The following is a 57,671-nucleotide window of genomic DNA, read 5'->3' on the forward strand; positions in this document are numbered from 1 at the left end:
TTCACCGCCGTGAGCTTTGATAATTTGCTTGGAAAGGTACAGTCCCAAACCCAGCCCGGTTAGTTGTCGGTTATTGGGGTCTTGAACGCAGAGTTCAAACAAAGAGTCACACTGTTGTGGGCTGATTCCTACTCCATTATCCACTACAACAGTGCGAACCATTTTTACGGTCGATCGCGGTAATTGGTAGCTCAGATTGCCAATTTCACCTTGATAGTGAGGGAATTGGTAACTGCCATCGCAGTAACTTTTGCTATGTAGATCACGATATTTCCTGCTGATTTCTAGCGGTTGTGTCGTAGATTCTCCACCTATTTTAAAGATTTGACTTTTAGCATCCGAGGAATATCTCACCTGATCTATACATTTATATAATATACCATTTTGCGCTATTAGATTATTTTTATTGCTTTGATTAAGTAGGAAGTTATCTACTTCTATCACCTCTAATTTACAATTTATTGTTACTCCGGGAGGATTGTGTTTGATAGCATTAATCAGTAGATTTTCTAAGACCCGCTGTAACTGTTGGACATCGGCAAATACCAGAGGCAAATTCGCAGGTATTTCCTGAATTAAAGTTGCTTGATTTTTAGCCAGCAGCGGTTCTATTTTGGCAATGACTGCGGAAGTTAAAGATGGTAATTGCAGTGGTAAGGTGTTAAGGCAAACACCTTTGACCCCGGTGGCGTGAGCGTCGAGTAGGGCATTAACCATACCCAACTGGTGTTCGCTGCCCTCAACTATCCGCTCCAAAATTGAGCGAGAAATCGGAACAGTTTGTTGAGAGTCAGCAGATGCTTTATTTAGTAAATTTTTCATCAGGATTAACATTCCCATAACAGGGGTGCGGAGATGGTGGGAAACTGCGTGTAAAAACAAGTCTTTGAGTCGATTGCTTTCTTGCAATTCTTGCATTTTTTGTTGTAGTTGTGTGGTGCGTTCCTCCACTTGAAATTCTAGGTTGGTATTGAGGTCTTTTACCTGCTGCAAAAGTTGGGCTTGCTGAAGGGCGATCGCCACTTGGGTAGCAAGTTTTTCTAATAAATCAATCTCAAATTCCTGCCACTGGCGCGGCCCAGAACACTGATTGACTGCCAGGGTTCCGAACAACTCACCGCCCAGGACGATCGGCACATTTAACGTGGCGCGAATTTGATACTCATTGTAGTATTTGGTAAATCCATCGATGACTTCCACGCTAGCAGTATCGGAGAGTGCTCTGGCGCGGTTGGTGGCATAAAACGTTTTCAAGTATTCAAAATGGCTCTCGTTAGCCAGCACACAGCCCAAAATAGAACGGTATTCGGTACCGACAGACTCAGCGACAATCTGACCGTAGACTGGCGAGTCTGGTATTGTCTCCAGCGCCGATTTTATGCCGATGAAAGCGCGGTCTGCTTTGAAAAATTGCCGCACTTCGGCGACAGTAGTATTGAGAATTTCTTGGAGGTCTAGGGAATGGCGAATCCGCAGTGCCATTTCTGAGAGGAGGCGATCGCGATCGACTGATGCTCGCAAGGCTTTGGTAGCAAGGTAGCGATCGGTAACGTCCTGAACTGTTGCAGAAATCACGTTTGAGTGAATTTCCGACTGTTCGCACACAGTGCGTTCGGAGCCATTGCCAAGCACAATCCGGTAATTAATGCAATAGGATTTTCGATCTAATATGGCTTGGCGCTGCGATCGCGCTACCAATTCTCGGTCTTCTGGGTGTACCGCTTGCAGAAACAACCAGGGCGCAGGTTTGATTGTTCCGGGAGTTAAACCCAAGAGCCGATAAAGTTGGTCGGACCACCGCAATTCGAGGCGGGATGTATGATGTTCGGGCGATTGCTCCCAGTCGTCAGGTGGTTCTAGGGTGGCGCAATCTAAATCCCAATGGCCTAACTGAGCAATACGTTGAGCGTTGGCCAAACTAGCTTCACGATCGCGCAACATGGCTGCTGTGCGGCGCACCTCCACCAGAGCTTGCTCGCGTTCGGCGACGGCGGCGGCTAACATCAAAGCCACAATGGCGATCGTCCCGATAAAAGCCTGTAAAAATAAAACCGGCATCAAAGTGAGCCGGTCACTGAGGGTAGCCGAAGAGTTAACTAAAAACGGGCCGCCACCCTGGACAGTTCCCAAAATCGCGATGTAAGAAACGATCGAATAAGCAAAAATCGCTCCCCCAGGACTCCATCGCAGGGCCGCCCAGACTACCAGAGGAAAGGGCAAATATTCTAGGGGATAGATAGCGCTAGCAGCATCTGTTTTTGAACCAAACACCAGCCAGCTAACGCTCACTAGCAGAGTTAGCAAAATCAACGGTTCTGAATAATTAACAATTAAATTTGGTAATCGGTAATTGGTAATTAGTTTTTTGCCGAATTTATTGGGTAATAAGTGGCTCAAACTCAGCAAAACTGGGGTAAATAGCAAAATCCCAATACCATCACCCAGCCACATTGTCCACCAATTTCTCCAAAAATTGCTCCACTGAACCCAACCAAAAATGCAGCCACTCAAGTTGCTAATGGTGGAACCGATCGAAGTAGACCCAAGGACAGCACAGGCTACTAATCCTAGAACATCTCCTAGGCGATCGAGTTTGGTAGAAAAACCCCAGCGCCTCAGCAAAGCCTCACCAAGGAGAGCTTGCAGGGTGACGCTAAAGGCTGAAGAAAGCATGACGATTGAGGGTATACCGACGGCGAAGGTAGAACTCAACAGCAGGGAACCGACGGTAATTCCGGGCCACATCCGCCGTCCTTGGAGTAGGAGTGCGGCGAGGGCGATGCCGGCGGGTGGCCACACCGGGGAAGCATCGGCTTTCACGAATCCGAGCCAGGAGGCTGCGAGTTTTCCAGTCACATAGTAGGCTAGGGCCAGGATGCCACTAAGTGTCAAGAATAATAGGGGTTGAGTGCGACGGTTGAGCATTTTCATGGGTTAGGTGCGATCGAGTCTGACCTTACTGAATGTTCAATTTAGGTGGCAAACGGGCGATCGGGCTTCCTCCAAGAGAATTACCTGATTAGGGGAATGGTTCATGGTTCATGGGGAATGACTTCTTAAAATCCAAAACCTCGCTTACCATCGGGTTTAATAGTCATCCAATTCGTCTTTGCCATGGCCAATTGTTCTTCACTAACTGTAGCGTTAGTCAGATTCGCCCCCGACAAATTTGCCCCCCGCAAATTCGCCTTGCTCAAATAAGCCCCCGTCAAGTCCGCACCTCGGAAATCAGCCCCTTCAAAATTAGCCGTACTGCAATAAGCTTCAGCCAAATTAGCATCTCGCAAATTCGCCCCGATCAATCTCGCATGACCCAAATTTGCCCCCGACAAATCTGCTGCTTGCAAATTGGTTTTCACCAGCTTTGCTTGATAAAAATTCCCCCCCGCCAACTGCGCTTTTTGTAGTTGCAGACCAGATAGTTCGCAGTCGGCAAAATCGCGCTTGCCTTTAAAATATGCCGATCGCACGCTGTTACTATCCCACTTGGGAGTGACTTTCGGTAACTTTGGCGCTGCTAAATTGCCACTAGAATGTCCCACTGTGCCGAAGGTTCTGCCGGACTCAGCCAGAGTGCGCGAAACTCTCGGCTGCATCCCCGTGTTCCCGGATGGATTCAGGGAACTTCTACCGGCTGGCCCTGGTTTCGATCCCCGATTAATTTTAGTCTTGTTAGTCTTGGAGGAAGGCCAGGAAGAACCCTCATCATTAAATATGGTCGGTTCTTCAACAGTGCCATTATTGCCGTTGAATTGAGTCGCTAAGCCATCGAGAAGGGTTGGGTCTTCAAATTGACCATTGAGAGCTCTGAGGACATCGGCTGCTGATTGGAAGCGGTGTCCCACCATCGGTTTCAGCATTTTTTCCAGAATCCGCGCGAAACTGGCACTGAGGTGAACGTGATGCTGCCACATAATTTCGCCGGTGACTCCATCGAAATCTAAATCTTTGGGCGATTTTGCTGTCAGCAAATACAGACAAGTCATGCCCAAGGCATAGATATCACTGGCAAATACTGGTCGCATTGCCATTTGTTCCGGCGGGGCAAAACTAAAGGTCCCCACGGAAAATTTGGTGTTGGCGCTTTGGTCGGTGGGGTCTAATAATAATGTTTGGCTGACTTGATCTTTGACTGCTCCGAAATCAATTAACACCAAGTGGTTGTCTTGAACTCGGCGAATAATATTCGCGGGTTTTATGTCCCGGTGAATTACTCCTTGGCTGTGGATATATTGCACTACTGGCAGAATTTCCAAGAGAAAATTTTTAACATCTGATTCATTTAAACGACCCGATTGTTTGACTTCTTGTTTTAAAGTCGAGCCTTTAACATACTCTTGAACCAAAAAAAATTGTTGTTCTGCCTCAAAGTAATCTAGCAGCCTGGGTACTTGGGGGTGATCCCCCAGTTTGCCTAGGGTTTTTGCCTCTCGCTTAAACAATTCCCGCGCCATTTCTAGAACTCGTGGCGACGTACTGCTTGGTCGCAGTTGCTTGACTACGCAACTCGGCTGACCGGGCAAAGATATATCTTTTGCCAGAAATGTTGCCCCAAATCCTCCTTGTCCTAACGGTTGAATTACTTGATACCGAGCACGCAGCAGCAATCGCGCACCGCAGGCCTGACACTGAACGATCGAGTCAGGTGGATTTTGAGGATGTGGACAGCCGGGATTTACGCAGTAGCTCATGTTGATTGACAGTGCCTATGTTTTTCTCATCTAGTCAGCGTCGATCGACTGTACAAATCCCCGGTTCCTGCTTCTGCTAGAAATACTTATCTCTCAGTTGCCCAGGGCTGTGGGTCCGATCGCGAATTAGAATTACACCTAAGTCTTTTAGGCTGCTATCTTTTCCCTTTTTTTACGATCTCGCTGCTGTGAGTTTTTTCAGTTGATTATCCTGGAAGATAGTTTAAAGGCTTGCTAAAGCTATCCTTTTTTCTGTAAAGTGTTTCTAAACTTAGGTGCTGTTTGCACTTTTCGATATCTCTAGCATACCTCATTCTCTCGCATGAGAATGTTACTCATCCGCCAAGATCCATCTGTCTTTCCGGAAACTTATCATTTTTTCTGATAAATCGCTAAAATATATTGACAATACTCAATAAATATGATATTGAGAGTCCAGGATTGATTCTGGGGCTAGATAGTTATCGGTATTCGCCAGAAGGTAGAATGCAGAAGGCATTAGTCATGAGACATCTCCTATAATTATTGTGGAACAGGCATCCTGTCTGTTCAAGACTGGCTTTTTGCCAGATGTCTATTAGGTATGCGTCAGAAATTTTGATAATTCCTAGGGACTAATGACTAAGAACTAATGACTACAAACTAAACTATGCGTATTTCTCTAAATTGGCTGCGGGAATTGGTGGATGTGGCGATCGCCCCGGAAGAACTAGCCGAAACTCTGACCATGGCAGGATTTGAAGTAGAAGAGATCGAAGACCGACGTACTTGGGCACAGGGCGTGGTTTTGGGTAAAATAGTGGCGATCGAACAACATCCCAATGCAGACAAGTTGAGAGTTTGTCAAGTAGATGTCGGCCAACCAGAAGCTTTAAATATTGTTTGTGGCGCACCCAACGCTAGGGCAGACATTTACGTGCCCGTCGCGGTAGTCGGGACTTTTCTATCTCAGATAGATTTAAAAATTAAACCCGCAAAATTGCGGGGCGTTCCCTCCGCAGGCATGATTTGTTCTCTAGCAGAATTGGGACTATCCAAAGAATCGGCAGGAATTCACATCTTTGACTTAGAAAACCCGGAATTGGGCAGTGATATTCGCCCGCTTTTAGGTTTAGATGATGTCATTTTAGACTTGACAGCAACGGCGAATCGTGCTGATGCTTTGAGTATGGTTGGTGTGGCGCGGGAAGTGGCGGCGCTGACAGGGGCAAAGTTGAGAATTCCCGCAGCAGCGGATGTGGCAATTCAGGCAACAGACAGCCCTAATTTAACAGTAGAAATATCGGAGTCAGAAGGCTGCCCGATTTACACCGGGACGGCAATTACAGGAGTGAAAATTGCACCGTCTCCAGCTTGGTTGCAGCAGCGGTTGCAGGCGGCGGGAGTGCGGCCGATTAATAATGTGGTTGACGTCACTAATTACATTTTATTGGAATGGGGTCAGCCGTTGCACGCTTTCGATCGCGATCGCCTGCAATCCTTTACCGGCACTCCAGATATCAACATCGGTGTCCGGTTGGCAAAACCAGGCGAATCCTTCAAAACCTTGGATGGACAAAACCGCAATTTGCGATCGCAAAATCTGCTAATTACTGCTAGCGACAAACCCGTAGCTTTAGCTGGTGTCATGGGTGGTGAAGAAACAGAAGTGCATGACGGCACCCAAAACTTAATCTTAGAAGCAGCAATTTTTGACCAAGCCACAATTCGCCGTTCATCGCGCGCTCAAGGCCTGCGAAGTGAGTCTTCGATCCGCTACGAACGGGGAGTGAATCAAGCAGCCTTGGCGACAGCTTGCAACCGCGCTGTTGCCCTAATTTTGGAGTTAGCGGGAGGCGTTGCCACAGTACAAAAAACGGCTAGTTCTGGTGGCGATGATTTGAGTTTTTCGCGGACTCTAGAATTGCGTTTAGACCGCGTAAATCTAGTTTTAGGCAAATTGAAAAGAGGCGAAACAGGCGGTTCGGAATATTTGGAACCGCAAGAAGTAAAGAACATTCTTACAGCCTTGGGATGCGAAGTGGTTCCGGCACAGAAAGAACGGGTATTTACAGTGGCAGTTCCACCTTACCGCTACCGGGATTTAGAAAGAGAAATTGATTTAATTGAAGAAGTTGCCAGACTTCACGGCTACGACAATTTCTGCGAGACTTTACCCAGCAAAACGGAACCAGGTTATCTGTCACCAGAATACGCGGCGATGCGGAATGTGCGATCGGCTTTTCGGGCGGCCGGTTTGACAGAATTGATGCACTATTCTTTAGTGAAAACTGAGGGAGAAGATCAGGTGGTTTTAGCAAATCCCCTGTTTGTCGAGTATTCAGCTTTACGGACAGAAATGTTGTCGGGTTTGATAGATGCTTTCGCCTACAATTTGGAGCAAGGAAACGGCGCACTCAACGGTTTTGAAGTCGGTCGCATTTTCTGGAAAGAAGGGGATGCCATGAAGGAAGCAGACGCAGTTGCGGGGATTATTGGAGGCGACCCAACTGTGTGGAAATGGCAGCAATCCGGGCGCGATCGCCCTTTGACTTGGTTTGAGGCTAAAGGTATTTTGGAAAGTGCCTTTCAACAGTTGGGTTTGGTAGTGGAATATGCTAGTGATTCCTCTAATTCTCGCTTGCATCCAGGGCGCACGGCTGCGTTATCCTTAAACGGGAAACATTTAGGCATTTTTGGACAGTTACACCCGCAATTGCAGCAAGAAAAAGATTTGCCAGAGCAGGTTTATGTGTTTCAATTAGATTTAGCAGTGCTAGTAGCTAATTTGGAGCGATCGCACAATGCCCCTAGCAAATTCACCAGTTATTCGAGTTTCCCCGCTTCTGACAGAGACATTGCATTTTTCGCACCCATTGAAGTTCCCGTTGTCGATATGCAAAGCGCCATGAAAAAAGCCGCCGGCAACTTACTGGATTCGGTAGAATTGTTCGACGAATACCGTGGTGACAACGTGCCGGCGGGACAACGTAGTTTAGCATTTCGGTTAATTTATCGATCGGGCGATCGAACTTTGAGCGAAACCGATGTCGAACCAGCACAACAAAAAGTGCGCGATGTTTTAGTCGAGAAGTTCGGCGTTAGTTTGAGAAGCTAAAATAGGTCATCAGTCACCAATGAGGCCGCCGGGGAATCAATTCCCCGGCTAATAGCTAAAGTCCTCTAAAGAGGACTAACAGAACTTACACGTTACAAGGTAAATTTGTCATTCTGAGCGAAGTTAAGAATCTCAAATCCTTGCAACAAAGTCGTCGAGATTGCATAAGCCCTAACTAATAAACTATTCAGTCCTCTTGAGAGGACTTCAGCTTTGAGACAGGGGTTTCAACCCCTGTCGGACTGTCGGACTGCGGGGCTGCCGGATTACCGGACTCAGGGAAAGAGCGTTAAACTGTTATCAATGGCCGCAACATATCTCGCACAGCAAAAGAAATATCAGGAAATTGCAGAGGAGAAATACTCGCATCATCCCCAAGAACTGCTATACTTTGATAACCATCCTGACTCGGTTCTCGCAATACGTGAAGTTGGCGATTATTAACATCTAATACCCAATAATCTGCAATTTGCGATCGGGCATAAAGATTTGCTTTTATCCCCAAATCTGTCCTCAGCGTAGTATCAGCAACCTCAATAATCAGATAAATTTCAGAAGGAGTTGGATGATGGTCTTCATAGTAAAGTGGATCTCGCACAAGTAAAGCAATATCAGGTTCCGGTTCCGAGTTATCATTTAACCGAACAGGATCTTGTAGTCGCACCAAAACTCGATTTCCCAAACGGTTATTCACTAAATTCTCTGTACGTTTCACTGCTGCACAGTGTGGTGGACTTTTGGCAGCCTTCTTTACTATCTGTCCAGCCAGTAATTCTACTCGTTCATCTGCGTCAAGAATCCCAATTTCTGCCATGCGGTGATATTCTTGAACCGTCAACAGGCGAATGTCTAATAAAGTCATAGTTTTCTCCTCTATGAATTTAACAATATTATAACCCACGGAGGTGGGTTTTGTTTGTGTAGGCGCGGTTTCCAACCGCCGGACTTTAGTATAATATATTAAATGATAACAACATGAAATTTTATGGAAGAATTAATGGAGTTGAAGGAGTTGCTACATCGAGGTAAGGTTGCGGAGGCTCTAGTGTTGGTGGAAGAATTAGAAGAAATGAGTAAGTCCGACAAGCTTAACAAAATTTTCAGTTATGGCATTATTGTGCTACTGCATCTGATTAAAAAAGTTGCTGAAAACCGTACTACTAAGTCTTGGGAAACTTCGATTTTTAATTCAGTTAAGCAAATTCAACGCACCAACAAGCGAAATAAAGTAAAAGGCACTTATCTCACGGAAGAGGAATTAGTCGAGACTTTGGAGGATGCCTATGAATCTGCGTTGAAGTCGGCGGCTTTAGAAGCTTTTGAAGGAATCTATGATGTCGAAGAAATTGCCAAGATGGTGAACCGAGATGATATTATGAAAATGGCGATCGCATTGATTGTGGATAAACAGCCTGAAATTTAGATGGTTCAAGAGGTTGACAAATATGACTAAATATGTGATGTGGGGAAGTTACTGCGAAGATGTCCTAGAAAAACGTGCTCCGTTTCGAGAGGCTCATTTAGCGGGATTGGCTAAGCAGAAGGAATCGGGTATATTAAGTACGATCGGACCTACCAAAGATTTAACCAAAGTTTTTGCAATTTACGAAGCAGAAGATGAGGCGGCTGTGCGACAATTGGTTGAAGCCGATCCCTATTGGGTGAATCAGGTTTGGACTGAATACGACGTAAAAGAGTGGATTCAAGCTTTTTGAAGGGGATAACAGGGTGAACATCTTAAGATTGGATAACAGCGACTTAGTTCCAGTAGACTATGGCGATTTGCTGGACAAGATTTTAGAAGTTTTGCAGGGGCAAAATCCGTTTAAAATATCAGATGACCGCCGTCGTCTAATTATCGATATTGACACCATGGCGGCTGACGTTGCACAAATAGAAATTCGGAAACCCTTGGGTTCTTTTGAACGTCAAGCAGATTGTGCCACAGTCAATTTTCCGCCCCAAGTTGAGGAGCATTTTGGCGATAAAGTCAGGCAGATAAAAGAGTGTTTACGACAACACTTAGAATCTAAATTACCACAAAATGCTGCTATAGAAAAGTTTGTCGCTAGCTTGATTACTCCTTTGAATTCACCGTCTTTTCGGGGAAACTGTCAACAGTTAGGTTTTAAATACGATTTTGGCAAACGCCACACTTCTTTAGAAAAAGAAAAGCTAACTCTGCAACCCCTTAATTCTCGTAGCCACGCCACTTTAAAGCTACATAAATTGACAATTGCTGTGCGAAATACTGATATTTTTGAACAACAGCTAAAAGAGGGTTTAGAAAATTATATCAGGGAAAATGCCGATACTAGCGACGATAGACAAGAACTTAATCATCGCCTTGATGAGATGGTTAAAAATCAAGACTCTGATTTTCACAAATTGATCCGACTGGTAGACAAAGAAACCCTGGGGAAAATTAACAAAGAAGCAAAAATTACTTATTTAGAGTATCTGCTCGAACACATCCGCGCTAGCAGCACAGATAGTGTTGGGATTATCTATTTAGAAGACTTGATTCGTCGTCTCAGATTGCTCGAAAAATATATCAACGATAGCAGTAAAGCCGATGGCGATTACGAAGTAAATTATGCAGGATTTCGATTTAATTACAGAGAGATTTTTGCCAGAGCAGAAGTTTTAGATGCACTGCCAATTATCCCAATTGTAGCAGGTTACTTGGGAGAAAGTACCGACACCCCTCAAAGCGAACGTAAATTTATTTTTGGTCTTAAAGTCAAATTTAACAACCCCGTTCAATCGTTAGGTGGAAAGGAGGTATTTGAATATTATCTAAATCTACTAAATCCAGACAGTGAAGAACACCAAGCAGCTATTGGGGAAGATTCCATAGATTCAGTTACCGAAACCTTCGCCCGTAAGGTGTTAAGAATCGCATTACTGTACTATTTTGTGTTTGCTTCTCGCCATAACCCACTAGCACAAAACTACGACGCTGAATCTGAACTCAATCATCACCCGATCGCAATTTTTGAACAAAGAGTATTACCAGTCCTACAAGGTTCTGATGACGAGGCGAAAAGAGAGCTATTTCGCAACTTCATCGAAGGGTTTAAGAAGTTTAATATTAAGCACAAAATCAGCCATCTTAAAAAAATGCTGAAAGGCTTTCTGGAACGGCAGACAATTTTGCCCAGTCGAACAGAAACAAGACACGTAAACCTCAAAATGGGTCTGTTAGAAGACATTGACAATATTTTGACGACTGGTAAATTTTTCAATGACATTATGGAGCGAAAATACAAGCAGACACTCCATTATATTGCAGTCGAACCAGCTACTATCAGCGAAACAGCCATCTGCCAGCTACCAGTTAATATTACCATAGAAGATGTCCGCTATTTTCCTACTGATGAACGCCAAACTTTCAGCATGGAATATAATATCGAAGGTGTCGATGTTTTGCCCATACTTTCTGCACCTAAAGCCGATCGTTCTAGAGAAATTTACGAGAAGTATTTTCAGACCAAATTAGTTTTGTTTCCCTACCACGACAAACGACTAGATAGCGGTGACAAAGGTTTACAACGTGCGGCAGCTTTTGTCTATAAGTTTACCATGTTGTTGCTCTCTTATATCTGTTTGAAAATACTACTAGAAAATACGGGAGAAAACTTATTTATTCCGATGGCGAGGCTCCATGAAGGCGACCATAAAAACCCTTCCCCGTCAGAAGAATTTATGGCGAAAATTTCTAAAACATTATCTCATATTTTGAGTGAAAAACACCGCTCAACTTCTCAAGGATTTCGGATTAGAGACAGAGTTGATACTTTCCGTGTCCGTAACGGTTTGAGTTCCATGTATTCCATCGTTCCTAAAAAGTTTCGCTTCGACAATGTGCAGCTATCTCCAGAGTTAGATAAGTTAGCAATTATTGTCGTATCCAGTCGGGATAGCGATGCAAAAAGAGGTAATCAAAACCGTTTCCAAAGACAAGCCAACTTAATCGGAGAAGTTGTCGGAATTAACCGCCTAGATGACACCACAATTCAAGTCGAAATGCTGAAAACTTTATCAGAAAATTACAGTGTGAGTCGCCTTTATACTGAACCTGTAATTCTTGAAGATGTCATGAGTCAGCTTTATCAGCAAGGATATCGGAATTTCGCATATATTTCCCAAGCACCTTACATGAGCACGCTGCACATTACCAAGACTGAGGAAGATGAGGAAATGTCTTTCATGTCAAAAAAATTGCTCAGAACTTTGAAGGGAGAGCGGCGAGATATCAAAATTTATCCGATGTTTTTTGATAAATACTTTGTCCGTAGTTTCCTAGGCGACAAAGGCAAATCTTTTTACATTCAGGATGCAATGGAGCTGGAAAGCTTGTCTGCAAAAGGTAATCAGCAAGCTGTAATGTTTTTTAACTTGTTTAACGGGATTAAAGTCAAGCAGCCCGGAGAAAAAAATTTTTACAACGGTGTGATTTCCTACTCGACACTATTGCATATATACGATGGAATTCTCGATGACCAAGACCTTCACCAAGATTTGATTTATGATGGTGAAATCAAAGATACTTTGCTGCATTATCTCACACTTTTCCACTTCTCCAGGTATGAAGCTCAACACAATATTAGTTTGAAACTTGACCCCTATGAGCGGATTATTGGCGATGATTCTGTTGGTGCTTTATCTATATTTAATCATGCGGGTGGGAATGCAGAATTTAACTCGCTGGCATTTTTGAATAAGGTAAGAGAAGTCTTGAATGTCGGTGATGGAGGTACGCAATCATGATCAGTGCAGATTTTGGACGACTGTTTGAGGTTGGATTCAATATTGGGATTTTGGCATATATTCAAAAGGAAAAGCTAGCTCATAATTTCGGAGATTCTTACCGTCTGGATTTGCAGCAGCTCAAATTGCCAAACATGATGGCGGAAATGATTAGAGAAGCTAACTTGTTGGCTAGTTTAGATACTGAAATCGCGGAAAAATGGAGTTTGTTTTTTGTCCAAAAAGGCTTTCTTGGTGGGTTGAATTTTTTTCGGGAGTACGTCAAATCTACTGGCTGGAATTTGCACAGGTTGGAAATTGTCTATTGTCAGTGCAATTTTAGTAATGATAACAGTATCAGAACCTATGAAAGGGATGAAAAAAAAGTATTTAAACAGCTATTATCTCAGTTCAAAACTGCAAAACGTAGTTTATCTGATGATGAAATTAACTCCTACATCCGGCGCTACAACAAGAAAACGGGTGAGTTTTTGCAAGCTGATACTCTGATGTTGTTACAGTATGAGAATGATTTTAGAATTCTGTGCGTTGATTTATCTGCGTTTACTCCTCCGTTGACTTCGGAAAAAGTCGATAATCTCAACGAAATAGAGGTGATTCGGAAGTATTTGCTAAAAGAAATTAGCTATTTGCGCTCCAAAAGTGTGTTTTCTAATCTGCGGATGGATACCAGCACTTTGGGTGTGGATTTTTCGGAGGATTTGAAAGGCTATTTCACCGCTTTTAAGTACAAGGATAAGGAAAGCGTTAAGTTAATTCAGGCTGGTAGCTATGCTCACAGTTTCTATGGATTTCTGCAACAAACAGGTATCCTTGGAAAAGATGCTGAGGTTTTGTTTAATGTGGTGGGTTATGCCGATCGCAATATTAGCACAATTTCCCTACGCCAGGACAAACTCAAGCTCTTAGCAACTTGCGCCGAAATTTACAAAAAAGAACCTACCAAAAAAGAAATTAGCGACTCTCGCAGCGAAGTTTTAGGTGTAATCGAACTCAACGCGGCTCGCAGTTTTCAAGAAGGGCGAAAGTTTGTCGATTCTCTGTTAGGAATTGAGAAAAATCTTACTAAACCTGTATGTCATCCTGAACGAATAGACAATTTTGTTAATTCTATTGATATCATATCAGATAAACTGGCAGATGAATTGCAAATTGAGCGTGGTTTGCATTTGAGAAATGCTCATGCTAAATTAATTGTGAAAGCGCTGCAATCTGATGAAACTTATATCTTTTTGACAGGTAATCCGGGAATTGGGAAAACAACTGCGATCGCAAATTTCCTCAAAAGCCATATCGATGACGGCTTCCTATTTTTATATGTCAGTCCCCGCAAGCAAGTAAACTTAGATATCATCGAAAAATTCAAAGATAAGAATACTGGTTTGCTGTGCGATAATCGGCTATTCTGTATTAACACAAACTCCGATATTATCGCCAGCTATTCGGGAAAGCGCACAGTCAAGTATATCTCGAATAGTCATGATAAAAACTTTGAACAAAAAACGGTTAATTTTCTTAAAGACAATCCCGAAGTTCAGGTAAAAGAATACCACCAGCGAGAAATTGCCAGAAAGAATGAAACCGTAATTGAACCAGCTAGCCTCAAAACTATGGGAGTGCTAAATAGTATTTGCAATGGGATTTATAGCCTGATTAATTGTAAAACTTCTAATAATATTGTCGCTACGGTTTCCATCCAATCTTTAAGGATGAAAGAAAATAGACAAAGTACCCTTGATTATTTAGAACAGATATTTCAAGACACTTATAACAAACGAGAAAAGTTAGTCATTCCCGCTAAGATGCAAGAAATATCCAGCCGCATCAAACATATTTTCATTATGATAGATGAAATTACGGGAGATGACGGTGGGGTTGAGTTTTTAGCGGGCATTTCTAAGATTGTCAAAAAACATCAATTGCACGAGGCAAAACACGGTTTTAATACTAAAATTATTGTAGCAGATGCTTCGATTGTTGACCCTGATGTGATTAAACAACACCTTAAAAATACATCTCCAGAACCAGATAAAATCTATTTCAAGAAGTTACCTAAAAATTCGGATGTAATTGAACCTTTACAAGTCACTCCTTTTAAATTTAATAATCTAGCCGCAACGGTGATTAATGCGAATTCCTATCCCGCCCGCAGTTTAGAAATAACTTACAACGTATTTGTAGAAACTGTTAAATACAATGAAAATGCGTCTTTAAAGGAGAATAGTAATTTAGTAAGCCGGGTACAATCAGAAATAATTCAGGATATCAATCAGCGATTAGCCCAAGCTGGTGTCGAACAAATTATAGTCTATATTCAAAGCAAACAGAGATTGGCAGAATTGATTGAGAAAATTCAAAAAGAACGAGAATTTAATCAGTTCAAAGATTATCTAGAAATTCATGCGAATATCTCGGAAGAGGAGAAAGCAAAAATACAAGAGTGCAAAGATACAGCTAAAGTAATCTTTATGACAGCATCGGGAAGTCGTGGCTTATCTTTCCCGAAAACTAAGCATATTTTAGTGGATATTCCCCGCTTCCAGATTGAGAAAAATCTGATGGAAGTGATACAGGTGATTTATCGGGGGCGCGGCGAAGATAAACAGGGGAAAACTCTTGATGGTGAAGACAAGGAGTTGGTTTTTTATGTATCTGATACAGCAGTTTATTACGCTGATGATGCGGAACTTTCCCTACAAGAAAGTAAGTTGAGTTTGTTGAATTTACTGCTAATTCTGAAGACGGCGGTGATGACGCGAATTGTCGGATACGGGAATTTAGGTAGGGACAAGTTTTTGATGATTCCGATTGGCGGTAAGTCGGTTTCCGCAGTGGGAGATACTTTTAGTAACAAGATGGCTTCTCTAATTAAAACGCTAAAGAGCGAAAGCATCAGAGGAAATAGTTTGCTCAAGGAGGTTTATACGAGTCTAGAAGAGCTTTTGGGGCGTGGGGAGTTTGTTTTGAAAAATTCTGATAACTCGCGTCACAAGGGCGATTCTTACCTGCAAATGCGGGATGATTTTAACAAGAAGTTTTTGGAAAAGTGCAATCCTCTTGCTGGTTTGCTGAGTTATGATAATTTAGAGATTGGTCATGTTTGTGGTAGTTTGTTGGTAGTGCCTCTGGCTAATAAAAATTTGCTGGAAAAATACCAGATGCGGCTACGCGAGCAAATTCAGAAATGTGTAGATAATCGGTTGTTGCACAAAATGTATCAAATTAGGGATAGCGAGTCGTCCCCGGAGAATGTACGATCGGCTATAAGAGGAAGTGCGATCGAGCTTTTGCAATTTCTCAACAGCGATGTCGAGAAAACTCAGTATTTTGAACAGCTTAGTCAACAGTTCGATCGCTATTATGCCATACCGCTGTTTGCTTTTGTCAGCGGGGAGGAAATGCAGGAGTATTTTGCTGACAGCGGGCTGGAAGAACCGGAAGACAGGCAGTTTCGGGATATTTTGTCGGCTTATATGAGAGCAATCTACCCAATAGATAGTGTAATGCCGATCGGGCACAAATACAAAGACTTTCCATTTATTGTGTTTAGAAGCTACAGTTTAGAGCAAAGTCGATCCAAGATGTTCACAGATAAGTATCTGATGAGCTCCAACGAGTTAAATGTGCTCAACTTGATTTTATCAAAAGATCCAAATTAACTCATCTGCGTTAATATGCGGTTGAAAATCCTCTGCCACTAACTAATGTATGTAGCAATCTTAAATTAGTGGTAAATATTTTCACCCCACCCCAACCCTCCCCTTACTAAGGGGAGGGAGTAAGAAATTCACAAATGATTTAGGATTGCTATAATAATCAACAAACGAAAAACTCACTTAAACAAATATGACAGTCAAAGTAGGAGACATCGCACCGGATTTCACTTTATCATCTCAAACTGGTTCATCCGTCAGCCTCAAAGATTTTAAAGGCAAAAAAAATGTCATCGTCTACTTCTATCCCAAAGACGACACACCCGGATGCACAGCAGAAGCTTGCGCTTTTCGTGATAGCTATGAAGTATTCAAAGACGCAGGTGCAGAAGTAATTGGGATTAGCGATGATTCCCAGCAGTCTCACCAGAAATTCGCTACTAAATATCAGTTACCTTTTACGTTGTTGAGCGATACTGGTAACAAAGTTCGGCAATTATATGGCGTTCCTGCTACACTATGGATTATGCCCGGTCGAGTAACTTATGTGATTGATCAACAAGGTGTTGTCAAGCATATTTTTGACTCGATGTTGGATTTTAAGGCCCACGTTGCAGAGTCTCTCAAAACTTTGGAAGGTATTAAAAGTTAGATATGATTGGATCGGAATGATTTAACCGCAGAGAGCGCAGAGAACACAGAGGAAGAGAAGAGGTAGAGTAAGACAAAGAGAGGAGTTGAGTCCTCTCTTTGGTGATAGCAATTATCTAACCTTTCGCAGCGCCGGATTTTTCATGTGCAGCGTTGTGGGCAGTTTTGCCATTTTTACCATTAGTATGACCGTTGGCATTCCGAGGCTGGATTACTCCATAGCCACCGTGACTCTTGCGTTCGTAGAGCACGTTGATTTCGTTAGTTTCGGCATTGCGGAACATATAAAAATCGTGGTCGATAATCTGCAATTGTTCTAAAGCTTCTTGCACAGTCATCGGAGGCATGGCAAAATACTTAGTCCGTACCACCTCGGCTGGAAGTTCGGGAGTGCGATCGCCTATCAAATCCACAACCACAGGAAGTTCATCCACCACAGCTACGGTTTTAGCGTTGGTAGTGGTTTTGTTGTCCTGACGTTTTTCCTTAAATTTCCGCAGTTGGCGAGCTATTTTGTCGGCAACTAAATCTATACTGGCATAAAGGCTTTCCGTGCTTTCTTCAGCCCGAATTACGCTGCCATTAGCATAAATTGTCACCTCAGCAGTCTGCTTAGGATTAATCCTGGGGTTACGAGCCACCGACAGATGTATATCCACTTCCGTAGTCAAACTTTGAAAATGGCTAACCGCCTTTTCCACTTTTTGATTGACGTACTCGCGAATCGCATCGGTGATTTCTATATTTTTACCCTGGATAACAAGCTTCATAGAGCTCCCTCCCTTCTCTAACGTGGGTATAGTTCATACAATAGCACTTTGTATTCTACAAAACACTCATCTTGAAAATCTTTTTAATCTGTTGACAATTCTTAATTTTAACTAGGTAAATTTTCAGTAAAAACACTCTTGATTTTTTTCATGATTTTCCCTTCTTTTCCTCAACATCTACATTCTCAATCCTGCTTGCTCCTTGACTGGGGACAAGTACCCTACTCCCAAGCTTGGGAAGCTCAGCAACAACTGGTGCAAGAGCGTCGCGATAATCCAGATTTGCCGGATGTGCTGATTTTGCTGGAACATCCGCCTGTGTACACCTTGGGACAGGGGGCGAAATTGGAATTTCTGAAATTTGACGGCGAAACTGCGCCGGAATTGCACCGAGTCGAGCGAGGCGGTGAGGTGACTTACCATTGTCCAGGTCAGTTGGTGGGCTATCCGATTTTGAATTTGCGCCGTCACCAGCAGGATTTGCACTGGTATTTGCGACAGTTGGAGGAGGTGCTGCTGAGGGTGCTGGCTGTTTTGGGGCTTTCGGGGGCGCGGGTGCCGGGGATGACTGGGGTTTGGGTTGATGGGTGCAAAGTAGCTGCGATCGGGATTAAGGTTAGTCGCTGGATTACTATGCACGGTTTTGCTTTAAATGTTTGCCCGGATTTGGCTGGTTTTGGGCAAATTGTACCTTGCGGGATTCCCGATCGACCTGTGGGGAGTTTGGAGCAGTTTATTCCTGGAATTGAGGTCGATCGCGTTCGGGCGATCGTGGTGGCGGAGTTTGCAGAAGTATTTGGGGTGGAATTTATGCCAGATGTCTAATATATTTAAATCAAAAACCCTCGTGACTCTCAACTTGAGACACTGAGTTATATCAAGTCCGGTAGCATCTGAATTATTAATATCTCTATTTTCTCCCTCTGTGTCCTCTGTGTTCTCTGCGGTTAAATCATTCCGATGCAACCAGAAACGATATAACTGAGAGAATTAGCGATCTAATACGGGATCGCTGGCTTCTCTAACCAGAGACAGAAGCAAGACCAATGTAAAAATACGTCCTAAGAGTTTTGCGATCGCCCTTAAATTAAAATGCGTCACTGGATCTATCGGCCGATAGATCCAGTGACGCACTTTATTTCTTAAAACGGAATTGGATCGTAATCGGGATTGTCAGCTTCGTTAGAGGAACCCGACGAGCGATCAGACTCAGAATTTGGAGACTGATGGGAGTTCCAATCAGAGCTAGAAGTGCGATTAGCAGGTCCAGGAGCGTTGCTAGAACTGCGGTTTCGCGAGCCTAAAGGTACCACATTGCTAGCCACGGTCTGAGGCGCGCTGTCACGAATTTGAGCTGGTTCCGGGGCGGTTCTAGGGGCGAGATCCGAGTTCATCGCATTCGCACCGAGACTGTAAATTTTTTGAGCTGTCAGTTCGGCTCGCTTTTCTTTGATACCATCTCTTTCCATTGTATTCATGTTGAGTCGGCCTTCAATAATCACGCGATCGCCTTCATGATATTTTTCATGGATTTCCACGGCAAAATTTCCCCATCCTATCACCTTCAAACGTTCGGGCGGATCTTCAGGTTTTGGACCTGGAAACTCCACTAGCATTTCAGCGATCTGAAGTTGATTTTCAGCAGTAAAACGGAGTTGTGGTTCTTGAATTATTTCCACCAACAAAATGCAGCTATTCATAACTTAATTGGGAATTGGGAATTGGGAATTGGGAATTGGGGATTGGGCATTGGGAATTGGGCATTGGGCATTGGGCATTGGGCATTGACTTTCAAGTAAAAAGGTAAAACTTAAAATAACGCATTTTATCTTTTCACTTTTGCATTACCAATTCCCAATTACCAATTCCCCCTTACCAATTACCCATTACCAAATTTATCTTTGCGAACAGCCGCCTCAGTTTGGCTAACAAAATCCTGAACTAGGCTGCGGTACTCCTTCAAAGTTTCAGATACCCAATCTCGGTCTTCACTGTTAGCAAAAATATGGACTGTCGGTTCGCTAGCATCGGGCAAAACTAATACCCAATTGTCATCGCTGGAGTTAAATATTTTCACTCCATCTACTAATTCTAAACTATCTGGGGAATGAGTTTCTACTAAATATCGCATCAGAGAACCCTTGACAGTCCAAGGACAGCGGACGCTGTAACTACGATGAGTGACGCGAGGAAGTTCTGCCTTAATCTGTCCTAGCGATCGCTCCTGAATCGTCATCATTTCTATCACTTTAGCAATACAGAACATTCCGTCAAATCCAGGATGCAATTGGGGGAAAATAAAACCCATATTTCCACTGCCACCCAAAACCACGTTGGGATTCCTGTTAGCAGCTTCCATCAAAGCAGTGGGATTCGCTTTAGTGCGGATTACTTTACTTTGATAGCGACGGGCGATCGCCTCTACCGCAGAAGAAGCATTGACCGGTACTACCACTGTACCTTTTGGATGCGAAGTCAGCATCAAATTTACCATCAACGCCGTCAACATTTCCCCACGAATCGCTATCCCAGACTCATCTACCAAAATTAACTGTTCGCCATTGGCCGACACCTGTACCCCAAAATTAGCGCTGAGTGCTTTCACCACCCGACCGAGTTGGTCAAGCAAATATTCCCGTTCGCCATTGCTCAGAGAACTTTGTTTAAGACTGGCATTAAGTACCACCGCATCGCAACCAAATTTGGCGAGCATTTGTGGCAAAATTGCCCCCGAAACTGCATAGACGTAATCGATAACTACCTTAGAATTACTGTAGCGAATGGCTTCTACATTCATTTGCCGCTCAAAGGTGCGGGAGTAAACCTCCAGAGATTGGTTAAAGTACGACATCTCCCCAATTTCAGGAATCAGAGCCCGCCGTAAATCTTCTTTAAAGTAAGCGCCCTCGATTTTCTTCTCCGCCGCTTTGGTAATATTGATACCTTTGGTATCGAAAAATTCAATTAAAATGTGGTCCGATCGATCGGGCGAAATCCGAACGTGAATCCCACCAGCCACTGACAGAGTACAGGAAACCGTGCGCGCGATCGGAATTGCTGTGGATTCCAAATTGACCACACTAATTCCCACCGACATTAAACCAGCAATCAAAGACCTCGAAACCATCCGGGAAATGCTCCGCTGATCCCTAGACACCGATACCGAAGAACCTGGTTTCAAAGTAGAACCATAAGCAGCGCCCAATTTCACCGCAAATTCCGGGGTAATATCTACATTGGCTAGTCCTTGAACCCCCCGTTGACCAAATAAATTCCGCTTAGCTTGTTCTCCCCAAATTAAATTGCTATTTAACAAAGCGCCGGATTCAATATTTTTACTAGGCCAGACGCGAACGCTCGGTCCCACTTGGGCTTCTTCTCCGACTATGGACATGGAACCGACCACAGCCCCTTCTAATACGTGAGCCCGCCTGTCTACGCGAGTGCTCCTGCAAATCACACAGGCCCTGAGATGAGCATCTTCGCCGATAATTGCTCCGTTCCACACGATGGGACGCTTGAGGTTGGCATCGGCCCCCACAGTTACGTTATCTCCAATCACCGAACCGGCTTCGATTTTGACTCTAGCTCCGATGCGACAATTGTTGCCGATCATCGCGGGTACTTCCACGATCGCACTATCGTCAATAAAAGTATTCTGACCTACCCACAATCCCGATCGCACTTGGTCGTAGTAGCTCAAATCCAATTTCACCTTTCCCCGCAGCGCGTCATACTGAGCTTCCCGGTAGACATCTAACTGGCCGACATCGCACCAGTAACCCTCAGCGATGTAACCGTACATCGGCTCACCTTTTTCTAGCAACAGCGGAAACAAGTCTTTCGAGAAATCAGATTCCACATCCAGCGGCAGGTAATCCAAGACTTCCGGCTCTAAAATGTAAGTGCCGGTATTCACAGTATCGGAGAAAATTTCGCTACTAGAAGGTTTTTCCAGAAAGCGATTGATCCGGTGATTTTCGTCAGTAATCACCACTCCGAATTCCATGGGGTTGGGAACGCGAGTTAAAATTAACGTAGCTTTGGATTTCTGGCTGCGGTGAAATTGCACAGCAGCCGTCAAGTCTAAATCTGTGATACTATCGCCACTAATCACGATAAAAGTGCGATCGAGCAATTCGGCAATATTTTTGACACACCCTGCGGTACCCAGGGGCTGGTCTTCTTCCACAGCGTAAGTCATTTGTACGCCAAATTCACTGCCGTCTCCAAAGTATTCGCGCATGACATCAGGAAGATAGTGCAGCGTCGCAATAATTTCCCTAATCTGATGTCTTTTTAGCAAATTGATAATGTGTTGTGCGATCGGGCGATTAAGAATAGGCACCATCGGTTTTGGCAAATCGCACGTCAGAGGTCTGAGCCTCGTTCCCGACCCCCCAGCCATCAGCACTGCACGCATAAAATCCTCCTTGCTTAAAAAGCACTCCTAGTCATTTTTAACTCAAAAATCTCAAACTTAAAATTGTTTGGTCAGCCCTCAGCTATCACGTCTTAATTAATTATCCGTGAGTCTGCTACATAAGATTGACATCAACTTGATTTCTGTACGGATATTGGAAACTTTAGCGTGTACCTTCCCCAGCCTTTTAACCCCTTTGGTAGGATTATATAACATTTAACCTTTTCACGAGCTTTTAAAACCTCCCTCATTACAGTATTCAACCAGTTAGAGGTCAGCCGTACTGTACCAGAAGCTTTACAAAAAGCTATGAGTTGTTTGTGAATTGTAAATCAAACAATTTGGCAACTTAGTAGTATTATATACTCATTAAAATTTTTAATTATTATTTTGATAATTGATGATCGATCGGATTTTTTTGATATCTACAAGATAGAAGCGCCTAGGAGGAATTCGAGTTCCGGGTTCTGATTCCAAAGAGTCAATATAGCTGAAATATCGTTGTAGCCACTCGTTGCTTGTCTTTGTACCAAGCCTCTGTCGGAACTCTCCAGCCACCGTTGTAGACCAGGCGAGTACAGCCTATCATCGGGGCGATCGAGGTTTCTGGTTCGGGAGTCCGATAGAATCGCTACTTAAAGGCTGGTTAACTCATATACCGATCTCGTGAGATGTGTTAAATTGTGGAAAAGCCGTCCTCACAGGACGGGGTTTCAAACCCATTTTGTTGATGAGTAACTTAATTAGCTTGGCATTACTGATCGCTTACGGTGCAGGTATTTGGAAATTTTGGAAGGGTTTCGATCGCACTAACTTCGACAGAAGTTTTTCCAATCGCCTGAAGCTAGCCCTGCTATGGCCAGCATTAATTTTTAATAAGCCCTATCGCCAAAACTTTACAAAGGCCCTCAAAGCCTCCAAAAGGTGAGAGACAGCCCGACATGAAGGTAGGGGGAATCTAATTCATGATTAATCGCGACCTTTGTATCGCGACAAATCTCTATCCAAGAGTGTAATTCAAGAATGTCTAAAAAGTCCGATCGCCTTGCCACCAGTCCAGAGCCAACTTGGTTTGCTAAGGACAAATCAGATAGCTGGCAACCTTTACTCTCGCCAGTTGCTTCCCGGTTCGATCGCGAATACCGAGGAGAACCCTTCCCTTTCCCCGAAGAAGTCGAAGCCATGCCGATTTTTCGGGAATCCATCGCCGGCACCCTCCAAGCCAAAACAGTTTCTCCCTTTTGGCAAATTGCCAAACCCCAAAAAAATCAGCGCTGTTTAGACATTGGCTGCGGAGTCAGCTTTCTAATCTACCCTTGGCGCGATTGGGAAGCCTTTTTTTACGGCCAAGAAATCAGCAGCGCCGCACGAGACGCCTTAAACGCCCGCGGTCCTCAACTCAATTCTAAACTATTTAAAGGCGTAGAACTTGCCCCCGCTCATCGCCTAAATTACGAAGAGGATCAATTCGATTTGTGCATCGCCACCGGCTTTAGTTGCTATTTTCCCAAAGATTATTGGGCTATTGTCATGGGAGAAGTTAAGCGAGTATTAAAGCCGGGAGGTCACTTCGTGTTTGATGTCCTCAACCCTAATGCTCCCTTAGCAGAAGATTGGGCAATTTTGGAAACCTATCGAGCAGGGGAAGTATTTTTAGAAGGAATTGAAGATTGGGAAAAACTGATTAAAACTGCCGGTGCAAAGATAGTAAAAAAACAAAGTGGCGATTTATTTCAAATGTATAAAGTGCAATACAATTGAGCCATTACAGGAGGCAAATGCCGATCGGTAATAGTCAAAAAAAGCGATTGCCATCACCCATGTTTAGGATGAGAAACTAACCATCCCCGCCCCGCAACTAAGGAGAAGCAGCAGGAGATGGAGATGCTGTCGGCGACGCTTCCGTAGTCGGCGACGGTGCAGCCCCAGGAGAAGCAGCAGGAGATGGAGATGCTGTCGGCGACGCTTCCGTAGTCGGAGAAACAACAGGTTTAGGAGTCGGTGACTCTGTAGGCACTGGCTGCGGTTCAGGAATCGGTGACTCTGTAGGCAATGGCTCAGGTTCAGGTAACACTAAGTCTCTAGCCCCTGGTTTCAGTTGAGAAGAAGGAGAGGGAGATGCCGATGGCTTCGCTTCTGGTTTAGGTTGAGCTGAAGGCGATGGTTTAGCCGTTGACTGGGGTTGAGGTAAAGGCGATGGCTTGACTCCTGGTTTGGGTTTGCTGGAGTCCCGTGGAGGCTTCTCAAACTGCGGCTTCACTCCCCCTGGACTAGGGGGCGCGGCTGTGGGATCTGGGGAGGGCAATGGTCCCGTTGCTGGGGCTGCCGAGGGAGTTACAGGAATACCGCTGCAAACCTTTTCATCATATTTAAATGCCACAGCCAATTGATAAAGCTTGTGCGTGCTGGCTGGTGGAAGTATGAATTGAGGATTAATAATTGCAAATTTAGCAGCATCGTCGAGAATATTGGAACCCGTCAGGGCAATGGTTTGAGGTTCTGCCCTCAGCAGCCCTTGGGGGTTGACAACTGCACCAAATACTGCTTTCCCTTCCAGTTTTTGCGAACAAGCTGTTTTGGGATAAGGGACATTCACAAGCGTCGGTCCAGTCATTTCCAAGTCAGGATAAGCTTTTTTGAATCTTTCAAACAAGGCAATATATGTAGTTGCAGCAGCCAGATTTCTGTCGGAATCCTTGGATGAGTTTTGTCCGGGATTTCCCTGCTGTTCTAGCTGTTTTTGTTGCTGCTCAAATTGTTGCCTCCTAGCTCTTTCTTCAGGACTTTCTGTGACTTGATTTTCTTGATTTGGATCTTGTTGAGTCGATTGTGGTGAGTTGCCAGACTCCGAATTTGTACCTCTAATGGGGAATTGCGGGGTGTATACTACAGCTCCATCTGGAAACAGTGGCAGTCTACCCTGAGCATTTCGCAATTTTTCCAGAGACTCCCCTTCATCCATCTGGCTTCCGGGAGGCTGGGGGGTTTGGGTGTCCGATGGTGGTGGAGGCGGGGTAATCGGAGAGAAATTACCGAGGGATGGGGGGGGGATGAGATTGCTGGGAGGCTGTGGCGGGATGGCTACGGGGGTTTGAGGAGCGGGATTTTTGATGGTGGGAGATGAAGTTGTCGGAGGTATGGGGGGAGTTAAGGAAGGGAGAGGAGATGGAGGCGCAGGGGCAAAGAATCCCGGAGGTGGCATTCCCGGTGGGAGGGCTGGTAAGTTAATGGGGTTCGGGGCTGGCGGTAAGGGCGGGGTGATGTTGCGTGGTAGGGGAACTGGTGCGACGAGCGAAAATGGTGGTTTCGCATTGGATGCGAGTGGGGGTATGCTTTGGGGCAGTCGTCCTACCTCTGCTGGAGTTAGCTCCACGAACCCAACCGAACCGGGCAAGTTTTTTGATGAATTGCCACCATAAATTAGATTTGAGATCCGAGGCGCGTTAACTCCGAGCACTCCATGAAGACCTATAGAAGCTAGGGCTGCCCACCAAAATGGCTGGCGCAGCGGTTCTGAGAGGGTATTGACTAGGGAGAAAGAGTCATTCATGACAACTGGGAATTGGTTATGGGTTATGGGTTATGGTTTAACGCTATTTTTTTATGGGAGCAGGTAAAAAATAAAAATTTAGGAATTCAAAACCGTAATTATAGCACTATTACACTCAAAGCTACTCGATCGCCAGCCGCTGCTAGCCAACCGACCGCTTCCATACCTATTAATTGCTCCATTAATTGATTAAACAGCCGTTAGGGTGGCGATCGACCGCCGTTGCCAATTTGGTTACACCTAAGATACAGGTGGCTAAAGAGCTTTGCTGTATGAGCATTATTCCTGAATTTCCCCCCAACGGGGGAGGTTCTTCTTCCTTCCCCGCTTGGGGCAGGTTCTTCTTCCTTCTGCCTTCTTCCTACCACCGATATCGATGAGTCTTAAAAGGTGCCCCCTCAATACTGAGCAAATCAATGGGATAAATGGGAGCACCACTGGCCATATATTGAAAAATTTCCCGAACTTCCTCTCCCCGCAGAGACAACTGGTCTAATTCCTTCAGAGAATACCAGCCAGCGCACAAAGTATATTCGTCCGGCTTGCTCTTGGGAGGCGTTTTGTCTTCGGGACGAGCCACAAAAATCACCCTCAAGCGGACATTCCCTCTAGGCATGACTGTATGCTCTACCCGGAGAATGCCCTCAATAATCACAGAAACGCCCGCTTCCTCGACCGTGTTACGCATAGCGGCCTCGAACAATGTCTCTCCTTGTTCCACTCGTCCTGCCGGGAGATACCACTGCTGATCGTACTTGCGCTCTTGTACCAATAGAAAACGGTTTTCTAAGTGAACGACAACTAGGGTAAAATACCAGGTAGAAATAGGCTCGCGAGCCATAGCAGTAGATGTTCCCCAAGCAAAAGGTTTAACCAGCCACACATAAATGAGGCACTGTTAGCAAACAAATTAGCAGCGTGACATACTCCCACATCAAATCTGAGTACAGATTATGATGTGGGCTTCTTAACAGCCCGATGAAGGCTAAATGGTTCTTCCGCAAGGGTTTTTGAACTCAAGAGGTTAATCTTAGCACTTTAGCAACAATTTTTATCTCAAATCTAAAATTGAGACAGTACCACGGAGGCTGGGGGAAGTTGAGCTTTCGCCCCTCTTACCAGGCAAGTGCTAGGGTTTACGGAACTGATGAGATCGGGTTGCACTACGGGGGTCCGTAATTGCCGGAGACCAAAAGCCCGAAACAATTCAACACCATCCCTTGATTTAGGACTATTTAGAAACTGGTGGTTGTAAAATTTCCGTTGGTTTCTCCACGATACCTGGCTCTACAATCGAATCTAAAACAGGAGAAGGAATCGGCACTTCTTCCACTACCGGATGCTTTTCCAAAGTTAACCGAGACTGAGATGAACCAGACAATCTTTTTAACAATTTCGGTGTAGGATCGTGTAACAAATAAATTATTCGATCGCCTCCTTGCCAAATCTGCCCCGCCGACACTACTTGCAAATATCCCTGTCTTTCCAATAACAGCGGCACTAACTCGCCGGCCCGAATTAGAGCCTGCAAGTGATCTAACTGAAACTGCAATCCAGTAGTTTTTAACTCCGTTTCTCCCAATTTTACCTCTTTGTCGTTCAAATATTCGTTCCAATCCTTCAAGGACAAATCGGACACGAAGGCTTGATTTATTTTGGGATTATTTACAGCACTGTTAGCTTGCGGATCTTTGGGGAAAATTGCCAAAACCCTTGGTGGTGCAAACTCTTCTGCTGCTCTTTGAGCTAACACTAAGTTTACCTCACCGTTGTTGGTCATTGCCAAAAAAGTTCCCATAGATTCCAGTCCGGCGGCTTCCAAAACACTGTGATCCAGAGCACTGCTCAAAAAAACTCGTAAACCTTCCCGTTCTGCCTGTTGACAAGCTTCCGGGTTAGTGTCTATAATTGCTACAGATTCGCCGCGTTCTTGAAATAACCGAGCAATCAATCTACTCAAAGAATTTGACCCAACAATGGCAGCACCGGTCGCGGATTTCGAGGTGACTCCTAATATTTGAGCCATAGCTCCGGCGGTTAGTCCTTGTAGGAAAACTGTCATCATAATTGTCAGAAATACCAAGGCTTTAATGGAGTCGCCGCCGTTGATTCCCCGCTGGGTTAGCAAAATGGCAAATAAAGATGCGATCGAAGCTGAGACAATTCCCCTAGGCGCTACCCAACAAGCAAATAATTTTTGTCGCCAATTCAGCCCACTGTTGAGGGTGCACAGCCAAATGTTAATCGGTCGCACCACCCACATTAATGCTAAAACTGTGAACACACTCCCCCAACCGAGCGCAACTACACTAGCGAGGGATAAATCTGCCGCCAGCAACACGAACAGCACCGAAATAGCAAGGACTGTGAGTTGACCTTTAAACCTCCTCAGCAGCCTTTCTTCGGGAACAGAAGCTGCTCTGAGGACAATACCGGAGAGTACCGTTGCCATTAATCCTGATTCGCTGCGCAGTTCCTCTGCTAATCCGAAGAATCCCCATAAGCCCGCTAATACTACTAGGTTTTTGAGGTCTTCTGACAGAAAATTCGATCGCTTGAGAATGAATCCTAGCAGCCAACCTCCCGCCACTCCGACGACAGCACCAACTCCCAGCCGCACGATTAAATCTCGGAACAAAACTAGCAAGTCTGCATTGCCGTTTAAAATAATATTCAGTACCAATACTGCCAGAATTGCCCCGACAGGATCGATTAAAACTCCTTCGGCTTCCAGCAAAGCGGCGACTTGTTTATCAACAGAAACCTGTTTGAGCAAAGGGCCGATGACCGTCGGACCGGTGACAACTACTAGAGAAGCATATAAAAAGGCGATCGGCCAAGGAAATTCACCCAGCCAGTGGGCCGCCATTCCGCCGCCGATGAGGGTAATTAAAGTGCCTACTGTAACTAAATTGCGGATACTGCCGGAAATTCGACCCAAATCTCGCAATTCCAAATTCAAGCCGCCTTCAAACAAAATTAATGCTACAGAAAGGGATACCATAACTTCCAAACCACTGCCGAGGAGATTTGGGTGTAGCAGTCCCAGACAGTCTGGCCCTGCTAAAATACCGAACAACAGCAAAAAGACGATCGCTGGAACTTTTAAGTAAGCTGCCAGAACTTGAGCGCTAATGCCACAGGTGACGGTCATGACCATCAACAGGGTGATGTTAAAGGGGATTTCCATAGATGTAATTGTTGGAGGCTGCCCGCTCAGTTTTCAAAGTGCGATCGCGGGTGACTTGAGTACAGGTGCTATAGGTTGGCACTCATACAAACTCTACAGGAGCATGAATTTTCGGTTTTAGTTAAAGATGGTTGATAGTCGCTATAACCTTATCAGATAATTCTCAAGGTGTCAAAGATGGTAGTTCCCCCTAGCCTTGGCCCAAGACTCAACACACAAGGTAAAATATTTATTTTTCCTAACAGACGAATGCTTTGAGAATTCTGCATCCTGGGAAATTTTTGTTAAAAAAGCTTGATGGTTTGTAGTTAAGCTACCACAGTGGTGAAGAGAATTTTTATCTACTATAATTTTTATCTTGTATTTTTTAAGTATTATAAATATGATGTTAAGTAGAAAAATTGTGGTTTTATTAGGGAGAGTGTGGCAGTGAACATCGATCGAATTAAACCAGGTCCCGGTCAAGAATCAGTTTGGGATTACCCACGGCCGCCTCGTCTGGAGGAATCGACCAAACACGTAAAGATAATTTTTAATGGTGTCACCCTTGCCGACACCCACCGCGCTCAAAGGGTATTAGAGACAAGTCACCCTCCTTTTTACTATATCTCTCCCGAAGATATAGAAATGCAATATTTGCAAAAAACTTCGCGGGGTTCTTGGTGCGAGTGGAAAGGACAAGCAGGCTATTACACAGTGAAGGTGGGAGAAAAGGAAGCCGTGAATGCTGCTTGGTTTTATCCAAATCCCACCAATATCTTTGAGGCTATTAAGGATTATGTGGCTTTTTATTCAGGTTTGATGGATGCTTGTTATGTGGATGGAGAATTAGTGCAAGCTCAAGAAGGCGTTTTTTATGGTGGCTGGATTACTAAAGATATTGTCGGCCCGTTTAAAGGAGGGCCTGGAACTTGGGGATGGTAAACAAGTTGAGTCAATTACCCACCACCAAGCGGATTACCGCTAGGGTGGAGGTTTGTTTCTAGACTGCACCGCAATTGCGATCGCCCTTGTACCATCTTAGCTTTCAAAAATTGCAGCAAATCCCAGTCTATTCAGACTCGCACCAAGCACGTTCAGCAGTCCAGTGTCTGTCTGACGATTCATAAATTCTCAAGCCATCCAAACCCGCAGTTTTTATGATAGTCTGAATTTCATCCAGAGTAAAAGCCGCCTGTAGGGAATCTCTGAATAACTGCTTTTGATGGGCGTTGCAATCTCCCGCATACATCTCTACTAAATTATCCCTGATTGCTGGTGTTTCCGGCCGCAATAAATCCCGCAAAAATATTGCTCCTTTTGGTTTCAACACCCGCTGGACTTCCTGAAAAAATGGCAACGGATCTGGCAAATGATGGATAATGCTATTGGAAATCACCATGTCAAAATAATTGTCAGGATAGGGCATTGCCTTGGCATCAATTAATTCAAGACTAATTTGCGATCGCACTCCAGCCTTTTCCACATTTTCACCCCCGACTTTCAGCATATTCGCCGACAAATCGATGCCAGTCAAATGCCACTGGGGACGTATTGCACAAAGAGCAATGGGAATTCTCGCCGTACCAGTGCCCGCATCCAAAACGTTTCCAAAAACCGGCCCCAAGGCGGCCGCACCCATCGCAAAAGCAGAATTAACCTCAGTAAAGTCCATCGAATCGTATTCGATGGCCTCTTCCCAGGAATCCATAACCTCCGGTTCCAAAACTCGCTGCATCAAATTCATTATTTTATCTCTTCAATCCTGGCATTCAAACCATTAGCAGTGAGCATTTGTAATAACTCCTCAGCTTTTTCCTGTTCCCGAAAAGCACCGGCTTGCATGACGGCGCGCCCGTTAGAAAAAGTACGAAAAGCATCGGGAACCAGAGATTGCATCCTGGCTCTATCGCTCTGACTCTGAGCATCAACTACCACCCGATACCGAAAACCCAAAGCTAATGCTCGATCGACTGACGGCGCATTTTCCCCAGAATCAGCCACAGAATTACCCGTTAAACCAGTAGGTACATAGCCACCCCTTCCCAGAGGAATATTGCGACTCGGAACCGGCAATCTACCCTCCGAAGGAACCGGACTCGAACTATCAAAGTTTGGCGGCAAAATTGGGGACTGCACAGCAATTTCTGGAACGGAGCGAGCATCTGGAGTTGGGACTGGAATGGCGATCGCGGAAGAAGAGGCACTTGGGGGAGCCAACAGAGGCGACAACCGAGTTTGACCCGATGCCGATTGATTTTGGGCAGGACTCGCTGACAGCGGCGACAGAGGCCTCTGGGGCGATCTTTGAACTCTCGGAGTTAAAGGAGCTGTGGTATAAACAGGTAAAGAGCTATCTGGTCCACCGCTTCTGGGAGGTTGAGCAACTAACCCCAAATCAGGGCCACCAATGGATAGAGGAGAGTTGAAAGTTCCCGCCACCTGAACTTGACCAGTCGTGCGGTTGCTCAACAATTGATTGCCGTAAGCTTGAATTAATTGACCTTTGGCAGCATTATTCACATCATGCTGGCCGTTGTTGCGAATTACATTTCCCCCTGGTTCCGTCATGGTTCCTAAATCGGGGAGAGCACGGGCGATCGCCACAATGCCATCACGCTGATTCCTCTCGATATAATTATGGCGGAGCACCGGTGTCGCCTCAGCTTGTACCACCACACCATCCTTGTTACGAGTAATCTGATTCCCGATTAACAAAGGAGAAGCTTTTTCCGCTACATTCACCCCAAATCCAGTGTTTTCAAAGACATTATCTCGAACTTCCGGCTGGGAAGTGCCATAAATCGTCATCCCATTAGCACCATTTTTCGAGAACAGATTCCCGGTAATCATCGGGCGAGAATTACCCACCACTGAAATTCCGTCGTGAGTGCTCCCCAAAAAAGTATTGTTAACCACCGTGGGAGAGCTCGATTCGATCCACAAAGCATAACCCCGATAGTTGGGATTGGTCACTGTCACCCCGCTGAGTCTGGCTCCCGATGCGCCTAAAATCGTGATATTTTGACCAGCCGAAGTGGGGCTGAGAAAGTCTCCTCCGCCTTTGATGACAATATTTTGACCGCGAGTGTTGGGATTTCCTTGAACAATCACGTTAGGCTGGAGTATCAGCGGAAATTGTTCGCCGGTTTGGGCGCTGTAGATACCGGGCGCTAGCAAAATTGCTGTGTTGGGGGGGGCGACGCTTAAGGCGTAGGTAAGGGTTTTGAATGGATCTCGATCGCTCCCATTACCTGTTGTGTCGCTTCCACCGGATGAGCTGACGTACAGGATGTTGATTTCAGGCTGCTGCGCCTGAGCTATTATCTGCACTATTGGGGTTTCGGCGGCGATCGCAGATTGTTGAGTTTTGAACAATGAGACACTAGCAAACAGCAGCAACAGGCAAGAACTTAAGGCTTTGCTTGGCGATCGCCTTCCTGTATACCTAAGATCTTGCAGCTTTTTCAGGAACAGGCAAGATGCCGGTTCCAAAAACAGCAATTTTTGGTGTGGGCTGGGTATCTTGCTCGTCCCGGAAAGGCTGATTGAGAAGGGTTCTAGATGTGAGTTGTACCCGCTCTGTTTTGAGTAAATGAGCATAAAAAAACACAACCTGTCTGTGAGCCGAGTTTCGCCCATGCGATCGAAGTTTAATTGCAGCGGGCTGCTGGGGTTTTTCTGGGTTAATCTGTGATTTTCTGCTAACCTCACGGCTCTCCTCCGAAGTGTGGTATGCAGTTTAACGATTCCACTATCATCAAGTTTGATCTATTATGCTTTGTTTTCTTCAAATTCAATAAAACTTAAAAATTAGTGGGAAAATGTAGCAGCTTGACTGCTGGATTAACGATCGAGGTGGTTCTATATGACGCAAAAACCAAACAGAACTTTACCGGCACAGCCCGCTCTGTGCCGGATTTTAGATGCAAATTTAGATCGCGCCCGCGAAGGATTGAGAATTATTGAAGAATGGTGTAGATTTGGTCTTAATAGCGCCGATTTAGCTGGCGAGTGCAAGCAACTGCGTCAGGAATTGGCTTTTTGGCACACCGCAGAATTACGCAGTGCTAGGGATACGCCGGCAGATCCGGGTACGGAACTGACTCATCCGCAGGAAGAACAGCGCTCTGGACTTCAGCAGCTATTGGAGGCGAATTTCTGCCGGGTGGAAGAAGCGCTACGGGTACTTGAAGAGTATGGCAAAGTTTACGATCCGAATATGGGCAAGGCTTTTAAGCAGATGCGCTATCGGGTTTATACTCTCGAAAGCGATTTGCTGGCTTATGGGCGCTACCAGCAGTTATTGCGATCGCAGTTATATCTGGTAACTTCGGGGAGAGACAATTTGTTGGGCGTGGTGGAAGCTGCTTTGCAAGGTGGACTGACTTTGGTACAGTACCGCGACAAAACTTCAGACGATGGGGTGAAATTGGATAATGTGCGGAAGCTATGCGAACTCTGTCACCGTTATGATGCTTTGTTAATTGTAAACGATCGCGTCGATTTGGCGATCGCAGCGGATGCCGACGGTGTACACTTAGGACAGCAAGATCTACCTGTAGCTGAAGCGCGCAAGTTGCTAGGGCCTGGACGGACGATCGGGCGATCGACCACAAACGCCCAGGAAATGCAGCGAGCCATTGAAGAAGGAGCCGACTATATTGGAGTTGGCCCAGTTTACTCCACTCCCACAAAACCCGATAAACAAGCTGCCGGTTTAGATTATGTGCGTTATGCTGCTGCTAAGTCACCAATTCCTTGGTTTGCGATCGGCGGAATAGACATCAACAACCTCGACGAAGTATTAAATGCCGGAGCTTCTAGAGTAGCAGTTGTGCGATCGATCATGGAAGCCGAACAACCAACTTTAGTCACACAGTTTTTCATCTCGCAGCTAATTCGGATGCAGAAGCTCAAAACTCACAAACTTATAACTAATAGGTCGTAAGATTAAATGAACCACGAGGCACGCGAACGCGAAACAAGAACCCCCCCACCCCCCCAAGGGGGAAAGAAGGAAATGCAGTTCTTCCTTCGTGTTCTTCGCGTCTTCGCGGTTCGTTCAAATAATTAAATTAATAAACAAATGACCAATCAAATTGCTCTCCAAGTCAACGGAGAAACCCGTAATTGTGCCACCAAAACACCATTACCAGAATTATTAAAACAACTAAGTTTAAATCCACGATTAGTAGCTGTGGAGTACAACGGCGAAATTCTGCACAAACAATTTTGGGAAACCACAGAAATGCAAGAAGGCGACATCTTAGAAATTGTGACCATTGTCGGAGGAGGTTAGCCACACATTACTACTTGTAAGGATTGAGTAGATTACCAGCCTCCTGCCGACACTCCTCAATATAACTTTTTAAAGTAGGTAGGGAGTTCTCAGATGTTGAATTAAGCCCAGAACCAAAAACATTCTTAATTGCTTTATCACATTCTCTAACAGGAACAATCAGATCCCGAATAGTCTCAAAACCATCGGCTTCAATATTTTTGAGAACAAGTTGCTCTAAGCACCATAATCGATGATTTAGAGATTGTTGAATGATAGGTAAGCTAACATTGGCTAAGGCTTTAATGAATCTTTTATCTCCACTAAAAATCTGAGCGGATTTATTATTTTGAATAAATTTGATAGCACAACTTGTGAGCATTGCCTCACCTGGATCAATATTCTCAATACTGGATAACTGGATAAAAATTTCTTGGTCAATCTCCGATTCCAGTATGTTCGGTAGAGTCTTAGTAAGGTAAAGAACTTGTTTATAATTAATCACAGGATCTTCTGTTTTTCGACTTCGACCTCCTTCAAATTTTTTCCAATCGTTTTCAAATTTATATTTTGCCGTCTCTAGGATATTAACTTGCCCATAACTAGCATAAAATAATTGAATGGTCTTATCGAATAGCTGAAATGTAGCAAGCTTTTTGATGATGTCATTATCAATACAATAGATACAAGTAGACAAAGCTATTCTCCTAAAATTCTGTCTAAGTAATCAGCATTGTCATCACTTAATTCATCCCAATTTAGATGCTGCTGTAAAAAATTGTTAATAATTTTTTGTCCTTCTTTATCATCATCAATCAAATTTAGACATCTTCTAGACAATCCAAAATATGTCTTGTTATGCCAACCATAATTTAAAGCCAATGCACATGGATCAATAGTTAAGTCATTTTTACTACGTTGAATAATTTTATTCTTTAGCTGTACTGCATTATAAAAATTTTGATTGCCGAGGAAATTATCAAAACTGTTGACTAGCAATTTAACTGCAAACTGATTACTATCTATTTCTTCTTGATCATCAGAGTCTTGCTTAATATCATCATCAATCAAAATACCTTCTTCAATATGACCAAGGGCTAGATGACCCAGTTCATGGGCAAGATGGAAGGCTAACAATGCCGGATTAGTATGACTACTACTTAAAACAATCACGGGATAATCACCTTGCCATTGGATCATGCCTGTAATTTTGCGTTGCTTCTTAGGGTAATTATTGAAATAAATAACAACAATACCATGTTGCCAGCAGTAATGAATCAAGCTGTATAAATTAACTTGAGGATGTTTGGCAACAATCTCTGAACGGACTTGATCCGGGTCAGATGGAATCGGTTTAAATTCTAGCTTTATAGCATTAGCAACAACTTCCGCCACCCGTGAAGCAAGTTGATGGGCGACATCAGGTAAGTCTGTTTGACTCTGTTGATGATACTTGAATTTTGTGTGAGGTAATGGTTGAAACTGAGGCTTTTGATTCTCGGCTAAAAGACTTTTGAGGTCTAGGCGCAGATGTTGGGCAATATGACCAGCCCCCTGTAGGACGGCGACGGGCTGATTGTCTAGTTCTTCATTCCACCAACTAGGCAAAACTTTGTCTCGAACGAACTGTTTAGGAAAACCTATCGCCAAGAGTTTCCTATAAAGAACAGACATTGATAATGTTTGTGTCATTGGCTTACCCTCCCTAGGAAAATTAGCGTAAAATTGTTATAAGCTAATTACAGAGAATATAAGAATATAACTATTAGATTTTTTATAGAGTGTCAATTTCTATTATACCATGTCTTCAAATGTAATCGGTATATTGAGATAGAAAATCAGGAGGCAGAGCCTCTAGAAATGCGTTCCCAGGCAGAGCCTAGGAACGAGGAATCAGGAGGCAGAGCCTCTAGAAATGCGTTCCCAGGCAGAGCCTAGGAACGAGGAAACTATCCAAATTAAACTGCTACAAGTTCAGCCACAGGTGCTGCTACAACAACAGGATAAATGCTAACTTTCTTGCGAGTTTTGCCCTTTCTTTCAAAAGTCACCACACCATCAATCATGGCAAACAGAGTATCATCTCTGCCAATACCAACATTATTACCAGGGTGAACTTTCGTGCCGCGTTGACGAATCAAAATGTTGCCAGCTTTGACAACTTGACCGCCGTACTTTTTGACACCAAGACGCTGAGAATTAGAGTCGCGTCCGTTACGTGTACTACCTGTACCTTTCTTATGGGCCATGATTTCCTCAACTTTAATTACTGACTATTTTTTATTCTGAATCACTTTCGCCGGTTTGGGGAGTTTCCACAACAGCTTGAGTTAAGTCTCTCGCGGCCAAAACAACACCATTGACGCTGATGGAGTCAATCATAAAGCGAGTTGTTTCTTGACGGTGCCCTTTTTTCTTCCGAGTTTTCTTTTTCGGCTTCATCTTATAGACGAGGACTTTGCGACCCCGGAAATGTCGCAGAACAGTTCCTTCTACTGTGGCATTTTCTACTAGAGGTTGGCCGATGTGAACATCATTTTCGTGCTGGATCAGAAATACTTTGTCGATGGTGACTTTGGATTCAGCTTCGACGTGAAGCAGTTCGATGTCGTAGAAGCGGCCTGGTTCTACCCGAAATTGTTTGCCGCCGGTTTCAATAATTGCGTAAGTCATGGGATGGTTGTTGAGATTGCCGTACAGGTAGCTGAGTTGTCAGTTGTCCGTTGCGGTGCCCTGAGCGTAGTCGAAGGGTTCGTTGTTGTGAACTTTTGACTGAGCACTTTTGACGGCTGACGGTTTTTCAGCTTTTGGAATGTCTTAACCTGATCCGAGCCGGATTTAGACAGACAATCTACGATTATGGGCGATTTGGGTATTTTTGTCAAGTGAGTCGGCGGTTGAAACCGCGTCTACAAAAACGAAGTCCGGATGGTGCGCGGACTAAGTATTTGCTAACTGGTTCCCAGGCTCTGCCTGGGAATCAATGTCTAGAGGCTCCGCCTCGCTTGCTGCTTGCTGCTTAACTGGTTCCCAGGCTCTGCCTGGGAATCAACGTCTAGAGGCTCCGCCTCGCTTGCTGCTTGCTAACAGAAAATTGGAGGCAGAGCCTCTGGATCTGCGTTACCAGGCAGAGCCTGGGAACGAGTAGAAACAGCAATCTGTGACTACGTTTGACCTTAAGTTGTCACCAATGGGCTCTGCCTGGGAACGAGTAAGTGGCGTGTAACGAAGTATCTCGGAAAAAACCTGGTTTCTGACCACCCTTGGGTAAGTCCTATTGATGATTTGTATCGATCGCCCTTAATTCTCTCCAAAAGTACGCGCGTGCGGAGCTATCCCAAAGGGAATCGCACTTAATTTCAAGCAGCAGCAGAACAATTATTCGATCGCAATAATTCCCAAGCTTGGTGTTTTACTCTACCTTCCATTACCTCTGTTTGCAAAGTAATAAAAGCCTCAAAATCTTCCAAACCGTACTTTGTCATCTGCAACTGTTGCCGCAACTGTTCTTCCGCATCAACCGTGAGACAACCTGTCGCTAAAGCTTTTCGGACAATGGTAGTGATTAATGTCATAGTAAATGTTCCTTCCAATAATATGCACACTCTAAAACAGTCGATTTTTTTAACCAGACTAATCTCACTTTGAGTTTGTTTCACAATTATGGTTAAAAATAGCCAATATCTACCTTGAGGCATATCAAATATACCGACTTTTTTTCACAGGCAATGTAGCCTTTATCACATTCAACTGCAATCCGTAGGCACAATTTAACTTATATCTAACAACCGCCTCCATTCCCTTACCGCAAAAGTTGGAACCAAGATTTGTAGATCTTTTTTACCTTGGACTGGCAAATTTAAGCCTAAAGGTCGATCGCTCTCCAATTGGGCCACCATTAATTTAAAATCGTACTCTCCCACGTTAACCGGCAAATCCGATTTTCTCCAAATATCGTTAGCCAGCGCCAGTTCCAGATTCCCCGCCACCACCTTCAGCGCCACTGGGTGATCCAATTGGGTGCCAGGAAATCCCACCAATCTCAGGTTAAGAGAGTCTCCTCGGCCCGATCGCACTCGCTTATACAAAACAACTTGCCATGCTTTGTCCTGATTATCCCGCAAGCTTTGTACGGATCTGAACATTACTCTGTCCCCGGTTTCTGGATATTTGTGAATCGAAGCCAAGGCTGGTGGGTTGTTGGTGATGGTTAGACAGAAGCACAATGTAATAATTGTTACAATTTTCCGCCAATCATGTTTTTCCATTTGGCAATACTTCCAATGAAGGTTTATGCTCAGAACTTTAGTCCCATTAGATGACGCATAGTCCTTATTTCCAATCACTTTCAGCTTGCGACAACACGTAGGCTGAAACATCGATAATTTGTTGTTCAGATAAGCGATCTTTGTAAGACGGCATGATATTCTTACCGTTGGTGACTAAATTGGCAATATTGGCGATCGAGTCCATCTTATATTTTTTTAATGCTTTTTGTTTCAAATTTTTGCCACGTCTAATAATGTTGCCACCATTGCTATGACAACCCGCACAGTTGGCGCTGAAAACTTCTGCCGCGGTTGCAGGATTTGCAGTTGCATCTGCCAAAGCAATTTGGGGAATAATCGTAATTAGTCCCAAGGTCAAGGTCAGAATTAATAGGAAACCAGCGAATATTTTTTTCAAGTTCATTAGCCAAATCCTCTATTTTTAGGTTTCAAACAATCTACTAACATAATATTATATCCAATGTGGCACTAAAAAATGATTATTAACAGTTAACTGTCAACTGTCAACCATCAACTGTCAACTGCCAACTGTCAACCATCAACTGTCAACCATCAACTGTCAACTGCCAACTGTCAACCATCAACTGTCAACCGTCAACAATCTCACCATTAATTTCGCCGAACTCGATTTGATTTCCCACCGCGAGAGTCAGCGTACCTTCTGGTTCTACCAGTTTCATATCGCCTTGACTGTCTGTGGCCCACCAAGCCCGATCGGATAAATTGGTCAATCCCAATGAAAGAGGCTGTGCGGAACGAGAATTCACAACTGCTACTGCACCATTAGATGCAGTAGATTTTAAAGTAGATATGTCGGAACTAAACAATTGAGTCCCTACACTCAAAGGGATAACTTTGCTGCTTAATTTTAGGGAAAATTCGCTATTAACGAAAGATTTTTCCGCCGGATCTGCTGATATATATGTAGCTGGAATTTTGGCAGAATTGGCAACGGGCAAATCCGAGTTGCCGACGGTAATTGTACAATTTCCTAATTTCTTTTGATCGCCCGATCGCAAATAAGTCACCGCCCCATTATCAAAATTTTCGCAGACAATTTGTCCAGCCTCCAATTGAAAGCGCATAGCCAAGGGCGAAATATTCGGAATACAGATAATAGACAAATTATCATCACTACCAAAAGTCACCGGTTCGGCACCAATAGTCAGAGTGCGATTGACTCCGTTATCGTAACTAATTACCAGCCAAGCTTTGTTAAACAAAGTTTCAGCTACAACTAGCATAATGCCAATCCAAAAGCCGATCGCCCCACAGCCCGCTAAACGGCCCACAGTACCCGATAAAGAATAAGCGAACAAAATAAACAAACATCCGCCCAACACGCCCCCAACACCGCCTCCGCCCGCGCCGCGCAGCATTCCTAAGTTGGGAATCCGTTTGGAAAGTGCCAGCCCTAACAAACTGCCAGCTATTCCCCAACAAACTACTCGCAATAATTCATTGGGACCAATGCCGCTGTAAATAGCTTCTGCGATCGCCCCAGAAATCGCCCCTGCGATTAAACCAAACAATCCCCCATTCTTGAAAGCTGATTTAATTTGAGGCTTGCCTTTGATGTAGTAATAATAGCCAAACATAATCGCTGTAGCAATGCCACCGCCTACCAATCCAAACCAGCGGGCGGTGGAAAGTACACTCTCAAAAAAAGATACCGAACCCGACAGGCGATCGAAATTCATGAAAGGTTCGGTGATTAAATTACCCACGAAACCGCCGACGGCACCGCTAACACCAAACTGCAAAGCTTTTGTAATGGCTGATAGATTTCTTTTCAAAGCGCACCTGGTTGAAAATTACAGCAGAATTTGACTACAAGCTCGAAAGTCGGAATTTCCGATCGCACCTGGGCGAGCCCTCACCTCCGGCTTTTTTATACCTAGGAATTTAAAGTGGGGAAGCCAAACCACCACGCCCCAGCTAAAACACCGAGCATTTATAAGTCGTAATGCTTGGTATCAGAAGATTATAGCGTTTTGAGCGACATAATTTGGGGATGCCAAAATCAGTGCTCTAGACCCCAAAATGAAAACGAATGTTACAAACTATTACAGTAACACTCAGAATGTGAACATAATGCCTCAAAATACTTGCGTGAGGTAGTTGCGTCACAGAATCAAATTCCTGACCAACTATCGGACAGTCACTCGATCGCCACCTAATCATTGCCATCTCGATCGCAAAATTAGAGACAGCAGCAGTTATGTGTGGTATCGTAAGCGACAGGCAAAGTGCAGCCAAAAACAGCGCACCGGCGTCAGAACAAGCGCCGTCAAACGCCCAAGGTAGCAACCAGCCAACAACTTCAACAGTTGGAAGCAAGGTAAATTCCCGAAAGCGTCAAAGCTCCTGCCGCAAGCCAGAGGTACGGGATGCAAGCGCCCACCATCGCCATGCAGAGCGTGGAGCAGTTCGTAATTGCAAAATATCCAGCGGGTACACACAAGATGAGTATCGTCACCAAATCAATCGTCAACGCAGACGCTGAAGCTCGTTACCTGAGCCCAGGCGAATTAGACCGGATCAAAAGCTTCGTCACCTCTGGTGAACGCCGCGTCCGCATCGCCCAAATTTTGAGCGAATCCCGCGAACGTATCGTCAAACAAGCAGGCGATCAACTTTTCCAAAAACGCCCTGATGTAGTTTCCCCTGGTGGTAACGCTTACGGCGAAGAAATGACCGCAACTTGCTTGCGCGACTTGGACTACTACCTGCGTTTGATCACCTACGGAATCGTAGCTGGCGACATTACTCCGATCGAAGAAATCGGTATTGTTGGCGTCCGCGAAATGTACAAATCCTTGGGAACCCCCATTGAAGCCGTCGCCGAAGGCGTTCGCGCCATGAAAAATGCAGCGAGCTCGCTGCTTTCTGGAGAAGATGCTTCCGAAGCTTCCTCTTACTTCGACTACGTTATCGGTGCGATGCAGTAAAGATTTTAGGTTTTAGATTGTGAGTTACCAGCCTGGAGCCACAAGCTTTTGCAGATAAATAACCACTGTATAAATCTGAAATCCCAAATCTCAAATCCGAGCTACAAAATTGGACTGAACTCAGCCACTTTCTAGGAAACAAGACCATCATGCAAGACGCAATTACCGCCGTTATCAATTCCTCTGACGTTCAAGGTAAGTACCTGGATATCAGCGCTCTAGACAAACTAAAAAACTACTTCGCTTCTGGTGAACTGCGCGTCCGTGCCGCTACAGCCATCAGCGCCAATGCAGCCACAATCGTCAAAGAAGCAGTTGCTAAGTCTCTGTTGTACTCGGACGTAACTCGTCCCGGTGGCAATATGTACACCACTCGCCGTTATGCAGCTTGCATTCGCGACTTGGACTACTACCTCCGCTACGCCACCTACGCCATGTTGGCTGGCGACCCTTCCATCCTGGATGAGCGCGTGCTCAACGGTTTGAAAGAAACCTATAACTCCTTGGGCGTGCCCATCGGTTCTACCGTACAAGCTATCCAAGCTATGAAAGAAGTCACCGCCGGTTTGGTCGGTTCAGACGCTGGTAAAGAAATGGGCGTCTATTTCGACTACATCTGCTCTGGCTTGAGCTAAGACGAAGGACGAAGGACGAAGGTAGAAGGTAGAAGGAAAAAGGAAGAAGGAAGAAGGAAGAAGGAAGAAGGAAGAAGGAAGAAGGAAGAAGGAAATAAAAATATTTATTTCTTACCTTTAGGAACTTTAAACTTTTAAACTTTTAAACTTTAGACTTTTAGACTTTAGACTTTTAGACTTTTAGCCTTTTCTTTTGGAAGAAGTCAGGGAAGTTACGAGTGATTGCTAGACCGTCAAAGGCTTGTCGAGAATACTGGACGAGTTTTAATGAGCTAGTTTTGATTCTTAACTCCCTGTCTTCAATGTTTTAAAAATCCATCTAAAAATCAGTAAACCTACTTCAGGAGGTAGTTTCCCATGAGAATGTTTAAAGTGACTGCTTGCGTCCCCAGCCAAACACGCATCCGCACTCAGCGCGAATTGCAAAATACCTATTTTACTAAACTTGTTCCTTACGATAACTGGTTTCGGGAACAACAAAGAATTATGAAAATGGGCGGCAAAATTATTAAAGTGCAACTGGCTACTGGGAAAGTTGGTGCTAATACTGGTCTACTTTAAGAGCCGGCGCTGGATTAGTGTAGGGTTAAGAGGTTGCGATCGCGACCTCTTTTTTTTTGTGATTTGGTAGCCAGAAGGTAGAAGCTAGAGCAAACGAGTTCGCAGGAAAATCCAACTAATTCTACCGATAGAACTTACACAAAAATAGCCTTCAACATTCCTGTTTCTCGATCGGCCTGAAATTCAAATCCCAACTTCCGACAAAGGCTCTGCATCTGGTAATTACTGGTGAGAATATAACCCACGATCGCCGAAAGCTGTTCGTCCTTCCCAACTTCTAGAAGTCGCCTTAAAAGTTCGGTCCCCAAACCTTGATGCTGATAGCCATCCCCCACAATCAAAGCAAATTCAGCTTCATTTGTCCCGTGCAACTTACTCAGCCTTCCTACTGCCAAAATCTCATGTTCTAAGGTTTGCGGAACTTGGCGATCGGCAACTAACAGCATTTCGCGATCGTAATCAATAAAACAAATTCGAGTCAATCTTTCGTGAGCAATCCGCTGCTTGAGCTTCACAGTATGAGCATAGCGCAAATAGACGCTCTCCTCCGAAAGACTTTGATGGAACTTGACCATCAGTGGCTCGTCTTCCGGGCGAATTGGCCTAATCGTTAAACGATCGCCCTTGGGTGACTCCCATTCCTGCACGTATTTCGTCGGATAGGGACGAATTGCAGGTAGTGGCTTCTGGGCGAAATCGGCCGTTGTGTGGAGCAAAACCCGCGCATCCAGAGCAACCATACCTTCGGGAGAAACCAGCAGAGGATTGATATCAATTTCGCGAATCTGTGGCTGTTCCACTATTAACTGACTAAAACTCACCAGTAACTGTTCTAGTTTTGCCAAATCGATCGCCTTTCTGCCGCGAACACCTTGTAAAGCTTGATAAATGCGGGTTTGTTCCATCATTCGCCGTGCTAGGGTTGTATTTAAGGGAGGTAACGCCAGCGCCCTATCTTGAAAAATTTCCACCAATTGACCGCCCATACCAAATAATATTACCGCGCCAAACTGCGGATCGAGACTGCTACCCAAAATTAGTTCGTAGCCCTCCATTTTCACCATTGGCTGTACAGTTACGCCCAAAAATGCTTCAGGGTCGATCGCACTTAATTTTGATTCGATTTCCTCAAATGCTCGACTCACAGCCGCCGCATCACATAGATTTAGCTGTACACCACCAACATCAGTTTTGTGAGTAATCGTTTCTGAATGCAGTTTCAGAACTACAGGATAGCCAAAGCGATCGGCAATTTCCACAGCTTCCCTACCGCTGGTAGCAATGGATGTAGCAATTGTGGGAATACCATAGGCGGCGAGTAATTGCTTTGATTCGTATTCTGTTAATAGAGTGCGATCGCTCTTACGTACCTTCGTTAAAATTTGTGCGGCCAAAATGCGATCGGGTGCATGAATCTCGGAATCCGCAGGTAAAGAAGGAGTCTCATAAATGCCCCGCAAATTATAGGTATACTGCCACATATAGTTAAACAATCTGACAGCAGTATCGGGATAGGGAAAGGTGGGAATATGTGCTTGATTGAGAATTTGCGTTCCCGCTGCAATTTCTGCACCGCCCATCCAACTAGATAAAATCGGCTTCCCTAATTTGCTATAAGCCTTGAGTTTTTCTGCGGTTAGAGTGGGATTAGTCATCGCTTGGGGAGTCAAGATAACTAAAAGTCCATCACTATTTGGATCGCTCGCAACAACTTCTAAGGTTTGGGCATAGCGATCGCTGCTAGCATCACCTAAAATATCGATCGGATTATGATGGCTCCATTGAGCAGGTAAAAATTGATTTAATTGCTGTAATGTTTCTGGTGCTAGTTCAGATAATGCACCGCCGCCACTAATTAGCGCATCAGTGGCGATCGCCCCTGGGCCCCCAGCATTAGTCACAATCGAGAGCCGATTACCCTTGGGGCGAGGTTGTTTTGCCAGAATTTCCGCCATATCAAACAAGTCAGAAATCGTATGGACGCGCAATACACCACAGCGACGGAAAGCGGCATTCAACACTTCATCAGTACCAGTTAAAGCTCCTGTATGGGAAGCAGCAGCTTTAGCCGCCGCCTCAGTTTGTCCTACTTTGAGTACAATAATCGGTTTATCCATTGCGACTTCGCGGGCGGCTGATAGAAATGCGCGAGCATCGCCGATCGATTCCATATACAAAACGATGCTATGGGTATGGGGATCGTCACCAAGATATTCAATCAAATCTCCCCAACCGACATCGAGCATTGAGCCGATCGAAACAAAGGCACTAAATCCCACATTTTCGCCCAAACTCCAGTCTAAAATCGAAGTACAGAGCGCCCCACTTTGGCTAATGAAGGCGACATTACCCGCACGGGCGATCGTACCTGCAAAAGTGGCATTTAGTCCGATCAGAGGATTCATTAAGCCCAGACAATTTGGCCCAATAATTCGCATCCCCCCCCGCCGCGCCTCTGCGAGCACTTGTTGTTCTAAAACGACACCCGCCTCACCAATTTCTTTGAAACCAGCAGAAACAATAATTGCACCTTTGACTCCCACTGCTACACATTCTCGAATTACCTGGGGAACTGTCGCCGCAGGGGTAGCAATCACCGCTAAATCGACAACTTCTGGTACACTAGCAATGTCAGGATAGGACTTGATGCCCAATACGCTGGGACGTTGGGGATTGACGGGAAAAACCGTGCCCCCAAAGGGACTGCGAATCAAGTTCCAAAGTATAGTCCGTCCGACGCTTCCTTCTCTTTCGCTGGCACCAATCACAGCCACGGAGCGGGGATGAAAGATACAATCGAGGGGATGGCGCTGTTCTTTCCAAATATCATGGGCCCGATCGCATAGGGATGTTGGATTGGTTGAAAATTTTTCCATTTCATTCTCCCGATCTTAGCGATCCATCGACGCTATTTTTTTAGCTTTAATTTTTCTATTCATCACCTAGATTAACCTAATCCTCTAAAATTTGCAACCTCATCTACAATGGCAATAAATCTGCATTGTTTGAGCTTTGTTGCTAATCATTATTGAAAGGACTATTGCAGGGTGCGTCAGTAAATAAGCGTTTTGTGCCTAATAAGTGTTCTAGCTGACGCACCCTACAAGCCTCGTTTGAAGATTTTTGATTTACTTGAACCATTGATAAGCTATGATTAAAACTCGCCCCAATCAATCCCAAAAAACTAGACAAATTCCCCTGAGATTAGTTCTAATTGTCCCCTTTGTGGTGCAAATTGTCGGCGCAGTGGGTCTGGTTGGTTATCTTTCTTACCGCAGTGGACAAAAAGCAGTAGAAGATATAGCAAAACCTTTGATAGCAGAAATTAGCGATCGCATTGACCAAAATCTAAACAATTATTTGCAAAAACCTAAAGAAGTTACCCGCAATAATGTTGCTGCGATCAAACTCGGTATTTTAAATTATAAAGATTTTTCAGAAGTAGAGCACTATTTATGGGAGCAATCGCAGATTTTTGATAAATTGAATGCCTTAGTAATCGCCACCGAAACAAAAGATATGCTCGTTATAAATAAGCTGGATGATGGTTCTCGTGTCGTCCGCATAAGAACCAAGTTAAATAACTACAAATGGAATAATTACTTAACTGACAGTCAAGGAAACCACACCAACTTAATTCAAGATTCAAAAAATAACGACCCTCCCCAGAAATCCCCTCCAGAAAATCGTCCTTGGTATGAAGTTGGAAAAAAAACACCCAGTGGGATTTGGCAGATAGTTGTTTCACGAATAAAGTTAGATGATCCCAGATTAGTAGCGGCTTATGTATTACCCTTCTTCGATCAAAATAATACCCTTCAAGGAGTTGCCAGTTGCTCCATTTCTCTATTCCAACTTGGGGATTTCCTCAAAGAATTAAAAATTGGCAAAACAGGTCAGGCTTTTATCTTAGAAAACAAGGGATTGTTAATCGGTACTTCCACAGGTGAAACTCCCTTTGTTCCAAGTTTAGTAAGCTCTCTCAAGTCCGATAAAGAGAAAGATGATCCCAACCAATACAGATTAAAGGCTGTGAATAGTCATGAAGAAATGACTCGAAAAACCACTAAAAAATTACTGGAATATTTCGGTGGACTTGAGCATATCAAAACCAAACAAGAACTTAGCTTTACAGACAATGGTAAACGTTACTTTGTTCAAGTTGTTCCATTCCAGGGGCAAAAAGATTTAGATTGGCTAACAGTTATTGTTATTCCTGAAACTGACTTCATGGCAGAAATTCAGGCAAATGCTCGTTGGACAATTTTATTGTGTGGTCTGACTCTGGTTGCCGCAACAGGGATTGGTATTCTCACCGCCCGTTGGATTACTATACCGATTTTACGATTAAGTCAGGCAAGTCAAGCTTTAGCATTAGGAGAATGGCAAAATTATGGAATAAAAAATGGCTCTATAGAAATTCAAAGTATTACAGAAGTAGCAAATCTGGCTGATTCTTTTAATAGTATGGCTGAACAGTTACAAACCTCTTTTGAAACCTTAGAACATCGGGTAGAAGAAAGAACAGCAGAGCTAGTCATTGCTAAAGAAAAAGCCGAAGTAGCTAACCAAGCTAAAAGTACCTTTATTGCCAATATGAGCCATGAATTGCGATCACCTCTTAATGCTATTCTCGGTTTTTCTCAATTGATGATACGCTCTACAAACTTGCCATCGGAACAACATGAAAATGCGGGCATCATCTATCGCAGTGGCGATCACCTATTGACACTGATTAATAATGTTTTAGATTTATCGAAAATTGAAGCAGGTAAAACTACCCTCAATCCTCAAGACTTTGACTTACATCGCTTGCTAGATGATTTAGAAGATATGCTGCATCTAGGTGCAACTAATGCAGGCTTAAACTTGCTCTTTCAGCGTACTGAAAATGTCCCCCGCTATATCTGCACCGATCAAGTCAAATTGCGTCAGGTTATAATCAATTTACTCAGTAATGCCATCAAATTTACCTCAGAGGGTCAAATTACTCTCTATGTCTTTCAGGGAGACCAAGAAACCACAGATGTTTTTAATCTCCATTTCCGTGTCCGTGATACTGGGGTGGGTATTGCTGCCGCAGAATTGCCCAAACTCTTTGATGCTTTTTCTCAAGCACAGGCAGGAAAAGAGATGCAAGAAGGAACGGGTTTAGGTTTAGCAATCAGCCAGAAATTCGTGCAACTAATGGGAGGGGATATTTCGGTAGAAAGCGAATTAGGAAAAGGCACTCTTTTCCAATTCTATATTCAGGCAAAACTGGGTCAAGAAACAGTCAGCAATAGTTCAGAAGAACATCCAAGAGTGCTGGGACTTGCTCCCGGTCAACCTACCTACAAAATTCTTACCGTAGATGATAAACCCATTAATTGTCAATTATTAATTAAGTTACTCGCGCCGTTGGGATTTGAGGTCAAAGAAGCTACTAATGGTAAAGAAGCGATCGCAATTTGGGATGAATGGGAACCTCACCTAATTTGGATGGATATGAGAATGCCTGTTATGGATGGTTATGAAGCTACAAAATATATTAAATCTACCACCAAAGGTAATGCTACGGCGGTGATTGCTTTAACGGCAAGTGTTTTAGAGGAAGAAAAAGCGATCGTGCTTTCCGCGGGGTGCGATGACTTCCTCCGCAAACCATTTGCCGAACATACAATTTTCGACGCACTGGCTAAACATCTTGGTGTAAAATATATCTTAGCGGAAACAACTTCACCAAACTTAAACGAGCAAGCAGAGAGCGTCTTGACTTCACAACACTTCACCTGTATGTCTCAAAAATGGATTACCCAACTATACGAAGCTGCTCTTGAAGCAAATACCAAGCTTGCCTTACCACTGCTAGCAGAAATTCCCCAGACAGAAACTTGTTTGATACAATCATTGACCAAACTGGTACGTCAATTTCAATTTGAACAAATTCTCGACCTAGCCGAACCCCTGATAAGCGATGAATCTTAATTCTGAAAGCGACAATAAAGGTAATATTCTGATTGTAGACGATCTCATCGAAAATTTACAATTACTAAGCGATGTGCTCTTCAAACTTGGCTACACTGTTCGCAGCGTCACCAGTGGAGTGATGGCACTGAAAACCATAAAAGTCAAGTGTCCAGATGTGATTATTTTAGATATTAAAATGCCACAAATGGATGGTTATGAAGTCTGTAAAGCCATCAAATCCGATGACAATCTACGCCACATTCCCGTTATTTTTATTAGTGCTTTAGATGATGTTTTTGACAAGGTAAAAGCCTTTGAGTCAGGGGGCATAGATTACATTACCAAACCCTTTCACATCGAAGAAGTCGTAGCGCGTCTGGAAAATCAGTTAATTATTCAACGTCAGCAACGGCTTCTGGAAAAAGAGATTAATATCCGCAGAGAAGCAGAAGAGGTAGTATATCAATCGAGGGCTTTACTTGCTAGCGTTTTAAATAGTTCCCTGGATGGTATTGCAGCAATGCAAGCTGTCCGCAACCCCGTAACTGGGGAGATTGATGATTTTCGTTGTTTAGTTGTCAACCCGGTGATTGCTAGAGTTTTCAAACGCACCCGCGAACAGATAATTGGTAAATTGGTACTCAAAAAAATCTTGCATCGTATCGCCCCAGAACTCTTTAATGGGTTCGTCAATATTGTAGAAAATGGAGAGAGTTTAGCCAAAGATTTTTACTATGAATCAGTGTCTTCTTGGTTTCATTTTGTAGCAGTAAAATTGGGTGATGGTTTTGCTATTACCATCCGCGATATTACTGCACGGAAACAAGCGGAATTTCAATTACAAGAACAAGCTGAAAGCTTAAAAATTACTCTCAGGGAACTCAAACGCACCCAAGCAAAACTCATCCATAGTGAAAAAATGTCTTCCATTGGGAATCTGGTTGCAGGTGTGGCACATGAAATTAACAATCCAGTTAATTTTATTCACGGCAATCTCAGCCCTGCTACGGAATATTTCCAAGATTTACTAAATTTGGTAAAACTATATCAACAACATTTACCCGATCCCCCACCAGAAATTCAAGCAGAAATCAAGGCTATTAACCTAGATTTTTTGCAAGAAGACTTGCTCAAACTGCTTAATTCTATGCAGATAGGAACCGAACGCATTCAGGAAATAGTTCTGTCCCTGCGGAATTTCTCCCGTCATGATGAGGCTGAATTCAAACGAGTGGATATTCATCAAGGTATCGACAATACGCTGATGCTTCTCCAAAATCGCCTAAAAGCGACGCTAAAAAATCCCGAAATTACCGTAATTAAAAATTATGGTGAACTACCGTTGATTGAGTGTTATTCCGGTCAACTTAATCAGGTATTTATTAATATAATAAATAATGCTATAGATTCCGTACACGCTCATTTCACAGGCGATATACCAAAAATAATAATTCAAACTCAAGTTCATAATAATCATGGAATATCAATCAAAATATCTGATAATGGCTGGGGAATTGCTAAAGAACTGCAATCCAAGTTGTTTGACCCTTTCTTTACCACAAAACAGGTAGGAGAAGGTACGGGACTGGGACTGTTTATCTGTCACCAGATTGTGGTTGATAAACACGGTGGGGATTTATATTGTCACTCGATCCTAGGAAAAGGAGCAGAATTTGTTATTGAAATTCCAATAAAAAAACATACAGTAAACATTAATTCTTCCATATAATCATTAATTAAATAACTTTAAAAGCCATGAATTTAAATCACAAACAACCAGAAAAAGGCAACATTATTCTAGTAGACGATCTGATCGAAAATTTACAATTACTAAGCGATGTGCTCTTCAAACTTGGCTACACTGTTCGCAGCGTCACCAGTGGAGTGATGGCACTGAAAACCATAAAAGTCAAGTGTCCAGATGTCATTCTGTTAGATATTAAAATGCCACAAATGGATGGTTATGAAGTCTGTAAAGCCATCAAATCCGATGACAATCTACGCCACATTCCCGTTATTTTCATTAGTGCTTTAGATGATGTTTTTGACAAGGTAAAAGCCTTTGAGTCAGGGGGCATAGATTACATTACCAAACCCTTTCACATCGAAGAAGTCGTAGCGCGTCTGGAAAATCAGTTAATTATTCAACGTCAGCAACGCCTGCTGGAAAAAGAAATTAATATCCGCAGAGAAGCGGAAGAGGTACTATATCAATCGAGGGCTTTACTGGCTAGTGTTTTAAATAGTTCCCTGGATGGTATTGCAGCAATGCAAGCTGTCCGCAACCCCGTAACTGGGGAGATTGATGATTTTCGTTGTTTAGTTGTCAACCCCGTGATTGCTAGAGTTTTCAAACGCACTCGTGAAGAGATGATTGGCAAATTGGTACTGAAAAAGTTTTTGAGCAATGTTGAACCAGAACTATTCCAGCGTTTCGTTGAAATTGTGGAAACCGGGGAACCTTTAGAGCACGATTTTTACTATGAATGGGAAGAGTCTTCTTGGTTTCACTGGGTAGCCGTAAAATTAGGTGATGGTTTTGCTATTACCATCCGCGATATCACTACACGTAAACAAATGGAAATAGCTTTCCAAGAAACCAATCAAAAACTAGAAATATTGGCGAATTTAGATGCTTTGACTCAGGTGGCTAACCGGGGCTGTTTCAACAATCGTCTCCAAAGCGAGTGGCAACGATTAGGGCTAGAAAAGCAGCCACTTTCTCTGATTTTATTGGATATTGATACTTTCAAAAGCTACAACGACTACTATGGTCATTTGGCGGGTGATAATTGCTTAGTTAGCATAGGGAAAACATTACAAAAAGTAGTCCATCGTCCCGCGGATTTAGCAGCGCGTTACGGTGGCGAAGAATTTGCGTTACTCCTCCCCAATACGGATTTGGAGGGAGGGATTAAGATAGCACAAAACATTCAGCAAGCAATTCATAGTTTGGCGATTCCCCATGAGCAGTCTCATGTCAAGAATACCCTCACAGTTAGTTTGGGAATCGCCTCACTCATCCCTAGCTTAGAATTGGAGCCAGATACTTTGGTTGCTCATGCAGACAAAGCACTATATCAAGCAAAAAAACAGGGGCGCGATCGCTATTGTGTATATAGTATTTCTCAGTCCCCTGTGCCCCCCACCCCCCCCCAGCCCCCCCCAAGGGGGGAATGGTAATGGGGCATAGGGTATTACTAATTACCAATTACCTATTACTAATTACCAATTACCTATTACTTATTACTAATTATCGCTCTTACCTCATCTTTCTGAGAAAGGCTATATATAGCTGTTGACAGGACTTGATAAGTGCGATCGGACCATCAAGCAGTTAACTTTTGTAAAAACATGACAGCATTTCCATGGGAGATGATGGGATAGATATATAATGGAGACAAAAGATGAAAGAGCGACATCTTTAAAAAGAGTCCAAAATAGGAGGTTAAAGCTATGTATGCAGAATGGTACGGCTTTACAGAAGGGAGTTGGACAACAGAAATCAATGTCAGGGATTTTATTCAAAAGAATTACACGCCCTATGAAGGGAATGCCGAGTTTTTAGTAGGACCAACGACAAGGACTCAGAAGCTTTGGCAAGAAGTTTTGGAACTAATGAAGCTAGAAATTCAAAAGGGTGTATTGGATGTTGATACCAAAGTACCCTCTTCAATTATAGCCCATGACGCTGGATATATAAATCGCCAACTCGAACAAATTGTGGGTTTGCAGACAGATAAACCTCTGAAACGGGCCATCATGCCCTATGGCGGAATTCGTGTGGTGAAAGCTGGTTTGGAAGCCTATGGCTATCAGCTTGACCCGCAAACAGAAGAGGTTTTTACTAAATATCGCAAAACCCATAATGACGGCGTATTCGATGTTTATACTCGTGAAATGCGGATGGCGAGGCGATCGGGCATTATCACAGGTTTACCTGATGCTTACGGGCGCGGGCGGATTATTGGGGACTATCGGCGCGTGGCTTTGTATGGAGTCGATCGCCTAATTGATGACAAAAAAGCTCAGCAAGAATCCCTCGAACTCGACATGATGGACGAGGAAACAATTCGCCTGCGGGAAGAGTTATCAGAACAGGTGCGGGCTTTGTTTGAACTGAAGGAAATGGGGGCGAAGTACGGCTTTGATATTGGTCGTCCGGCGGGTAACTCCCAAGAGGCTGTGCAATGGCTCTATTTTGGCTATCTAGGCGCTGTCAAAGAGCAGAATGGGGCGGCGATGTCCTTGGGTCGAGTATCCACGTTTTTAGACGTATATTTCGAGCGGGATTTACGCAGTGGATCGAGATCGGAAGTTGACTTGCAAGAACTGATCGATCATTTTGTAATGAAGCTGCGGATGGTGCGCTTTTTGCGGACTCCTGACTACAATGCGCTGTTTTCCGGCGATCCCACTTGGGTAACAGAAGCGATAGGCGGCATGAGTGCAGACGGTAGAATACTGGTAACAAAAAGCAGTTACCGATTCTTGCACACACTCTCAAATCTCGGCCCAGCACCAGAACCAAACCTGACTGTATTATGGTCAGAACATTTACCAGAAAAATTCAAAGAATTCTGCGCTAAAATTTCTAGCGACACCAGTTCGATTCAGTACGAAAACGATGATTTGATGCGCCCCACCTATGGCGATGATTATGCGATCGCCTGTTGCGTATCAGTGATGCGAATCGGCAAACAGATGCAGTTTTTTGGCGCAAGGGTGAACCTGGCAAAAACTTTGCTGTATGCTATAAATGGTGGTAAAGATGAAAAATCTGGCGACCAAATCGCGCCTCTATTCGCACCAATCACTGCCGAATATTTGGAATACAAAGAGGTAAATGAACGGTTGCAGCAAATGATGGCGTGGCTAGCAAAAGCCTACATCAATACGCTGAACGTCATTCACTATATGCACGACAAATATTGCTACGAACGGCTGGAAATGGCGCTGCACGATCGCGATGTTTACCGTACAATGGCTTGTGGCATAGCCGGCTTGTCGGTGGTGGCTGACTCCCTCTCCGCGATTAAATACGCCAAAGTTAAAGTAGAAAGGAACGAGCAAGGTTTGGCGGTGGATTATCTGATTGAAGGCGATTATCCGCAGTATGGGAACAATGACGATCGCGTTGATAGTATGGCGATCGACTTAGTGCAACGGTTCATGAACGAAATTCGCAAGCACAAAACCTATCGTGGCGCAGTAGCAACTCAATCAGTCCTGACGATTACTTCCAATGTAGTCTACGGCAAAAAAACAGGCAGCACTCCCGATGGACGCAAGGCGGGAGAACCCTTTGCACCCGGTGCCAATCCCATGCACGGACGAGATTCTTGCGGTGCGATCGCCTCGCTATCTTCTGTGGCAAAATTGCCCTATAGTGACTGTCAAGATGGTATCTCGAATACCTTCTCAATTCTGCCCGCGGCCTTGGGAAGACTCGAAAGCGATCGCACGAATAATCTAGTTGGTTTACTCGATGGCTATTTCCATGATGGCGGTCATCATATTAATGTTAACGCCCTCGATCGGACCACCTTACTAGATGCAATGGAACATCCCGAAAACTATCCTCAATTGACGATTCGCGTATCTGGCTATGCAGTTAACTTCATCAAGCTGACTCGCGAACAACAATTAGATGTGATTAAACGGACTTTCCACGAACGTGTCTAGATAGCAAAGACGTCAATTCTGTAGGGGCAGGTTCACCAACCATAATTGCCTAAAACCAACCATCTCATAAACCTGCCCCGCCTACCATCTGTGTCGCAGACTAATCATCTTATAAACCCGCTCCAACCCCACTAAAAGCGAAATTCATGTCTGGAATTGGACGCATTCATTCAATCGAAACCTTTGGTACTGTTGACGGGCCAGGAATTAGGTTTATTGTCTTCACTCAGGGCTGTCCTCTGCGCTGTCTCTATTGTCACAATCCTGACTGTCGCAACGCCCATGATGGTAAAGAAGTGACAGTTGATTATCTGATGAATGAAATCAAAAAATGTAAATCTTACCTTCGGAAAGGCGGCGTGACAGTCAGCGGTGGCGAACCATTGATGCAGCCAGAATTCACCAGAGAAATATTCGATCGCTGTCATCAACTAGGCTTGCATACGGCCCTTGATACATCTGGCTATTGTGGTTTAGAAATTGCCAAACCAGTGCTAGAAATGACCGATCTAGTTCTACTAGATATCAAATCCTACATTCCCGAACTATATTACCAAGTGACCAATGTTTCCATCGAACCAACTTTAACGATGGCAAAATATCTCAGCGAGATTGACAAACCCACTTGGATTCGATTTGTGTTGGTTCCACACCTCACCGATAATATTGAAAACGTGGAGAAGTTAGCAGATTTTATCGCGACTCTCAAAAATGTGGAAAGATTGGAAGTTCTACCTTTTCATAAAATGGGGGAATATAAATGGGAACAATTAGGGCTTGCTTATGAGCTGAAAGATACACCACCCGCTTCGGCTGAACAGGTTCAGCAAACGGTTGATATTTTTCGCGATCGCGGGATAGAGGCGATCGGGGCGATCGCACTTTAGTTAAAGTTGGCTAGATCCCCCCTAGCCCCCCTTAAGAAGGGGGGGACAGGAATCTTCTCAAAGTCCCCCTTAAGAAACGGGGGGACAGGAATCTTCTCTTTCGTCCCGCTTAAGAAACGGGGGGACAGGAATCTTCTCTTTCGTCCCGCTTAAGAAACGGGGGGACAGGAATCTTCTCTTTCGTCCCGCTTAAGAAACGGGGGGACAGGAATCTTCTCTTTCGTCCCCCTTCTTAAGGGGGATTTAGGGGGATCTACAATCTCAGAATTTCACGACAATTTGACAACAATAAAGCCGAGGAGAATTGACAATGAAAGTCACCAACATAGATGAATTGAAACTGTTAATTGACAACGTAAAAACAGCACAAGCAGAATTTGCTACTTTTACTCAAGAACAAGTCGATCGCATTTTTAAACAAGCAGCTTTGGCTGCTAATGCTGCGCGGATTCCCTTAGCCAAAGCAGCGGTAAAAGAATCAGGAATGGGCGTAATCGAAGATAAAGCCATCAAAAATCATTTTGCCTCAGAAATGATTTACAACAAATACAAAAATGATAAAACCTGTGGCGTAATTGAATCAGACAAACATTTTGGCTACGAACGCATTGCCGAACCCGTGGGACTACTAGCTGGAATTGTGCCTGTCACCAATCCCACTTCTACTACAATTTTTAAATCTTTGATTGCCCTTAAAACTAGAAATGGGATCATTTTTTCGCCCCATCCCCATGCTAAAGAATGCACGATCGCAGCGGCAAAAATTGTGCTTGATGCTGCCGTAGCTGCGGGTGCGCCACGAGATATCATTGGCTGGATTGATGAGCCAACAGTGCCACTTTCCCAAGCTTTGATGCAAAACCCCGATATCAAGCTGATTTTGGCAACAGGCGGGCCTGGGATGGTGAAAGCGGCCTATTCTTCGGGACATCCTTCGATCGGCGTGGGCGCTGGAAATACTCCGGCAATTATTGATGAAACTGCCCATATTCAAATGGCGGTGAGTTCGATAATTTTGAGTAAAACCTTTGATAATGGCACGATTTGTGCTTCGGAACAATCGGTGGTTGTGGTAGATGCAGTTTATGAATCTGTCAGACAGGAATTTATCAAGCGCGGTGCTTATTTCCTGAATTCTGAAGAACGGGATCGAGTTCGTCAGGTGATTTTAACCGATGGACATTTGAATCCGAAAATCGTTGGACAAACGGTGAGCAAAATTGCGGAAGTTGCGGGGTTGGAAATACCAGGTAATACAAGAGTTTTGATTGGGGAAGTAGAGGCGATCGACAAAGATGAACCTTTTGCTTATGAGAAGCTGTCACCGATTCTGGCGATGTATCGCGCCACTGATTTTCATGATGCTGTCGAAAAAGCAGAAGCCTTAATTTTATTCGGGGGACACGGACATACTTCGGCGCTGTATACAGCCCCTAGCAATCAGGAACATATTCGTTATTTTGAAAACAAGGTGGAAACTTCGCGGGTGCTGATTAATACTCCATCTTCCCAAGGGGCGATCGGGGATCTTTACAATTTCCGTCTCGATCCTTCTTTGACTCTGGGCTGCGGTAGCTGGGGCGGTAATTCCGTTTCGGCGAATGTGACACCTCATCATCTGTTGAATATCAAAACTGTCGCCTCCCGTCGGGAGAATATGCTATGGTTCCGCATCCCTCCTAAGATTTACTTTAAGTTTGGCTGTTTACCAGTAGCGCTGCGGGATTTGGCGGGGAAAAAACGGGCTCTAATTGTTACCGATCGCCCTTTATTTGAACTCGGATTAACCAAAGAAGTTACTGATAGTTTGGAAGAAATCGGCATCGCTCACTATACTTTTTATGATGTGGAACCCGATCCTTCCTTAGCCACGGTGCGTAAAGGTTTAGCAATTTGCAATAGCTTTCATCCCGATGTGATTATTGCCTTTGGTGGCGGTTCTCCGATGGATGCTGCAAAGGTGATGTGGTTAATGTACGAACATCCCGATATTGAGTTTGAAGGATTGGCGATGCGATTTATGGATATTCGCAAGCGGGTTTATGAACTTCCACCCTTGGGAGAAAAGGCAATGATGGTATCAATTCCTACCACATCGGGGACAGGTTCGGAAGTTACTCCTTTTGCGGTGGTGACAGATGAAAAATCTGGTATCAAATATCCCCTTGCAGATTATGCTTTGACTCCAAATATTGCGATCGTCGATCCAGAATTGACGATGAATATGCCCAAACGACTGACAGCCTATGGTGGGATAGATGCGTTAACTCATGCGATCGAAGCTTACGTTTCGGTACTGGCTTCTGAATATACCAACGGATTAGCTTTAGAAGCAATTCGTCTGTTGTTCAAATATCTGCCCAGTGCTTACAAAAATGGTGCTAAAGACCCCAAAGCACGGGAAAAAGTCCATTATGCTGCTACGATCGCAGGCATGGCCTTTGCGAATGCTTTCCTGGGAATTTGTCACTCCATCGCCCACCAGTTAGGCGGAACTTGTCACATTGCTCACGGTTTAGCCAACGCCCTGATGATTTCCCATGTAATTCGTTACAATGCGACGGATGTACCCTTTAAGCAAGCCATTTTCTCGCAGAACAAGTATCCTAATAGCACTTGGCGCTATGCTCAGATTGCCAACTATCTCAACTTAGGT

The 57,671-nt window shown here is 44.2% G+C and carries 42 protein-coding genes (2 of these 42 only partly in view); 21 read left to right on the top strand and 21 right to left on the bottom strand.

Annotated elements, in window-relative coordinates:
* Together AAFP11_RS06400 and AAFP11_RS06405 are read right to left on the bottom strand one after the other, a co-directional pair.
* Window positions 1-2,931, bottom strand: the 5' portion of a protein-coding gene (locus AAFP11_RS06400; protein ID WP_341736269.1) for an MASE1 domain-containing protein. The gene continues 78 nt to the left of window position 1, outside the view; 2,931 of the gene's 3,009 nt are visible here — the first part of the coding sequence; its start codon is at window positions 2,929-2,931; its stop codon lies beyond the left edge, outside the window.
* A gap of 125 nt (window positions 2,932-3,056) precedes the next feature.
* Complete coding sequence (locus AAFP11_RS06405) at window positions 3,057-4,691, bottom strand: serine/threonine-protein kinase (RefSeq protein WP_341736270.1); 1,635 nt, start codon at window positions 4,689-4,691, stop codon at window positions 3,057-3,059.
* Between the two features lie 649 nt (window positions 4,692-5,340).
* Here AAFP11_RS06405 and pheT point away from each other — a divergent pair.
* Window positions 5,341-7,788 (top strand): phenylalanine--tRNA ligase subunit beta, encoded by a 2,448-nt coding sequence (pheT, locus tag AAFP11_RS06410; RefSeq protein WP_341736271.1) that lies wholly within the window; start codon window positions 5,341-5,343, stop codon window positions 7,786-7,788.
* A gap of 289 nt (window positions 7,789-8,077) precedes the next feature.
* Here pheT and AAFP11_RS06415 read toward each other — a convergent pair whose 3' ends face one another.
* On the bottom strand, window positions 8,078-8,650 hold the full coding sequence (locus AAFP11_RS06415; protein ID WP_341736272.1) for a Uma2 family endonuclease: 573 nt from the start codon (window positions 8,648-8,650) through the stop codon (window positions 8,078-8,080).
* A 123-nt stretch (window positions 8,651-8,773) separates the two neighbouring features.
* Between AAFP11_RS06415 and AAFP11_RS06420 the strand changes: the two genes are divergently transcribed.
* The 5 genes from AAFP11_RS06420 (at window position 8,774) to AAFP11_RS06440 (ending at window position 16,866) form a co-directional block, all read left to right on the top strand.
* The gene (locus AAFP11_RS06420; RefSeq protein WP_341736273.1) at window positions 8,774-9,211 is read left to right on the top strand and encodes a DUF29 family protein; all 438 of its coding nucleotides are present in this window, start codon (window positions 8,774-8,776) and stop codon (window positions 9,209-9,211) included.
* 22 nt (window positions 9,212-9,233) lie between these two features.
* Window positions 9,234-9,503 carry a YciI family protein gene (locus AAFP11_RS06425; RefSeq protein ID WP_341736274.1) on the top strand — a complete coding sequence of 90 codons (270 nt, stop codon included), beginning with the start codon at window positions 9,234-9,236 and terminating at the stop codon, window positions 9,501-9,503.
* A gap of 13 nt (window positions 9,504-9,516) precedes the next feature.
* Entirely contained in the window at window positions 9,517-12,561 is a 3,045-nt protein-coding gene (locus tag AAFP11_RS06430; protein WP_341736275.1) for a hypothetical protein, read from the top strand.
* Window positions 12,558-16,220, top strand: coding sequence for a helicase-related protein (locus AAFP11_RS06435; protein WP_341736276.1), 3,663 nt, complete (start codon window positions 12,558-12,560; stop codon window positions 16,218-16,220). Before AAFP11_RS06430 ends, AAFP11_RS06435 begins: the two co-directional genes overlap by 4 nt.
* A gap of 187 nt (window positions 16,221-16,407) precedes the next feature.
* Window positions 16,408-16,866, top strand: coding sequence for a peroxiredoxin (locus AAFP11_RS06440; protein WP_341736277.1), 459 nt, complete (start codon window positions 16,408-16,410; stop codon window positions 16,864-16,866).
* A 115-nt stretch (window positions 16,867-16,981) separates the two neighbouring features.
* Here the strand turns inward: AAFP11_RS06440 and raiA are convergent, their stop codons facing one another.
* Window positions 16,982-17,635, bottom strand: coding sequence for a ribosome-associated translation inhibitor RaiA (gene raiA, locus AAFP11_RS06445; RefSeq protein WP_340521695.1), 654 nt, complete (start codon window positions 17,633-17,635; stop codon window positions 16,982-16,984).
* Window positions 17,636-17,785: 150 nt separating this feature from the next.
* Here raiA and lipB point away from each other — a divergent pair, with 150 nt between their 5' ends.
* Window positions 17,786-18,460, top strand: coding sequence for a lipoyl(octanoyl) transferase LipB (lipB, locus tag AAFP11_RS06450; RefSeq protein ID WP_341736278.1), 675 nt, complete (start codon window positions 17,786-17,788; stop codon window positions 18,458-18,460).
* Between the two features lie 317 nt (window positions 18,461-18,777).
* On the opposite strand, the gene AAFP11_RS06455 is transcribed toward lipB, so the two are convergent.
* Entirely contained in the window at window positions 18,778-19,335 is a 558-nt protein-coding gene (locus AAFP11_RS06455; RefSeq protein WP_341736279.1) for a single-stranded DNA-binding protein, read from the bottom strand.
* Between the two features lie 179 nt (window positions 19,336-19,514).
* Window positions 19,515-22,058 (bottom strand): mannose-1-phosphate guanyltransferase, encoded by a 2,544-nt coding sequence (locus tag AAFP11_RS06460; RefSeq protein ID WP_341736280.1) that lies wholly within the window; start codon window positions 22,056-22,058, stop codon window positions 19,515-19,517.
* Between the two features lie 730 nt (window positions 22,059-22,788).
* On the opposite strand from AAFP11_RS06460, the gene AAFP11_RS06465 reads away from it, so the two are divergent.
* Window positions 22,789-22,986 carry a hypothetical protein gene (locus tag AAFP11_RS06465; RefSeq protein ID WP_341736335.1) on the top strand — a complete coding sequence of 66 codons (198 nt, stop codon included), beginning with the start codon at window positions 22,789-22,791 and terminating at the stop codon, window positions 22,984-22,986.
* Between the two features lie 95 nt (window positions 22,987-23,081).
* Window positions 23,082-23,819, top strand: coding sequence for a class I SAM-dependent methyltransferase (locus tag AAFP11_RS06470; RefSeq protein ID WP_341736281.1), 738 nt, complete (start codon window positions 23,082-23,084; stop codon window positions 23,817-23,819).
* Window positions 23,820-23,916: 97 nt separating this feature from the next.
* Here the strand turns inward: AAFP11_RS06470 and AAFP11_RS06475 are convergent, their stop codons facing one another.
* From AAFP11_RS06475 to AAFP11_RS06485, 3 genes are all read right to left on the bottom strand, one after another.
* Window positions 23,917-25,608 carry a hypothetical protein gene (locus AAFP11_RS06475; protein ID WP_341736282.1) on the bottom strand — a complete coding sequence of 564 codons (1,692 nt, stop codon included), beginning with the start codon at window positions 25,606-25,608 and terminating at the stop codon, window positions 23,917-23,919.
* A gap of 361 nt (window positions 25,609-25,969) precedes the next feature.
* Entirely contained in the window at window positions 25,970-26,449 is a 480-nt protein-coding gene (locus AAFP11_RS06480; RefSeq protein WP_341736283.1) for an NUDIX domain-containing protein, read from the bottom strand.
* Window positions 26,450-26,839: 390 nt separating this feature from the next.
* Window positions 26,840-28,798 (bottom strand): cation:proton antiporter, encoded by a 1,959-nt coding sequence (locus tag AAFP11_RS06485; RefSeq protein WP_341736284.1) that lies wholly within the window; start codon window positions 28,796-28,798, stop codon window positions 26,840-26,842.
* 429 nt (window positions 28,799-29,227) lie between these two features.
* Between AAFP11_RS06485 and AAFP11_RS06490 the strand changes: the two genes are divergently transcribed.
* Window positions 29,228-29,722 carry a DUF427 domain-containing protein gene (locus tag AAFP11_RS06490; protein ID WP_341736285.1) on the top strand — a complete coding sequence of 165 codons (495 nt, stop codon included), beginning with the start codon at window positions 29,228-29,230 and terminating at the stop codon, window positions 29,720-29,722.
* Between the two features lie 127 nt (window positions 29,723-29,849).
* On the opposite strand, the gene AAFP11_RS06495 is transcribed toward AAFP11_RS06490, so the two are convergent.
* Together AAFP11_RS06495 and AAFP11_RS06500 are read right to left on the bottom strand one after the other, a co-directional pair.
* Window positions 29,850-30,515 (bottom strand): class I SAM-dependent methyltransferase, encoded by a 666-nt coding sequence (locus AAFP11_RS06495; protein WP_341736336.1) that lies wholly within the window; start codon window positions 30,513-30,515, stop codon window positions 29,850-29,852.
* An 8-nt stretch (window positions 30,516-30,523) separates the two neighbouring features.
* On the bottom strand, window positions 30,524-32,491 hold the full coding sequence (locus AAFP11_RS06500) for a DUF1565 domain-containing protein (RefSeq protein ID WP_341736286.1): 1,968 nt from the start codon (window positions 32,489-32,491) through the stop codon (window positions 30,524-30,526).
* A 154-nt stretch (window positions 32,492-32,645) separates the two neighbouring features.
* Between AAFP11_RS06500 and AAFP11_RS06505 the strand changes: the two genes are divergently transcribed.
* Entirely contained in the window at window positions 32,646-33,728 is a 1,083-nt protein-coding gene (locus tag AAFP11_RS06505; protein WP_341736287.1) for a thiamine phosphate synthase, read from the top strand.
* Window positions 33,729-33,866: 138 nt separating this feature from the next.
* Window positions 33,867-34,079: a sulfur carrier protein ThiS gene (gene thiS, locus AAFP11_RS06510; RefSeq protein ID WP_341736288.1), complete on the top strand. Its 213-nt coding sequence runs from the start codon at window positions 33,867-33,869 to the stop codon at window positions 34,077-34,079.
* A 10-nt stretch (window positions 34,080-34,089) separates the two neighbouring features.
* Here the strand turns inward: thiS and AAFP11_RS06515 are convergent, their stop codons facing one another.
* The 9 genes from AAFP11_RS06515 to AAFP11_RS06555 form a co-directional block, all read right to left on the bottom strand.
* Window positions 34,090-34,755: a hypothetical protein gene (locus AAFP11_RS06515; RefSeq protein WP_341736289.1), complete on the bottom strand. Its 666-nt coding sequence runs from the start codon at window positions 34,753-34,755 to the stop codon at window positions 34,090-34,092.
* A 2-nt stretch (window positions 34,756-34,757) separates the two neighbouring features.
* The gene (locus AAFP11_RS06520; RefSeq protein WP_341736290.1) at window positions 34,758-35,750 is read right to left on the bottom strand and encodes an ImmA/IrrE family metallo-endopeptidase; all 993 of its coding nucleotides are present in this window, start codon (window positions 35,748-35,750) and stop codon (window positions 34,758-34,760) included.
* Between the two features lie 266 nt (window positions 35,751-36,016).
* Window positions 36,017-36,307, bottom strand: coding sequence for a 50S ribosomal protein L27 (rpmA, locus tag AAFP11_RS06525; protein ID WP_341736291.1), 291 nt, complete (start codon window positions 36,305-36,307; stop codon window positions 36,017-36,019).
* Window positions 36,308-36,338: 31 nt separating this feature from the next.
* A complete protein-coding gene (gene rplU, locus AAFP11_RS06530) occupies window positions 36,339-36,731 on the bottom strand; it encodes a 50S ribosomal protein L21 (RefSeq protein WP_096829561.1) in 393 nt (130 codons plus the stop codon).
* Window positions 36,732-37,417: 686 nt separating this feature from the next.
* A complete protein-coding gene (locus tag AAFP11_RS06535; RefSeq protein WP_341736292.1) occupies window positions 37,418-37,633 on the bottom strand; it encodes a hypothetical protein in 216 nt (71 codons plus the stop codon).
* 195 nt (window positions 37,634-37,828) lie between these two features.
* Window positions 37,829-38,326, bottom strand: a complete 498-nt coding sequence (locus tag AAFP11_RS06540) for a DUF3122 domain-containing protein (RefSeq protein WP_341736293.1) — start codon at window positions 38,324-38,326, stop codon at window positions 37,829-37,831.
* 64 nt (window positions 38,327-38,390) lie between these two features.
* A complete protein-coding gene (locus AAFP11_RS06545; RefSeq protein ID WP_341736294.1) occupies window positions 38,391-38,750 on the bottom strand; it encodes a c-type cytochrome in 360 nt (119 codons plus the stop codon).
* 184 nt (window positions 38,751-38,934) lie between these two features.
* Window positions 38,935-40,143: a hypothetical protein gene (locus AAFP11_RS06550; protein ID WP_341736295.1), complete on the bottom strand. Its 1,209-nt coding sequence runs from the start codon at window positions 40,141-40,143 to the stop codon at window positions 38,935-38,937.
* A gap of 235 nt (window positions 40,144-40,378) precedes the next feature.
* Window positions 40,379-40,687, bottom strand: a complete 309-nt coding sequence (locus tag AAFP11_RS06555) for a hypothetical protein (protein ID WP_341736296.1) — start codon at window positions 40,685-40,687, stop codon at window positions 40,379-40,381.
* A 125-nt stretch (window positions 40,688-40,812) separates the two neighbouring features.
* Here AAFP11_RS06555 and apcA point away from each other — a divergent pair, with 125 nt between their 5' ends.
* From apcA to AAFP11_RS06570, 3 genes are all read left to right on the top strand, one after another.
* On the top strand, window positions 40,813-41,298 hold the full coding sequence (gene apcA / locus AAFP11_RS06560) for an allophycocyanin subunit alpha (RefSeq protein WP_333176795.1): 486 nt from the start codon (window positions 40,813-40,815) through the stop codon (window positions 41,296-41,298).
* 149 nt (window positions 41,299-41,447) lie between these two features.
* The gene (gene apcB, locus AAFP11_RS06565) at window positions 41,448-41,933 is read left to right on the top strand and encodes an allophycocyanin subunit beta (RefSeq protein WP_006634930.1); all 486 of its coding nucleotides are present in this window, start codon (window positions 41,448-41,450) and stop codon (window positions 41,931-41,933) included.
* Between the two features lie 357 nt (window positions 41,934-42,290).
* Window positions 42,291-42,494 (top strand): phycobilisome linker polypeptide, encoded by a 204-nt coding sequence (locus AAFP11_RS06570; protein WP_340518781.1) that lies wholly within the window; start codon window positions 42,291-42,293, stop codon window positions 42,492-42,494.
* A gap of 134 nt (window positions 42,495-42,628) precedes the next feature.
* Here AAFP11_RS06570 and AAFP11_RS06575 read toward each other — a convergent pair whose 3' ends face one another.
* Window positions 42,629-45,370: a bifunctional acetate--CoA ligase family protein/GNAT family N-acetyltransferase gene (locus AAFP11_RS06575; protein WP_341736297.1), complete on the bottom strand. Its 2,742-nt coding sequence runs from the start codon at window positions 45,368-45,370 to the stop codon at window positions 42,629-42,631.
* 274 nt (window positions 45,371-45,644) lie between these two features.
* On the opposite strand from AAFP11_RS06575, the gene AAFP11_RS06580 reads away from it, so the two are divergent.
* The 6 genes from AAFP11_RS06580 to adhE all read left to right on the top strand — a co-directional run.
* Window positions 45,645-48,461, top strand: a complete 2,817-nt coding sequence (locus tag AAFP11_RS06580) for an ATP-binding protein (protein ID WP_341736298.1) — start codon at window positions 45,645-45,647, stop codon at window positions 48,459-48,461.
* Window positions 48,451-50,172 carry a response regulator gene (locus AAFP11_RS06585; RefSeq protein ID WP_341736299.1) on the top strand — a complete coding sequence of 574 codons (1,722 nt, stop codon included), beginning with the start codon at window positions 48,451-48,453 and terminating at the stop codon, window positions 50,170-50,172. Before AAFP11_RS06580 ends, AAFP11_RS06585 begins: the two co-directional genes overlap by 11 nt.
* A gap of 26 nt (window positions 50,173-50,198) precedes the next feature.
* Complete coding sequence (locus AAFP11_RS06590; RefSeq protein ID WP_341736300.1) at window positions 50,199-51,626, top strand: diguanylate cyclase; 1,428 nt, start codon at window positions 50,199-50,201, stop codon at window positions 51,624-51,626.
* A gap of 273 nt (window positions 51,627-51,899) precedes the next feature.
* The gene (pflB, locus tag AAFP11_RS06595; protein WP_341736301.1) at window positions 51,900-54,128 is read left to right on the top strand and encodes a formate C-acetyltransferase; all 2,229 of its coding nucleotides are present in this window, start codon (window positions 51,900-51,902) and stop codon (window positions 54,126-54,128) included.
* Window positions 54,129-54,274: 146 nt separating this feature from the next.
* Window positions 54,275-55,015, top strand: a complete 741-nt coding sequence (gene pflA, locus AAFP11_RS06600) for a pyruvate formate-lyase-activating protein (RefSeq protein ID WP_341736302.1) — start codon at window positions 54,275-54,277, stop codon at window positions 55,013-55,015.
* 304 nt (window positions 55,016-55,319) lie between these two features.
* Window positions 55,320-57,671, top strand: the 5' portion of a protein-coding gene (gene adhE / locus AAFP11_RS06605; RefSeq protein WP_341736303.1) for a bifunctional acetaldehyde-CoA/alcohol dehydrogenase. It continues 261 nt past the right edge of the window; the window shows 2,352 of its 2,613 coding nt (coding positions 1-2,352); the start codon lies at window positions 55,320-55,322; the stop codon falls past the right edge of the window.

It is taken from the genome of Microcoleus sp. CAWBG640 (assembly GCF_020883015.1).
GTDB classification, from domain to species: Bacteria; Cyanobacteriota; Cyanobacteriia; order Cyanobacteriales; family Microcoleaceae; genus Microcoleus; species Microcoleus anatoxicus.

Bases quoted from the DNA above. Each gene is read 5' to 3' on its own strand.
- AAFP11_RS06590 (WP_341736300.1), top strand. From the start codon at position 50,199: ATGAATTTAAATCACAAACAACCAGAAAAAGGCAACATTATTCTAGTA.
- pheT (WP_341736271.1), top strand. From the start codon at position 5,341: ATGCGTATTTCTCTAAATTGGCTGCGGGAATTGGTGGATGTGGCGATC.
- apcB (WP_006634930.1), top strand. From the start codon at position 41,448: ATGCAAGACGCAATTACCGCCGTTATCAATTCCTCTGACGTTCAAGGT.
- thiS (WP_341736288.1), top strand. From the start codon at position 33,867: ATGACCAATCAAATTGCTCTCCAAGTCAACGGAGAAACCCGTAATTGT.
- AAFP11_RS06585 (WP_341736299.1), top strand. From the start codon at position 48,451: ATGAATCTTAATTCTGAAAGCGACAATAAAGGTAATATTCTGATTGTA.
- AAFP11_RS06415 (WP_341736272.1), bottom strand. From the start codon at position 8,650: ATGACTTTATTAGACATTCGCCTGTTGACGGTTCAAGAATATCACCGC.
- AAFP11_RS06470 (WP_341736281.1), top strand. From the start codon at position 23,082: ATGTCTAAAAAGTCCGATCGCCTTGCCACCAGTCCAGAGCCAACTTGG.
- AAFP11_RS06480 (WP_341736283.1), bottom strand. From the start codon at position 26,449: ATGGCTCGCGAGCCTATTTCTACCTGGTATTTTACCCTAGTTGTCGTT.
- lipB (WP_341736278.1), top strand. From the start codon at position 17,786: ATGATTTTCCCTTCTTTTCCTCAACATCTACATTCTCAATCCTGCTTG.
- AAFP11_RS06505 (WP_341736287.1), top strand. From the start codon at position 32,646: ATGACGCAAAAACCAAACAGAACTTTACCGGCACAGCCCGCTCTGTGC.
- AAFP11_RS06440 (WP_341736277.1), top strand. From the start codon at position 16,408: ATGACAGTCAAAGTAGGAGACATCGCACCGGATTTCACTTTATCATCT.
- AAFP11_RS06435 (WP_341736276.1), top strand. From the start codon at position 12,558: ATGATCAGTGCAGATTTTGGACGACTGTTTGAGGTTGGATTCAATATT.
- AAFP11_RS06485 (WP_341736284.1), bottom strand. From the start codon at position 28,798: ATGGAAATCCCCTTTAACATCACCCTGTTGATGGTCATGACCGTCACC.
- AAFP11_RS06575 (WP_341736297.1), bottom strand. From the start codon at position 45,370: ATGGAAAAATTTTCAACCAATCCAACATCCCTATGCGATCGGGCCCAT.
- AAFP11_RS06405 (WP_341736270.1), bottom strand. From the start codon at position 4,691: ATGAGCTACTGCGTAAATCCCGGCTGTCCACATCCTCAAAATCCACCT.
- rpmA (WP_341736291.1), bottom strand. From the start codon at position 36,307: ATGGCCCATAAGAAAGGTACAGGTAGTACACGTAACGGACGCGACTCT.
- AAFP11_RS06460 (WP_341736280.1), bottom strand. From the start codon at position 22,058: ATGCGTGCAGTGCTGATGGCTGGGGGGTCGGGAACGAGGCTCAGACCT.
- AAFP11_RS06475 (WP_341736282.1), bottom strand. From the start codon at position 25,608: ATGAATGACTCTTTCTCCCTAGTCAATACCCTCTCAGAACCGCTGCGC.
- AAFP11_RS06535 (WP_341736292.1), bottom strand. From the start codon at position 37,633: ATGACATTAATCACTACCATTGTCCGAAAAGCTTTAGCGACAGGTTGT.
- AAFP11_RS06580 (WP_341736298.1), top strand. From the start codon at position 45,645: ATGATTAAAACTCGCCCCAATCAATCCCAAAAAACTAGACAAATTCCC.
- AAFP11_RS06545 (WP_341736294.1), bottom strand. From the start codon at position 38,750: ATGAACTTGAAAAAAATATTCGCTGGTTTCCTATTAATTCTGACCTTG.
- AAFP11_RS06455 (WP_341736279.1), bottom strand. From the start codon at position 19,335: ATGAATAGCTGCATTTTGTTGGTGGAAATAATTCAAGAACCACAACTC.
- rplU (WP_096829561.1), bottom strand. From the start codon at position 36,731: ATGACTTACGCAATTATTGAAACCGGCGGCAAACAATTTCGGGTAGAA.
- AAFP11_RS06465 (WP_341736335.1), top strand. From the start codon at position 22,789: ATGAGTAACTTAATTAGCTTGGCATTACTGATCGCTTACGGTGCAGGT.
- AAFP11_RS06520 (WP_341736290.1), bottom strand. From the start codon at position 35,750: ATGACACAAACATTATCAATGTCTGTTCTTTATAGGAAACTCTTGGCG.
- raiA (WP_340521695.1), bottom strand. From the start codon at position 17,635: ATGAAGCTTGTTATCCAGGGTAAAAATATAGAAATCACCGATGCGATT.
- AAFP11_RS06570 (WP_340518781.1), top strand. From the start codon at position 42,291: ATGAGAATGTTTAAAGTGACTGCTTGCGTCCCCAGCCAAACACGCATC.
- apcA (WP_333176795.1), top strand. From the start codon at position 40,813: ATGAGTATCGTCACCAAATCAATCGTCAACGCAGACGCTGAAGCTCGT.
- AAFP11_RS06540 (WP_341736293.1), bottom strand. From the start codon at position 38,326: ATGGAAAAACATGATTGGCGGAAAATTGTAACAATTATTACATTGTGC.
- pflA (WP_341736302.1), top strand. From the start codon at position 54,275: ATGTCTGGAATTGGACGCATTCATTCAATCGAAACCTTTGGTACTGTT.
- pflB (WP_341736301.1), top strand. From the start codon at position 51,900: ATGTATGCAGAATGGTACGGCTTTACAGAAGGGAGTTGGACAACAGAA.
- AAFP11_RS06495 (WP_341736336.1), bottom strand. From the start codon at position 30,515: ATGCAGCGAGTTTTGGAACCGGAGGTTATGGATTCCTGGGAAGAGGCC.
- AAFP11_RS06420 (WP_341736273.1), top strand. From the start codon at position 8,774: ATGGAAGAATTAATGGAGTTGAAGGAGTTGCTACATCGAGGTAAGGTT.
- AAFP11_RS06425 (WP_341736274.1), top strand. From the start codon at position 9,234: ATGACTAAATATGTGATGTGGGGAAGTTACTGCGAAGATGTCCTAGAA.